Below are 56518 nucleotides of genomic sequence, written 5' to 3' on the forward strand. Positions count from 1 at the left end.
AGCCCAGCTCGACCGTTTCCTCTTGAAAGTGGATGTCGCCTATCCGGACCTGGATACCGAGCGCCGTATCCTGATCGAGACGACCGGGGGCGCCGAAGGCACCGTGCGCGCGGCGCTTGACGCAGACCATCTCATGGCGATCCAGGCGCTGGTGCGCCGCATGCCGGTCGGCGAGAAGATTGTCTCCGCCATCCTGAACCTGATCCGCGAGGCGCGGCCCGAGCAGACATCTGACGCGCGCGTACAGCGGCTCGTCGACTGGGGCCCAAGCCCGCGCGCCGGTCAGGCCCTTATGCTGGCGGCGCGTTCCCGCGCCCTGCTGCGCGGACGTCTCGCGCCTTCGATCGAGGACGTGGAAGCCCTCGCTGAGCCGTGTCTCGGCCACCGCATGGCCATGCGCTACGACCCGACCGGAGAAGCGCCAAGCCTCACCGACCTGATCAACGACCTCGCGCGGAAGGTGGGGTGACTATGCGGACGGCCGTACTGGCCCTCGCGTTCTTGACAGCCGCCTGCGCCTCGCCCGGAACGGAACCGGGGCGCAAGGCAGCGGGCGCGTGCGCGAACAGCGTCAATGCGGCGATGCAGTCCTCTCGCGAATTCGCCTTCCAGCGCAAGGAGCGCATGAAAGTGATGCGCTTCGGCTCCGAGGCGGCCATGAATGCCTATGTTGCGCAGACCGACCGTCTGACCGCTGAGGCTGATCGTCTGGAGACCCGCCTTATGTTGCTCCGCGATCAATATAACGCCGTTCCGAATCGCGGGCCTGTCCCTGTGGATCAACTGACGGCCGAAGACGTGGATGCCCTGATCGCCTCCGCCGACACTTGCGCGGCAGGGTTTGTTCAATGACGCCCTCCTCCGATCTTCGCGCTGAAGCCGAGGCGCTGGCCCGCCAGCTGCCGAACCTGAACTTCAAGGCCGAGGCCTCTGAAGCGGCGCATATCGGAAGTGCGGGGCGGCGCCGCGCTGGCACGGGCGAACAGTTCTGGCAGTATCGCCACCATATGCAGGAAGACGCAGCCGACCGCGTCGACTGGCGCCGGTCGGCCAAAGGCAATGACCTGTTCGTGCGCGAGACCGAGCTCGAAACCGCGCGCACGGTGCTGTTCTGGTGTGACCCGCACCCGGGCTTCAACTGGAAGGGCGAAGGCGACATCCGTACCAAGGCGGACGAAGCGCGCCTCCTGATGCTGGCCCTCGGCCTGATGATGTCCAAGGATGGCGAGCGCATCGGCGCGCTGGGCGCAGGCCGAACGCCCAGCTTCGGCAAACGGGCCGTTGATCGGCTGTCGGAGGATATTTCCAATGGCGCGGACCGCCCCTTCCCGCCGCCCCCGCGCACCTCGGCGACGCTCGTCATCGCGTCCGACTTCTATGATCCGATCCCGGAATGGCAGGCGCGGCTGAAACCACTCGCCGCCAAATGCCCCGAGGGCGTTCTGCTGGCTGTCGCCGCGCCCATCGAACTCGATTTTCCTTTCCAGGGCCGCGTGAAGCTGCACCGGCCCGGCGCCATGGTTGACCGCATCCTCGGACGCGCCGAAACGATGCGCGATGAATACAAGCGCAAGTTTGCCGAACAGCGCGACGCCCTGCAGACACTCACCACCCAGATCGGCTGGCGCCTTGTGACCCACACGACCGCAACGCCCAGCCTGCATGGCGCCGCCCGCCTGAAAATGGCGCTTGAGAGTTTCGGGGCGCGCGGATGACAGCGCTTGGCCCTTTCCTCTTCGGTGCGCCGCTGGCGCTGTTCGCGCTCCTGGCGCTGCCAATCATCTGGTGGGTGCTGCGGGCAACGCCGCCTGCGCCGAAAGATGTCGAACTACCGTCACTGCGCCTGCTCGAAGGCGTGGAGCCGAAGGAAGAAACACCTGCCCGCACGCCCTGGTGGGTCTGGCTGATCCGCACACTGGCGGCCGCAGCCGCCATCGGTGGCCTCTCCCAGCCCGTTTATGCGCCGGGCGCGAAAAATGAAGCAGCCGATGCCGGCGGGGCATTGCTGGTTGTCGTCGACAATGGCTGGCCCTCGGCGCCGCGCTGGAGCGAACTGGTGGATGCGGCCACAGCCACGCTCGATACCGGCGGGCGCGACGCCCCCACTCACCTCCTGCTAACCGCACCCCAGACACTGAACGCTGATCCGGCCACGCGCCTGTCGCGCGCCGACATGGCCAAACGCCTCAATTCCCTGCGCCCGCAGGCCTGGGCCACCGACCGGACCGAAGCGCTGAAGCGGCTTAAAGACTCCGGCCTCAAGCCTGATCGCATCTTCTGGGCCAGCGACGGCGTGGAGGATGAAGGCGGGCGCGCCTTTGCTGCTGCTCTCTCCGCGATGGCGCCGCTCTCGGTCTATGCGGCGCCCCCCACCGGGCCGGCAGCTATCACGGGAATCTCGTCGCAGACGGACTCGGTTTCGGTCACCCTTCGCCGTGTGCAGCCGCGCGGCGAGGAGCGCAGCTTTGTTTCCGCCCTCACGCTGGACGGATCGGCCCTTGCGACCTCCGAAGTCGTGTTTGCTGTAGGCGAACGCGACGCCACGGCCAGCTTCTCCATTCCCGCTGCCGCCCTGTCGCGCATAGCGCGCTTTACCGCAACGGGCCGCCAGGGCGCCGGAACGGTCTGGCTCTGGGACTCCTCTGACCGTTCCCGGCGCGTAGGTCTCGTCGATGCGGGCGCCGCCGCGCAGCCGCTCCTCTCCGACATGCACTATGTCCGCAAGGCGCTCGAGCCGTTCGCTTCCATCACAGAAGGCACAATTGAATCGCTGGTCGCCACGTCCCCCGACGCCATCATCCTGACCGACATTGGCCAGATCCAGCCCGAGGATGCAAAACGCCTGACCGACTGGGTCGAACAGGGCGGCGCGCTGATCCGCTTTGCCGGGCCGCACCTGGCCTCTCAAGGCGATGACCTGTTGCCTGTCGCGCTGCGCCGTTCCTCCCGCGCGCTGGGCGGCGCCCTCGCCTGGGATGAACCGCAGGCCATGGCGCCCTTCCCTGCGACATCGCCCTTTGCGGGCCTCTCCATTCCGGCCGATGTGCGTATCCGCCAGCAGGTCCTCGCCAAGCCCGCGCCGGATCTCGGGCGCAAGACATGGGCGCGCCTCGCTGATGGCAGCCCACTGGTTACCTCAGATTCTCGCGGGTCGGGCACGCTGATCCTGTTCCACATCACGGCCGGGCCGGACTGGTCGAATCTGCCCTATTCGGCGACCTTCGAGCAAATGCTGCGCCGCTCCATTGCGGCCGGGCGTGGGGAAGCGGTCAGCGACGCCGAGGGCGCCTACACGCCGCAACTGGTTCTCGACGGCTATGGCCGTCTCGCGGCAGCAGGCGCCAGCGCCGCGCCCCTGAAGGCCGCCGATTTCGGCACGGTCAAACCCTCCGAAGCCCATCCGCCGGGCCTCTATCAGGGTCCCTCAGGCACGCGCGCCCTCAATGCCGGCGCCGGAGCCAAGCCGAACCTGATCGATACATGGCCGGTGTCTGCCCACCTGCTTGGCGATGCTGAGGCCCGCTCGCTGCGCCTTGCTGGTCCGCTGCTCTCGCTCGCCGCCATCCTTCTCGTGCTTGACTTGTTTGTTGCTCTCTTGGTCGCTGGCCACCTGCCTCGGTTAGGCCGCAAGGCGAAGGGCGCCGCCGCATTGCTCCTGATCTGCGCCATGGCCACCGCCCTGCCCCACAGCGCTGAAGCCCAGTCCTATCGCTACCAGCAAATGCCGGACGGCTCCTTCCGCCGCGTCTCGACAGCGCCGCAGGTTGAGGCGTTGCCCCGCACCGGCAATGCCACCCAGAAGGAAATCGACGCCGCGCTGACAATGCGCTTCGGCTATGTCGAGACAGGCAACCGGGCGCTGGATGAGCGCACGCGCGCGGGTCTCTCAGGCCTCTCATCCGTTCTGAGCCTGCGCACATCGGTCGAGCCGGCCGAGCCGGATTCCCTCAACCTCGAAACCGATGCGCTGGAGCTTTACCCGCTGATCTATTTCAGCGTGCCGGAAGGCGCCCCGCCCCTTTCGGAAACTGCCATTGCACATCTCAACACCTATCTCCGCTCCGGCGGCGCGCTGGTGATCGACACACGGGCGGGCGGCACGGTCGGAACGGACACGGATGTTGCACCGCTGGAAAAGCTCCTCGAAGGCCTCGATGCCCCGCCGCTGCAACCCGTGCCGGCCAATCATGTCCTCGGACGCAGCTTCTACCTCCTCGATGATTTTCCCGGCCGGTTTGCCAATCGCCGTCTGTGGATCGAGAAGACGGGCGGGCCGAATGCCCCGCGCGGCGACGGCGTCTCGCGTCTCTTCATCGGCGATGCTGACTGGATCTCGGCTTGGGCCGTGGATGAACGAGGGCGCGATCTTTATTCCGTCGATGGCGGGCCGCAGCAGCGTGAAATGGCACGGCGCTTTGGCGTTAATCTCGTAATGTATGTCCTCACCGGCAACTACAAGGACGATCAGGTTCACCTCCCAGCCCTCCTGGAGCGTTTGGGTGAGGGTGAAAACGGCGACAAGGGGACCGACGCAGGTGGCGCCATCGCGCCGGACGACTTGAGGGGCACCGCTCCCGGGAGTGAGCCACAATGATCGATGCCACGCGCCTCAGCTTTGAGCCCTTCCTCGGCTGGCCGGTGTTCTGGCTGGTTGTGGCGGTCGCAGTTCTCGCCTGGGCTGGCTATGTCGTGCTGCGTGGCAGGGCCGCGCTCACCCGAGGTCTGGCTCTGACTGTGCTGGCAGCGGCCCTTTCCAATCCGTCCCTTGTGGAAGAGGAGCGCGAGCCCCTCCCCTCCGTGGCCGCCCTCATTCTTGACCGATCCGAGAGCATGCAGTTCGGCGACCGGGCGAGCGCCGCCAATGCCGCGTTCACAGCGCTGAAATCAAAGCTGGAGGCCGACTCGTCACTGGAAGTGCGTGTGCTGGAATCCGATCCGCACGATGACGGCACGCATCTCTATGGCGCGCTGGAAGGCCTGATGGCGGACGTGCCGCGCGACCGGATTGCGGGTGCAATTTTTGTTACCGATGGTCAGGTCCATGACCTGCCGACAGGCGCGGACAAGGGCAGCGCGATCGGGCCGGTTCATGGGCTTGTCGTCGGCGATCCGGACCGCGGCGACCGGCGTGTGCAGATCGTTGATGCCCCCAATTTCGGCATCGTCGGCGAAACGGCGAATCTTGTCGTGCGCGTCGATGATCCTGATGGCGGCGAAGTCGAACTCAGCGTGTCGCTGAACGGCGGTCAGGCCGAGCGCGTCAAGGTGAAGGCCGGTGAGGATACGCCGCTGCCCATCGAGATCGAGCGGCGCGGTGAAAATGTGATTGTCGTCGAAGTGCCGCCGGGGCGTGAGGAACTCACGCTGGCGAACAACCGTACGGCCTCCACACTGGCAGGCGTGCGCGACAGGCTGCGCGTGCTGCTGGTGACCGGCAAGCCGAACCAGGCCGGCCGTGTCTGGCGCGACCTCTTGAAATCCGATCCATCCGTGGATCTTGTCCACTTCACCATCCTTCGGCCGCCCTACAAGACAGACTACACGCCGACGGACGAACTCGCCCTCATCGCCTTCCCGACTGAGGAATTGTTCGAAGACAAGCTGAAGGATTTCGACCTCATCATCTTCGACCAGTATGAGCGCCGGGGCGTGATCACGCAGTCCTACCTCGCGAACATGGCGCGCTATGTGACCGACGGCGGCGCACTGCTGATCGCGGCGGGCGAACCGTTCGCCGGTCCGGGCAGCCTTGCCCGCTCTCCCCTCGCCGCGGTGCTGCCTGCCTCTCCGACCGGACGTATCCGTACGGGCGAGTTCATCCCGGAACTGACCGAAGTCGGCAAGCGCCACGCCGTGACGGCGCCGCTTGATGGCCAGAAATGGGGCGGCTGGATGCGCTATATCGAGGCCACCGCGCAGGCGGGCGACGTGCTGATGAGCGGGCCGGACGACAAGCCGCTCTTTATTGTCGACCGCGTCGACAAGGGCCGCGTGGGCATGCTGATGTCCGACCAGATCTGGCTTTGGGCGCGAGGCCATGATGGCGGCGGCCCCTTCTCGGAGCTCATCCGGCGCACGGTCCACTGGATGATGAAGGAACCTGAACTGGAAGAGCGCCGCCTCAGCCTTGTGGCAGAAGGCGACACCGCAAAAATGGAACTGCGGACCCTGCTCGACACCGCCCCACCACTGCAACTGGAAACACCGGAAGGCCGCATCCTCGAACCCATCTGGCGAGAGAAGGCGCCCGGCATCTTCACGGCCGAAGCGCCCATTGATCAGCTTGGCCTCTACCGGGCTGAAGCCGGCGGACTGGAAGCGGTGGCCCTCAACGGCCCGGCGAACCCCAAGGAATATGCCGACCTTCAATCGAGCACCGAGATCATGGCGCCTTTCGCGAAGCAGACCGGCGGCGCCGTATTCCGGCTAAATGCGGCGGGCACGGATCTTCCGGATATACGCCGCGTCAGCGCGCGCGGGGCAGCGGCGGGCAGCAACTGGCTCGGCCTGCGCGAGCGCGGCGCCTATGCGGTGCGCTCATCGACAAGCCAGCCGCTGCTGCCCGGCATCCTGGCGGCAGGCCTTCTGGTGATCCTGTTGATCCTGGCATGGCGGCGCGAAGGCCAATAGGCGACGACGAGGCACCTACACAAACAAACGATTGGGTTTTCGGCTTTCGCAAGAAGGCAAATGCCAGGCAGCGGGGATACACTGCCTGGCAAAGTGCCTTTTTGCAGTGATGTGGTACTGGGTGGGGGACGCGCCACATCACAAAGACATGTTCAGTTACGACAGCATACTCATGACTACAATTGAGTAATTATCGTTTATTTGTGCGCAATAGTTTCAAGTTAACCTTTGAGGGAATTCACGGCATGCGTTTCAACCGCTGAGCATTTTCGCGGCTAAGCGTACGCGCCACGGAATCGACGCAGCCGAGAAGATCCCGAATATGCGGCTCCTGTTCGGCCTCTCGCCGGAAGCCGATGCCAACGCGATAGTCGGGTATCCCCGGAATCCGCTTGCCTTCAAGGCGGCCGCTATCAAGATGGGCCTGCGCAAGAGACACCGGGATGATTGTCAGGACGTCAGACATCATCGAGAGGTTCATGCAGGCTGTCGGGCTATAGAGCGTATATTGGGGGGCATCGGCGGCGGCGAGGGCTTCAGCCATGCCATCCGGCAATTGACCATCCAGATAGTCGAGATAACCGGGGAAGGCCCAGGGAAAGGCCAGCAGCGACTCAAAACGGTTGTCCATCTCCCTGATCGGATGGTTCGGCCGGAACACCATGATATAGGCTTCAGACATGATCTCATTGAACCGCAGCCGGCCGGCATGCGGCATGGCTTGCAGGGTCGACATGTTGAAAATGACCACATCGGCATGGCGTTGCACGAGGGATTCGACAGCGGCGTGCGGTGACATCACGTCGGCCCGGACACGCATGCGGGGCGCAACCTGTCGATAGGCATTGATCACCGTCGGCAGGAGGATGTCATAGGCGATGGGCCCGCCGACAATCTTGAGTTCCCGGTCACCGGACACGGTCTCGCGCATCACCGTCGCTGAAAAGGCCAGCAATTCCACGGCCCGTGGATACAGGCGCTCGCCGGCCTCGGTCGGCACGACTGACCGCGTGGTGCGATAGAAGAGCGGCGTGTCCCAGGCCTCTTCGAGCGTCTTGATGGCGCGTGTGACCGCCGAGTGCGTCAGATGCAGTTCCTCAGCGGCCTTGGAGAAACTCAGCAGCCTGTAGACGACCTCGAAATACTGGATCAGGCGGAGATCCGTCATTTGTCACCCCCATGCACAAGACGCGCCTATTGGTCACTAATCCGCGCAGGCCAGATTGGCAATCAGGCCTGTCGGCAGACATGCGCGCACGGGCAGTTTGTGATAGACTGAGAGTTCATCACACGGAGGCCGCCATGCGATATTCCCAAACAACACTCATCAGTCTGGCTGCGCTCATCTGTGTCGCCTGCGGCCCGAAGGCCCCCACACCGCAGGACCCCGTCGCGCCGGTTCCGGAATCAGACGGTGCGGCACTTCCTGCAGCCCCCACCCCGACTCAGCTTGCTGCACGCGCGGCTGAGGCCAAGGCACTGGAAGTCGCCGCAAACTTTGAACCGATCGAGCAATATGCCGATGACATCTATGAAGGCCCTGCCCTGATGGCGAGCTATCAGGGTGAGACAAGGGGTGGCGTCTATGAAGGCTATGGCGTGCTGACACTTCCCGACAGCGGTGTCGTGATGGCCGGCCTGTTCGCGAACGGCTTCCTGAATGGCCCGGGCACCGAGCGCGACATGCAGGGCGAACTGTTCCACGAAGGCATGTATATTGACGGCGTGCCGGCGGAATACACCCTGCCTCTGGATCAACGCTCCAAAGGCGGTTGAGTCCGAAACACCTGCGTTCTTAGAGGGCCGTGACCAGACCCGAAAGCTGGCTGGCGTCGCCTGCGAGGCTTTTCACCATGACGCGACCCTGGTCCTGCGGCCCGGGGAAAACAAGCTGGCCGCGCGGCGTCACTTCAAACCCGATCTCGCAGAAATAGGCTGGCGCACCGATAAGCACGGCTGCCGGCCAGCCTGCGGCTTCACCCGCCTCAAGCGCAGCGACCGTAACGGCCTGCCCAAGTCGGCTGCCGCGCTGTTCCGGCGTCACAGCAACCGGGCCGTAAAACAAGGCACGTGTGCGGGCCTCCCCCACGACGAGCGGCCAGACACGGCAGACAGCGACGATCTCACCATCCAGCACGGCCACGCGGCTGATCTCAGGCAGGGAATGGGAAAATTCGCGCAAGCGCTCGGCCGTCTTGGCGAAATGGCCCGGACCGAACGTAACATCGAACAGCGACTCAATGGCGATGGCGTGGAGAGCGGGGGTTTCAGGAATGATTTCAAGCATGGCGAGCGCGTCTAGAGCGCATCGCTGGCAAGTTCAAGTGACGCTTGCCGTCACACTTGCAGCGTCAGGGCTTAAAGACGGCAGCAGGGTTGGTGAGAAGGTCGTAGGCGACATGATGCTTCAGCTTCTCCGTGAGAACGCCTGCGTCACCCTCAAGCAAGGCCGGGTCAATTAGCTGGCCAAATGTCATGCTGAATTTCGAGCCGCGCTTGTTCAGCAATTCATGGAAGAGCGTGATGTCGCGCAACTCGTCATTGAGGTCACAGAACAGGTAATAGAGCGCAGAATTCCGGGCATCTACATTGAGCGGCAGGATAGGCGCCTTCTGCTTGCGGGCGAGACCGATCACGGTGGAGAACCAGTCCTTCTCCTGCAGCACACCATCGACGCGGCGGGCCAGCCGGCCCGAGGGAAAGATGACGACGCATTTCTCGTCGCTGAAGGCCTCGGCCGCGCGCTTCAGTGTCTCGCGCGTCTTGGCGGGCGTGCGCTTTGCGGCAACCCATTCGACGGGGATGATGACGTCCTCGAATTTCGGGTTCACCCGCACGGCATCCGCATTGGCAAAGAAAATGATGTCGTCGCGCACCTGTTTCAGCAGGTCCCAGACGGCGACCCCATCTGCAAGGCCGGTCGGATGGTTGGCGGCGATGATGAGCCGGCCGGTTTTCGGCATGCGCTGAATGCCATCTATCGTGAGGTCGAAGGACAGCTGGTCTGACAGGAGATCGAAGGACTGGCGCCCGTTCAACTGGACAATCTCGTCGGCCATGCGCCGCGCCTTGCCATAGCCGAGCACCTTGTAGAGCGCCGGACGCACCAGAGGCCACGACCAGTGCCCCCTGATGTGCGGGCAACGCTCCTCAATCAGCACGTCGACAATATGCTTGTCTGCCGCGCTGTCATCGACGTGGAAGGCCGATACAAGCGGCGCCTTGCTGGCTGGCGGCAGGATTTCGTCTGTCATGAAATTTTTTTGCTTTTTTCTTCGCGTGCGTTTCCCTGTCGCGCAGCATACATGAACTCCCCTTACGGGAAAGCGGATGCGGCAGGGTTGGAGGCCTCAAAAAACTTTCCCGAAAGAGCCGATCTGTTGAGATTTCAACACTTCGGAAAGTTCTGCTTTACCAAGCTGTAAGGCCCCGGTGGCAAGGTCATCTCCAGACGGGCGCAGACAGACACAGACGCTCAGGCAGCAATAACCTTATCGGGGTAGAGTAGTATGAAAGTTCTTTGGGTAGAAGATCACGAGCCGGTCCGCGACATGTTGGCGATTGCCGCCGACAAGGCCGCCCGCTCGCGCATCCAGGTGGATCTCGTGATGGCGCCGACATTGATGGCTGCCGAAGCACGCCTCCGCCTCGAACGCTTCGATCTCGTCGTCCTCGACCTTGGCCTGCCTGACAGTGTTGACCCTGACATGACAATCGCGCGCGTTGCCAATATGGGCAAATACCGCATCGCCGTCGTCTCTTCGATGGATACGCGGGACCAGGTTGTTGAAGCGGCGCTGCGTTGCGGCGCGAATATCGCCCCGAAAGCCGTGTTCAAGGCCACGTTGCCCTTCAATCGCTTTATCCAGCGCCCGGACACGTTCGAGGATTTCCTGCTCGAACAGATGCCTGCTGCTGCCGCACCGGCCCGCGCGGCCTGAGCGAATACCCCTCATGGGAGCTTGTGCTTGCAGACTCCCCAATGACCTTGCTAAGCCGCCCGGGTTAACCCTTCGGGCGGCTTTGCCCATTTGATGGACCCGAACGCCATGGACGCCCTGCTCGTCTACCCTGCCACACTTGTGCTGATCGCCCTGAATGTGATCGCCAGCGTCCTGGCGTTCAACAATCGCGACCTGTTCGACCGGTACTGCTTCTGGATCAAGCCGATCCGGGAAGGCGAGGAATGGTTCCGCTTCGTCACGTCGGCCTTCCTGCACGTCAATGGCATGCACCTCTTCATCAACATGTACGTGCTCTACACGTTCGGAAAGATCCTCGAAGCCTATGTCGGGTCTGGCGGCTTCCTGATCCTGTACGCGGCCTCCATGCTGGGCGGGAATGTCTGGGAATATGCAGACAAGCATAACCAGCCGAACTACCGCGCCGTCGGTGCCTCGGGCGCCACATCCGGTGTGATCACGGGCTTCTGCCTCTTCTATCCTTTCGCGATGCTCTACCTCTTCTTCGCCATCCCCATGTGGGCCATCGTTTTTGGCGTCGGCTTCATCGTGGTCAGCTTCATTCTCTCCCAGCGCGACCAGACCATGGTGGCGCACGGCGCCCACCTCGGCGGCGCGCTGACAGGTCTCGTCATCGCGATGCTGCTGCGTCCGGCTGCCTGGCGGGAACTGATTGAGCAAGTGGCGCACCGCATTGGCTGATGACAGCAATATCTCGGTGCTCGACCGCTACGAGGCGCGGATCGCCGAAGGCCTGATCGATGCCGATAGCGCGCAGGCCAAGGCCGCCGCGCGCCTTGATGACCTCGCCCGCAGGCTGGCCAACAAGAACAAGGGCGGCTGGTTCTCGAAACCCGCGCCTGTCCATGGCCTCTACATGTGGGGCGGCGTCGGACGCGGCAAATCCATGCTGATGGACCTCTTCTTCGAGGCAGCCCCCGTCACCCCGAAACGCCGTGTTCACTTCCATGAATTCATGGGCAGCGTGCACGACATGCTTGGCGAATGGCGCAAGCTCGACGCGAGCGCGCGCAAGCGGTCACAATGGCGCGTCAAGGGAGCCGGCGACGACCCGATCGCGCCAGCCGCGAAACGCATCGCCTCAGGCGCGAGCCTGCTTTGCTTTGACGAATTCCAGGTGACGCAGATTGCCGACGCAATGATCCTGTCGCGCCTGTTCGAAGCCCTATTCGATGAGGGCGTCACCGTCGTGGCGACATCCAACCGCCATCCGGACGATCTCTATACCGACGGCATCAACCGTCCCCTCTTCTTGCCCTTCGTCGATATACTGAAAGCCAATTGCGACGTGTTCGAGCTGACATCCGACCGGGATTACCGCCTCGACCGGCTAAGCGAAGCGCCCGTCTGGTACGCGCCGCTTGGGCCCGAGGCAGACACGGCGCTGGACAAGGCCTGGAACCGGCTGACGCTTGGCGCGACGCCGCAGCACTGCACGTTGAAGGTCAAAGGCCGCAAGCTGGAGGTTTCGCGCGAGGCAGCGGGGACGGCCCGTTTCACCTTTGAGGAATTATGCGCCCGCCCCCTCGGCGCCCGCGACTATCATACGATCGGCGCCCATTTCCACACCGTGTTCCTTGAAGGCATTCCCCTGCTCTCGCCTGAGAACCGCAACGAGGCTGCGCGCTTCGTGATGCTGATCGACGAGCTTTACGAGGCGAAGGTCAAACTCGTCGCGAGCGCCGCCGCCGAACCGGATGCGCTCTATCCCTCAGGCGATGGCAGTTTCGAATTCCAGCGCACCGCCAGCCGCCTGCACGAGATGCGCTCAACCGAATATTTCGCCGAAGCACACAAACAGGTCACCGACGTTTGATCGGTCGGGCAGCGGGCTGGAACGCATCTGAATCCAGCAAGTCCATGGCCACGTCGCGGAAGACGAGTCCAAGTGCTTCAATGTCCCGGCCCAGCGGCGAGCCCGTGCGCCAGATCAGGCTGACATCGCGGGTAGCAAGTGGATGGCGCAGCGGCCGAACCACCTGGCCCGGGTCGCGCTGGGCTTCCACCACGGCATAGAGATTGGGCAGGATGGCAACGCCCGCTCCCATGGCCGACATCTGCCGCATCGCATCCAGTGATGTCCCCTCATATTCCGTACTGACATGCGCACCGGCAGCATCGGCCAGCATCTGGATCACGACGCTGAGCCGGTGGCCGAAACCGAGGCTGAGCAATTCCCTGCCCTGTAGCGCACTGATATCAACGGGGCCTTCACCCTGGGAAAGTTCGTCATCCGGCGCGGCGCATATGAAAAGCGTTTCCTGAAACAGGGACATGCTTTCGCTGTTCACATGGTCCTCCGGCGTCGAGATGATCATGTCGAGACGACCGTCATTGAGCTTTTCCTCAAGGTCGATCGTGCGCTCCTCACGCACGCTCATGCGCAGGTCAGGGAACAGGCGGTGGAGTTCCCCCACCGCACTCGGCAGAAGATAAGGCCCGATCGTGGGCACAGTACCGAGACGGTAGCGGCCCGCGACACGCCCCTCCGATTGCCGTGCAACGGTCTTCAGGTCTTCCAGCTGCGTCAGGATTACGCGCGCACGACGCACCACTTCCTCGCCCGTGGGCGTCATGATCGCACCGTTGCGACCGCGCTCTATGAGCACGGTGCCGAGTTGCTCCTCTGCTGCGGCAATCTGGGCGGAGAGGCTCGGCTGGGAGACATTCAACAGTTTCGCCGCCTCGTGGAATTTACCGGTTTCGGCCACCGCGACGAGATACTGCAACTGTCGGAGGGTTGGACGCATCAGATATCCTTTGGATTGCGGATTTCATTTTGATAGGTTTTGACTATCGAAACAAGAGTGTTTTCGTATTGGAACTATGTATTGGAAGTCCCGAAATACCGGTTGTGCGAACGAACCGGAGTGCCCCCTTAGTGCCAGCGACAGACCTTAAAAGCCGAAGTGCTTGCCGCTGCTACAGCGAGGTCACCCGCTCAGCTGTGGATCCGCCGCGCAAGACCTGAGACGCCCACCGCGTCACACCTGACATCCTATCCAGCTTTCCTCCCACGCATCGAAAAGGAGTTTCGCATGCCACGCTTTGCTGCGGGCGTCGTCCGCTTCCAGAATAACGTCTATCCCGGCAAACAGGACCTGTTTGAAGAACTCAGCCAGGGCCAGTCTCCCGAGGCCCTGTTTATCACCTGCTCCGACAGCCGCATCGAAACGGCCATGATTACGCAGACAGAACCCGGCCAATTGTTCCATGCGCGCAATGCCGGAAATATCGTTCCGCCGCACACCGAGCATACCGGCGGCATGACAGCCGCCATCGAATACGCCGTAGCCGTCCTGCAAGTGCCGCATATTGTCGTGTGCGGACACACAGGCTGCGGCGCCATGAATGGCGCCATGCACCCGGAAGGCCTTGATGGCCTGGATCATGTGCGCAAATGGCTGGCCTATTCCAAGTCAGCAGTCGACATCGTCGACGAGCTGGCCCCGAACGGCACGCCGGAAGACCGGATGCAGATGCTGATCGAGCAGAACGTCCTCGTCCAGCTGCAGCACCTGCGTACGCATCCAAGCGTCGCGCGCCGCCTCGCCAAGGGCGATCTCGAACTGCACGGATGGGTCTACGACATCCGCACAGGCGACGTGTCCGCCTTCGACGCCGACCAAAACACATTCATCCGGGTTGATGCGCACTATGCCAGCCAGATCGCCGAACTTGCCGGCGATCATGACTGCGCCGCCTGACCCCCAGACAACGGAAAAAGTCTATGACAACACCCCAGACAGGGGCGCAGCCGAAAGGCGCGCCCTATTTTGATCTCTCGAACCTGAAGGGCGACCTTTTCGGCGGATTGACCGCCGGCATCGTCGCCCTTCCCCTCGCGCTCGCCTTCGGTGAAGCCTCAGGCGCCGGCCCCATTGCCGGCCTCTGGGGCGCCATCTTTGTAGGCTTCTTTGCCGCCCTGTTTGGCGGCACGGGCTCGCAAGTCTCCGGTCCGACGGGCCCCATGGTCGTCGTCTTTGCCGGTCTCTATGCAGCACTTGGCGGCAACCCGGCGCTCGTCTTCGGCGCCGTCATCCTTGCGGGCCTGATGCAGATCCTGCTCGGCTTCATGCGGTTCGGCCAATATGTGAAACTGGTGCCCTACCCCGTCATCTCGGGCTTCATGAGCGGCATCGGTGTCATCATCATAGCGCTCCAGCTCGCGCGGCTGTTCGGCCACGAACCGGATGGCGGCGGCACGATTCCAGCCTTCACTGCCGTTCCGGGCGCCGTGATGGATCCCAACTTCATTGCCGTCGGCATCGCGATCCTGACACTCGGCATCGTGTTCAGCTGGCCGAAGAAGTTTGCCGCCTATGTGCCCGGCCCATTGGCCGCGCTGGTGATCGGCACGCTGGTCAGCATCGCCATCCCGGGCGCCCCGCTGCTCGGTGACATCCCGACAGGCTTCCCCAGCTTCGTGCTGCCGGCCGTGAATGTGGACTCCGCGCTCATCGTCATCGAAGCGGCCTTCATTCTTGCCGTGCTCGGCTCCATCGACAGCCTGCTGACGTCACTTGTCGCCGACAACATGACCCGCACGCGCCACAAGTCGAACAAGGAACTGATCGGTCAAGGCATCGGTAACGCGCTGGGCGGCTTCTTCGGTGCCATTCCTGGCGCCGGCGCCACCATGCGTACCGTGATCAACATCCGTTCCGGTGGGCGCACGCGCATCTCCGGCATGACACACGCCCTCGTGCTGCTCGCCATCGTCATCAGCCTTGGCCCGCTTGCCGCGAAGATCCCGCATGCGGTTCTGGCCGGCATCCTGGTGAAGGTTGGCGTCGATACGATCGACTTCTCCTATCTGAAGCGGGCCCACAAAGGGCCCCGCTGGGACCTGGGCCTCATGGTGCTCGTGCTTGGCCTGACCGTATTCGTCGACCTGATCACGGCGGTGGCGGTCGGCGTGGTGCTCGCGGCCCTCGCCTTCATCAAGAACCTTGCCGATGACCAGATCAAGGCCGTTCAGGAAGACGAGCCGCGCCTCTCGACCGAAGAAGAGACGCAGATCCTGTCGCGCTCAGGCGGCCGGGTGATGATGTTCGACTTTGGCGGTCCGCTCAGCTTCGGCGCGGCGGCTGACCTTGGCCACCATGTCCGCAGCAAGGCGAGTGACAAGGTGGAGATCATCATTCTCGACTTTTCCCGCGTGCCCTTCATCGATGTATCAGCCGTCAGGGCCGTGGAAACCATCGTCGAGGACGCAGCAGACTCCGGCAAGCAGGTCTATGTCACCGGCATGAACGAGTCTGTCGGGCGTGTTCTGGAGCAATTCGCCACCGGCCTGCCCGGTAGCAAGGAGAAGCAGTTCAGCACGCGACTGGATGCGCTGAAAGCTGCGCTCACGAGGTTGGAACCAAGTCGGGCATAGAGTTCCGATACGTTAACCAACGCCCTGTAACTGCCCCGCTCTTCCCCCCCCGGAGCGGGGCATTTTTTTAGCCGCCCCACCTTCACAGGAAGGCCGTATTTCCTATTTATGCTGCAGCGCGATGACATACATGCGCATTTCCGGGGAATACGTCGCCGCAAAGCGGGGCTAAGAACACACTCGGAACACCTAAACGGGAACCATTGCTGCAGGTGCGGGATAGGTTCCAAAAGGAGGATATAACATGGCCAACCCAGTTTCTGCACGTAGTTCGGTCGCCCTCAGCCCCGAACAGGGCCTCAGCCGGTATCTCAGCGAGATCCGCAAATTCCCAATGCTCGAGAAAAACGAAGAATTCATGCTCGCCCGCAAGTGGCTTGAGAATGATGACACGGAAGCCGCCGAGAAGATGGTGACCTCCCACCTTCGCCTCGTGGCGAAGATCGCGATGGGCTATCGCGGCTATGGCCTGCCCATGGCTGAAGTGATTTCGGAAGGCAATGTTGGCCTGATGCAGGCCGTCAAGAAATTCGACCCTGAAAAGGGCTTCCGCCTGGCAACCTACGCGATGTGGTGGATCCGTGCTGCGATCCAGGAATATATCCTGCGTTCGTGGAGCCTCGTGAAACTCGGCACGACAGCTGCGCAGAAGAAGCTGTTCTTCAACCTGCGCCGCCTAAAAGGCGAGATGAAGGCCCTCGACGAGGGCGACCTTCGCCCTGAACAGGCCCGTCTGATCGCCGAGAAGCTGAACGTCACAGAGGCCGAAGTGTTCTCGATGAACGGCCGCATGTCCGGCTCCGATGCTTCGCTCAACGTGCCGATGGGCACCGATGGCGACATGGAATGGCAGGACTGGCTGGCCGATGATGACCAGGGCCAGGCCGAGGACTTCGCCGACCGCCAGGAATATGATGCCCGCATGGACCTGCTCAGCAACGCCATGACAGACCTCAATGAGCGCGAGCGCCACATCCTCACCGAGCGGCGCCTCTCGGAAGAGCCCAAGACGCTCGAAGAACTGTCCGAAACCTACAATGTCAGCCGCGAGCGTATCCGGCAGATCGAGGTGCGGGCATTCGAGAAACTGCAAAAGGCCATGAAGCGCATGGCCAAGGAACAGGGCATGCCGACAGCCGCAGGCGCCGTGGCAAACTAAGCCTCACTCTTCGGCAGCCGGGTCCATTGGGACGTCGGCTGCCGCTTCAGGCGCCTCTGGGGCCATCTTGTCGGCCTGCTCCGCCTTGTCGAGCAGAACGGACTGGTCGCTATAGGTCACATTGAAGCCGATAATCTTCCAGGCCTCGTCCTCCCTCACCCATTGCACCGTAACGCGGCCCGGCGATTCTTCCGAGACGACCGACATGGCACAATCGGCGAAAGTGCCCGACTTCGCCGCGTCCGTATTGGCCGCGGTCCTTATCGTGCAACTCGGGGACGAGAATTCCGTAACAGTACCATACTGGCGAATATAGCGGTCCGTATCATCCACAGCCTTTTGGGTGATCTCGATACGGCGCGAGTAAATCGGGTCGCTGGCGGGCGGCAAACCGTCAGCCATGAATTGCCTGACAATCTCATCCGTTGCCGCACTGCGGGCGCTGACGGCCTTGAAAGCCTTCACGCCGCCATTGACGCAGGTCCCCAGCACAATGGCCGCAAGGATGAGCGAGCCAACGATCCAGTACACCTTGCGGGACTTGCGCGGTTCCGGCGATTGCTCATAAGGCTTCGGTCCAGCCGTATCGGTCATGCAAGTTCCCCCGTTTTCCCATCTACAGGACAGAACCAACCAGATGTTACCTGATCAGGCAATACGCATTCTGGTTGCAAACGACCCTCGCCTCGCGCCCTACACGTCCATTCGCGAAAAGGACCTTACATCCGGCCATGGCGGGCGGTTCATCGTCGAAGGCAAAGTCACAGTCGAAACGCTGCTCCGCCGCGGGCGTTTTGCGGTCGAAAGCCTGTTCCTGTGCGAAACACGACTGGAACCACTGGCCGATATCCTGACCCGCGTGCCTTCGGACGTACCGGTCTATGTCGCCCCGCAGGACGTGATGGACGCGGTCGCCGGCTTCCCCATGCACCGGGGCGTGCTCGCTTGTGGCGTGAAGGGCAAAACGGCAACAGATGCAGCGCTCGTCCTGAGCCAGATCGCACGGCAATCCCCCCTCCCCTCAACCCTGCTCATGCTGTCCGACCTTTCCAACCACGACAATGTCGGCGCCTGCTTCCGCAACGCCGCGGCCTTTGGCGCTGATGCCGTGCTGCTGGACGGGCAATGCTGCGACCCGCTCTATCGCAAGGCCATCCGCGTCTCGTCCGGATCCACCCTGTGGCTGCCCTTCGCCCATGGCGGCAGCGGCGCGGAGATGATGCAGGCTGCACGGGATGCCGGCTATACGGTCTGGGCGATGACGCCGCGGGCGGATGGAGCCCCGCTCGCCTCCCTCCCCGTACCGGACAAGCTTGCCATCCTGCTCGGCGCCGAGGGTCCGGGCCTGCCGGACGACCTGATCGCCTCGGCCGTACCGGTGCGCATCCCCATGTCGGCGGGCTTTGACAGCATTAACGTGGCGACAGCGGGAGCAGTGGCGCTGGCGCATGTTTTCGCCAGCAGGGCGTAAAAAGAAAACGCCCCCTCCAAGCCGGAGAGGGCGCTGCGGGAATGCGTGGTGTGACGCCCCACCCGTAGTGTTGGCTAGAATACCCGAGGGCGCTCGTTCTTGTCGACATGCAGGCCGCACTCGGTTTTGGCCTGACCGGCCCAGCGACCAGCGCGGACGTCTTCGCCTTCAGCGACAGGCTTGGTGCACGGCCAGCAGCCAATCGACGGATAGCCCTGCGAGACCAGAGGATGACGCGGCAGGTTGCGCTGCTGAATCATCAACTCGACGTCTTCCGGCGTCCAGTTTGCCAGCGGGTTGACCTTGTAGCGGCCATTGGCGAATTCAAAGACCGGCAGCGACATGCGTGCGCCGCCATGAAACCGCTTGCGGCCCGTGATCCAGGCCGAGAAGCCTTCAAGAGCCGGCTCGAGCGGACGCACCTTGCGCAGGGCGCAGCAGGCATCGGTATCTGTTTTCCAGAGATCGTTCTTGGGATCGAGCACCTTGCGCTCTGTCTCCGACGGCGGGATCGAGCGCACACCGGTCAGGCCGAGCCGTTCGATCACTTCGTCGCGGTGATCCAGCGTTTGCGGAAAATGCATGCCCGTGTCGAGAAAGACGATGGGCAATGATGGATCGACATCAGCGATAAGGGCCAGCATGGCGACGCTCTCGGCGCCGAAGCTCGACACATAGGTCAGGCTTTCAGGCCATTCGCGGATCATCGCAACGCGCAGAACCGTCTGGGCCGAGGCGTCGCGCAGCTCGGTATTCAGGCGTTCGAGGCGGATCTCGGGCGCTTCAGCGTTCCGGGCAATGATGTCACCATAAGGCATGTGGCTCTAGTTTCCGTGTCTCTTGCGGAACACCGGCACCCGACCGCCCGCAGCGGGCTGGTAGACTTCGGAATATTCCTTCAATGCTTCCAGCACTTCAGATAGGGCAGCACGGGACGTCTCGTAAGCATAGATGCCTGAACGGTTCATATAGAATAACTGATCCCGCAGGACGTGGCCGACCGCGCGCAGCTCGCCTTCATAGCCAAAGCGGCGCCGCAGGAGCTGGGCCTGGCTGAAGCCGCGCCCATCCGTATATTTCGGGAAAGTGATCTCGATCAGCTGTATTTGCTGCAGGTACGGCTCCAGAAGGGCCGCATCGTCATCTGGCGAAAGTCGCACCCCAACCTGCGTATTGCGCTCGGCCAGGGTCGACGCTTCAGCGAGGAAACGCCCCAGCGGAACCGTGAAGCAACCGCCTTCGGATAGCTCTGCTTCACCGTCAACATAGGCCCATATATCGTCGATTTCGGCGCCATTCTTAATCAGCGGCATAGAGGGCTTCCTTGAATGGGTCATGGCCGAGGCGGCCCAGTGTGTCGATGAACAGCTCGTCCTTGCCACTGCGCAGTTCGCGGTAGCGGTCAACAACGCGCTTGAGGGCGCCGGGAACGTCTTCGGATTTGAGGCCGGGGCCGGCGATATCCCCAATCGCCGCCTTCTCGTCGGCGCGGCCGCCAAAGGTGATCTGATAGAATTCCTCACCCTTCCTGTCGACGCCGAGGATGCCGATATGGCCGACATGGTGGTGGCCACAGGCATTGATGCAGCCCGAGATATTGATGTGCAGGCGGCCGATGTCTTCTTGGTAGTCCGGATCGGCAAAGACCTTCTGCACCGCCTGACCGACCGGAATGGAACGGGCATTGGCAAGGTTGCAATAGTCGAGGCCCGGGCAGACGATCAGGTCGGTGATCAGGCTCTCGTTTGGCGTCGCGAGGCCTGCCGCGTCGAGCTCTGCATGCAGCGCCGGCAGGTCGTCCAAGGCAACATGCGCGAGGATAATATTCTGCGCATGGCTGACGCGGATATCGTCCTGGCCATAGGTCTCGGCGAGGTTGGCGATGATCTCCATCTGCGCGTCGGTCGCATCGCCAGCGAGGCCACCAATCGGCTTCAGGCTGACCGTCACGGACGTGTAGCCGGGCGTGACATGCGGATGCAGGTTCGTGCGGGCCCAGCGGGCGAAGACCTTGTCGCTCGCCTTGGCCGCCTCGAACACATCCGATGTCTCAGGCTTGGTCGCCAGTTCAGGTGGCGCAAAATACGCATGGATGCGGTCGATCTCTGCCTGCGGCAGGTCGATCTTCTCGTGGCTGCGCTGGGCGGCGAATTCCGCTTCCACCTGACGCGTGAACTCTTCCTCGCCAAGCTCGTTCACGAGGATCTTGATCCGCGCCTTGTACTTGTTGTCCCGGCGACCGTGCAGGTTGTAGACGCGCATGATCGCTTCGAGATAGTCGAGCAGACGGTCTTCCGGCACGAAGTCGTTGACCAGCGCAGCAATGTGCGGCGTGCGCCCCTGCCCCCCGCCGACATGCACTTCAAAGCCGCGAACGCCGTCTCGCTCGCGCATGTGCAGGCCAATGTCATGCACGCGGATCGCCGCGCGGTCATGAGCGGCGCCGGTGACGGCGATCTTGAACTTGCGTGGCAGGAAGGCGAATTCCGGATGGAAGGTCGACCACTGGCGGATGATCTCGCACCAGGGGCGCGGATCCATGATCTCGTCGCGCGCGGCGCCCGCATAATGGTCCGACGTCGTATTGCGGATACAGTTGCCGCTGGTCTGGATGGCATGCATCTCGACCTCGGCCAGCAGGGCCAGAACGTCCGGAATGTCCTTCAGCGCGACCCAGTTGAACTGGATATTCTGGCGCGTGGTGAAGTGGCCGTAATTGCGATCGTACTCGCGGGCGATGCGCGCCAGCATGCGCATCTGGCGGGCGCTCAGCTGGCCATAGGGAATGGCCACGCGCAGCATATAGGCGTGCAGCTGCAGGTAGACACCGTTCTGTAGGCGGAGCGGCTTGAACTCGTCTTCCAGCAATTCGCCCGACAGGCGGCGCTCGACCTGCCCGCGGAACTGGGCGACGCGTTCCTTGACGATCTGCGCGTCGAATTCGTCATATCTATACATGGGTGACCTCGTGAAGGTGTGGCAGGCCGAGTTCAAGCTCGCAGCGGGCGACCCAGGCTTGCACGGCAGGAAATTCGTTCAGGTCAAAGCCGCCTTCATGCGCAAGACGCGTATAGGCGAGCAGGGAAATATCGGCGAGCGTCAGGGCCTCTCCCCCGGCAATCCAGTCGCTGGAGATGAGCGCCATTTCCATACGGCCGAGCGCACGGCGTCCCTTGGCCATCAGGTCGGCATCGATCTCGTCGTCCGATTTCTTCAGGTAAAGCTTCTGGAAGCGGCGCACGGCAATCGTCGGCTCATGGGAATATTGCTCCCAGAACATCCACTCCAACATCTTGGCCCGCTCGAACGCATCGTCCGGGATCAGGTCAGAGCCCTCGGCAAGATGCAGGATGATGGCGTTGGACTGGGCCAGCGTGCGCCCGTCCTCAAATTCGACAACCGGCACCTGGCCAAACGGGTTCAGCGCAAGGAATTCATCCGTCCGGGTCTCACCCTTCAGGATGTCGATCTCGATCCATTCATGCGGAAGGGAGAGCTGCGTCGCCACCCACTTCACTTTCAGGCAGTTGCCTGAAATGGAATCGCCAAAGATGCGGATCATGCCTTGTCTCCATAGGCCACGGTTGGGCCATTGGCGCGGATGGATTCGCGCAGCGTTTCGCGGCCCGTAATGCCGCCTGTCTCTGTCACTTCCATGAAATAGGGATCGGTAATGATGGCCTCCTGCTTCGCGGCGGCAGCAAGGCGTTCCTCGGCCTCATCGCCTGTAAAGGCAGCGATCTGCGCAGTGTCAGCCGTCCAGCCGCCATCTGCTGTCATCCAGACAGTGCGACCCGTGGCCGTTTCCCAGGCGGTGATGGATTTTGGCGTTTCAGGCTTCAGCTTGGGACGGACGGAGCTCATGCGACATGTTCCTTGAAGGCTTGGGCAATGGCTTCTGCCGGCAGCCCAGCCACTTCGCCGATGACGAGCAGTGCGGGGCCCTTGATGCCCGCGCGCTGGATAAGGTGAGGGAGTTCAGCGAGTGTTCCGAACACACGGATTTCATTGTCGCGCGTGCCATTCTCGATGACGGCAACAGGCGTCGACGGCGCGCGACCAGCGGCAATAATCTTCTCGGCAATCGTCGCCGATGTGCCGACACCCATGAAAACGACAACCGTCTGGGCAGGCCGTGCGAGCGAGACCCAGTCAAGGTCCGGCACGCCGCCCGCCTTGGCATGGCCTGTCACGAAGGTGAGGCTCTGCGCATGGTCCCGGTGTGTCAGCGGCAGGCCCGCAGCCGCCGCGCAGCCAAGTGCCGAGGAGATGCCGGGCACGACCGTCGCCGCGACACCCGCCGCGCGCACCGCTTCCAGTTCTTCCCCGCCCCGACCAAAAATGAACGGGTCGCCGCCCTTCAGGCGAACGACGCGCTTGCCTTCCTGCGCCGAGGCAATCAGCAGCTCGTGGATCGTTTCCTGCGGCACCGAATGGTCGCCCTTGGACTTGCCCACGGGTACACGGTCGGCATCGCGGCGGATGAGCGACAGGATTTCCTCACTGACGAGGCGGTCAAAATAAACAATGTCGGCTTCCTGGATCAGGCGAAGGGCCTTGAGCGTCAGCAGTTCCGGGTCGCCGGGGCCTGCGCCGACAATATGGACAATGCCTTCGGCAGCAGTGCCGGACGCCAACTGCGCGCGCATGGCGACTTCAGCGCCCTCAATGTCCCCTGCATAAGCGAGGTCGGCGGTCGGGCCAGTCAGGGCGCCTTCCCAGAAACGGCGGCGGGCCTTGTTGTCAGGAATCGCGGCCTTCACGTCCGGGCGAAGACGGCTCGCGAGCGCAGCGAGGTCGCCAATACGTTTCGGCAGAAGCGCTTCGAGTTTCTCGCGGATGGATTTGGCGAGGACGGGCGCCGACCCGTTCGTGCCGATGGCCGCAACAACATCGCCCCGGTCGATGATCGACGGCACGGTGAAATCGCACAATTCCGGATGGTCGACGACATTCAGCGGCACACCATACTGGCGCGCCATCGTGATCGCCTTCTCGGCATTGGCATCAAGGCGGTTCGCAACAATGGCGAAACGGGCCACGTCCAGCGCGGGACCGGCATGTTCCGGCGGCGCAATCGTGATGCGGCCAGCGAACTCCTCCGCAAAACCGGGGTCGATCTTGGAGACAATGACGGTAATCCGGGCCGGTGTCGCGGCCAGAAGGCGCACCTTGCGGCGCGCTTCTTCCCCGCCTCCGAAAACAACAACGGATGCATTATCAAGGTTGAAGAAGGCCGGAAACTGGCGCATGCGAAGGCCACTCTTGTTTAGTATTGCTGATCGATCAAAGGTCAAATTGGCTATTGACGGCTCAGGCGCAACCGTGAACCCCTACAGCGAGCCTTTAGAGTTACTATTCATGTCCGATCCGAACGACCGACTGCCGCCCCTGAACGCCCTGCGCGCCTTTGAAGCGGCTGCCAGACGCCTGTCATTCACACAGGCGGCCGACGAACTCAATGTCACGCCGGGGGCGATTTCACAACAGATTCGCCAGCTCGAAGACTATGCCGGAACGCCGCTTTTCAAGCGTACGGGCCGTTCCGTCCTGCTGACCGACGCCGCGCAGGCCAGCCTGCCGCTGGTGCGCGAAGCGTTCGAGCGCATTTCCGAAGCCGGGCGCATCATGCAGGCCCCTGCCCGCAAGGGCCGGGTCATGGTCTCCTGCGCGCCGAGCTTTGCCGCCAAATGGCTGGCCCCGAAACTTGACGGTTTCCACCGTGAACACCCCGATACAGAGGCCTGGATCTCGGCCGATATGGGCCTGACCGATTTCACCATGGCCGATGCCGATTTCGCCATCCGCTATGGACGCGGTGTCTATGACGGCCTGAAATCGGAGAAACTGCTGGATGAAACCGTCCTGCCGGTCTGCTCCCCTGCCCTGCTTGAAGGCCCGGACGCGATCCGCCGCCCGGAAGACCTGCGCCACCACACGCTGCTGCACGATGAAAGCAGCGAGAACGATCCGTCCTGTCCTGACTGGGCGAGCTGGCTGCGTGCCCGCCGCGTCGAAGGCGTCGACGGCACACGCGGGCCGCGTTTCAACCAGGCTATCCTTGTGATCGAATCCGCTGCCGCAGGGCGTGGCGTCGCGCTGGCCAAACAGGCCATTGCTGCTGCAGACCTGGCTTCAGGCCGGCTCGTTGCGCCGTTTGCGGATGGGTCAACGCTGATTGATTTCGGCTACTGGCTGGTCTGGCCGAAGGGCCGCCACCTGTCGCCGGATGTGCGTGACTTCATGAAATGGGTGAAGACCGAAGCCACAAAGGGCGAGATTGTCGGCGTCTAGGAGGCACTGGCGCCTGCAGCGGCGTCCAGCAGCAAGTAGGCGGCAAGGCGCGGGCTCGCATTGCGGCTGGTCTTCTGAGTCTGCTCCAGCGCGTTGAGCGCGTCTTCCTCTTCCAGCGAGATGAACTCGCGGGCAAGCTGTAGCAGGTCCCGGTCGCTGCGCAGGCGCTGGGTCACGCGTTCCACCTGACGCCCGGCATTGTCCATGATCGCTGCGCGACGCTCGCGGTCGCCGTGACGGGCCGCTTCGGCAATCTTGCGCTTGGCCTTCGGACGGAAGGCTTCCGGCAGCAGGATGCCGGAGGTCTGCAGGCGCTGGATCATCTCGTCGGCAATCTCTTCACGATCTGTCGGCGTTGCAGCAGGTTCGTCGCGGCTCATGTCGGAAATGATGTCCCGCCAGCCCATGTCGCTGCTCGACTGCAACGACCGGCCGGGCGATGGCACGAGCGCGCCGCTGCTGGCCTGTGCGCCGGGCACATCCGTCGCCCGACGCGCAGGCGTCGCGGGCATGGCGGGTTCGTTGTCATCGAAGCGGCGGCGCAGCATGGGCGGGCTCGACTCGGCCGGGCCGGCATCGTGCGCGGGTGCCTCAGGCGCCTTGATATCCCTGTCTTTTTCCTTCTCCACATCCGCACCAAGGCTGGCTGAGGCCAGGAGGTCGGCAGCGGCGTCGAAGAGTTCGTCTTCCATGCTCGGACGCGGCGCAGGCCGCGTCGGGGCCGGGCGCGATGGCGGTGTGACGGGCGGCGTGGCGGAAGGGTCTGCAGCAGAATGCGCGTGGCCATTCGCGTAGCCGTTGACGGCGCCATTGCCGTTGGCATGGCCGTTCATGCGCGGCGGTTCAGCGGGCGCGGCTGGCGGCTCGACGGGTCGGCTTGCGGTCGCGGCCGGGGGAAGCTCGGACCGTTCCCGGACCGTTTCGGGGGCTTTTGCGGGCGTTGCAGGCAGACTCGGCGCCGCTGACGTCGCCCCGAGGCGCCGGTTCATCATGTCCGTCTCGGCGCGTGCGGCATTGCCGGCAGCACGCACGGCGACGGCGGCCTGCTCGCCGGCTTCGCGCAGGCGGGCGAGCGCGCTGGCGGCTTCCTCGGCAGCGGCGCGGGTCGACTGGTTGATTTCGCGATTGGCAAAACGGGCCCCATCGAGCGCGGAGGACACGGCATCCTTGAGCGCGTCGCCCGTGGTCGAGGCGGCGGCGGCCGCGATCTCCCCTGCCCTGACGGCGGCGTCGACCAGTTTGCGGGACTGTTCGAGTTTCTCTTCGACGCGGCTGACGGCGAATGTGAGCGTTTCGGTGCGGACGGAGGCGTCGCGCGCCAGGCCATCGAGATCGATCAGCTTGGCGGCGAGCGACTCGCCCGCCACGGTCATGCCATGCAGGCGCGCCTCGAGCGCTTCATCGGCGCGGGCGACTTCATCGCCGGCCATGCGGGCGGCATTGACCATCTGCTGGGCCTGACGGGGGATCGCTTCGTTCATGGACTCGATCTGCGCGCGCAGGTCCCGGGCGAGGCCTTCAAGGGCCGTCCGCTCGGACGCCAGGCGCTGGGCCAGGTCGCGCGCATTGTCGGCGCTGGCATAGGCGACCGATTCAAGCCGCATCCGCTCGTCGCCAATCTCGCCGGACATGGCCTTCATGGCCGAGATCGCGTGCGCCATGGCGCGGTCGACTTCGGAGGCCGACTGTTTCATCTGCTCGGCAATCGTGATGCCTTCGGTGCCAGCTTCCCGCGCTGGCGAGAGCAGGCGAATGGCCGCTTCCATCACAAGGGCATTGGAGGCCGAGGCGCGGCGATTGGTGCGCGCCATGAAGCCGGCCATGATGATGATCATGCCGGGAATGAGTGCTGCAAGGCCGCCAGCCAGCAGGATCGCGGGAGGCTGTGCCAGCAGCGTATCGAGGCCGACAAAGCCAAGCGCGCCTGCCGCGACAGCGACGAACCAGAGCACACCGATCAGGAATCCGGTGACCACCATCCAGCCGCCACCATGCCGGGCGTACTCGAAGTTCTCCGACGCCTCTTGCCTGGCCAGGAGATCCCGGCCGGACGGGCGAGCTGAAGGCGTATCCGTCATTGTAAGACTATACCGCGACAATAAGCCTGCGGCGAGGCCGGAATACAGGCTTTTTCGAGGCCCGGCAGGCCGTAGCCCTAACCCAGCATACTGACAACAACAGGCTCTGCCTGCGATGTGTCAGCACTCTCATCAGGCTCTGAAGGCGCGAATTCGAGACCCAGCCAGGCCAAAATGCCTGCAAGGACAAGGTTTCGGATGAACACGGCGATCGCGATCATGATAGTCCCCATTACCTCCGGGGCATCTCTCAGGCCGCGGATCAAGGCTTGATATTACCGCAATCGGGTGTTTTCGCCAATCGATAAATCTTCGTAAGGGTTCGTGAACAGATCGACGGATCGCGTTAACCCTTGAGGAAAGATGATCGTGAGAGAGTGCGCCAGAGCTTCCGGAGTCTGCCCATGACCGATACTGCCCCTGCCCCGCTTGCCCTGCTTGACCGGGACCATCTGAACGCCATGACAGGCGGCGACCAGTCATTGGCGGTCGAAGTCATCGAGATTTTCCGGCATCAGGCGGAGATATGGTCGCGTCTGCTCGACCCCATGGCCGATCGCTCGCAATGGGCCGATGCCGCCCATACGCTGAAGGGGGCCAGCCTCGGCATCGGCGCCCTGCGCCTCGCCTCCATCTGCGAGAAGGCCGAGCGCCTCGGCCGGGGCGAGGCCACTCCCAGCCGTACGGCGGCCGCCGTCATGCTGGGCGATGTGAAGGATACCTTGGGCGACACGCTGGAGGCCGTCGCAAGAGCTGCTTACGAGTTGGCGTCGCCAGGCCCGAAGCGTTCATCATAGCTTGCAAATTCATAGGCGATGCAGCGGTCGATCAGCGTGCGCCAGACAGGCTCCGCGATGGCCGGTGACAGGCCTGCCTCGGCACTTGCGGCCAGCACCTTGGCGACGACATCCTCGATGCGCGGCCGGTCGTGCACGATCTTGCGGTCGCCCTTGATCCGGGCCGCCGCATCCATGAAGGACTGGCGCTCAGCCAGGATTTCCACAAGCAGGCGGTCGATGCGGTCGATCTCGTAGCGGACCTGTTCCATGGTCTCGCTCGTCTCGGCCGTATGATGGCGCTGGTCGGATGTATAGGTCGTCATGGGCTTTGCCCCGTCTGGCTGAGTGCTGCCCGTTACATGGGGATGGCACGGGCGGCAAGGGAGGCAGGTGCGACAGGCAATCGCGGGCAAGCCCGCGTCTTGAAAATCGGCACGCCGCTGCTATTGAAGGCATATGCACACGACAAACACCCTCCAGCAGCAACAGCAGGTCCGGATTTCCGGGCGGAGCGGGCGTGTGCATGCCGAAAGGGCCCCTGACTGAACCCCAGCAGGACCAGCCCCGGACCCACAAGCCTCGCCACCGCCGGCGGGGCTTTTGTTTTTCCGGGACCCTGCCGGCCTCAGAACGGACACCGAAAATGACCTTTACATCCGATACCGAGATTGAACGCATCGCCCGCGGCCTTATCGACCGCACCCTGCCCAAGGCGGAATGGACCCATGCAGGCCATTTCGCGGCCGCGCTCTGGCTGGTCAGTGCGGACTTTGACGCCGCGCAGCGCGACATGCCCGGCATGATCCGCGCCTATAATGAATCCGTGGGCGGGATAAACTCCGACACGGAAGGCTATCATGAGACAATCACGCAGGCTTCGCTGCGGGCGGCGCGGCACATGACGGACAGCGCCGCGCCCGGCACGCCGCTTCATCTGGTCCTGCGGGACTTGATGGCAGGCGAATTCGGGAAGTCGGATTGGCTGCTGACCTATTGGTCGAAGCCGGTCCTGTTCTCGGTGGAGGCACGGCGAAGCTGGGTGGAGCCTGATCTCCAGCCCCTTCCCTTCTAGACCCCTAAACTGGCGGTGCGCGGCGCATGGACCGCACGGCCTTGACCAGCCCGTACAGGCTGATCAGGGCCCAGCAGCCCTCCATGAGGGCCGCCGAGAGATTGAAGTTGAAAGCGAGCGACACGAGGATCGCGACCGAGCCGAACAGGTTCAGCGCCGAATAGAGCCGCGAGCGCGATTCAATCCGCTCCGCCTGCAGCAGCAGGTAGCCGAGAAGGGTCAGGCCGACGCCAACAATGCCGATGGCGTCGAATAGGCTGACCATCAGGGACTAGACTTCCAGCAGCATGCGTTCCGGATCTTCCAGCGCTTCCTTGACGCGAACGAGGAAGGTCACCGCTTCCTTGCCGTCAACGATGCGGTGGTCATAGGAAAGCGCGAGATACATCATCGGACGGATCACGACCTGGCCATTCACGGCGACCGGGCGGTTCTCGATCCGGTGCATGCCGAGCACGCCGGACTGCGGGGGGTTCAGGATCGGGGTCGACATCAGCGAGCCATAGATGCCGCCGTTCGAGATGGTGAACGTACCGCCCTGCATGTCGCCGATCGTGAGATCGCCGTCACGGGCGCGCTTGCCGAGGTCCGCAATGTATTTCTCGATACCGGCCAGCGACAGGTCATCGCTGTCACGCACGACCGGCACGACGAGGCCCTTGTCGGTGCCGACGGCAACGCCGATGTCATAATAATTCTTGTAGATGATGTCGGTGCCGTCGATCTCGGCGTTCACAGCCGGGACTTCCTTCAGCGCATTGACGCAGGCCTTCACGAAGAAGCTCATGAAGCCGAGCTTGATGCCATGCTTGGCAACGAAGCTGTCCTGGTGCTTCTTCCGCAGGTCCATGATGGCGCCCATGTCCACGTCATTGAACGTGGTCAGCATGGCGGCGCTGTCCTGGGCCTCTTTAAGGCGGCGGGCGATCGTCTGGCGCAGGCGCGTCATGCGCACGCGCTCTTCGCGTGGACCGATGTCGCGCGGGGCGCGCGACTCGGTCACGGCCGTGGAGGACGAGGCCTTGGATGCGGCATTGTTCACATAGTCGAGCGCATCGGCCTTGGTGGCGCGGCCATCACGGCCGGAGCCCGGGATATTGGACGGGTCCACACCGGCTTCAGTCGAGATGCGGCGCACGGACGGCGACACGGGCGCGCCTTCGGCGGCGGCCTTGGCGGCTGGCGGTGGCGGGGAGGCCGGGCTGGCGGAAGGCGCCGACGCACCGGCCCCACCAGCGCTGATGCGCGCGATGACGGAGCCTGGCGTCACGCCGTCGCCTTCGCTGGCGACGAGTTCGGCGATGACACCATCAGCGGGCGACGGCACTTCGAGCGCAACCTTGTCGGTTTCGATCTCGGCAATCGTCTCGTCCTTCTTGACGCTGTCGCCGACCTTTTTGAGGAAGGTCGAGAGCGTGCCCTCGGCAACGCTTTCGCCCATGGCCGGCACGACCACGTCGGTCATCTTGCCGCCGGACGCTGCAGGTGCAGCCTCTTCCTTGGCGGCGGGCTTCGAGTCCTTGGCGGGCGCAGGGGCTTCGGCCTTGGCAGGAGCTGCCTTGCCAGCGCTGCCACCGGCATTCACGCGGCCGAGCAGCGCGCCGATTTCCACCGTGTCACCCTCTTTGGCGACGATCTCGGAGAGCACGCCGTCTTCGGGCGCCGAAACTTCGACGGAAACCTTGTCGGTTTCCAGTTCGACGAGCACGTCGTCGCGCTTGACGGTGTCACCGGCCGATTTGAGCCATTGGCCGACGGTGGCTTCGGTGACGCTTTCGCCGAGTGTAGGGACTGAAATGTCGGTCATGTTTTAAGGTCCGTATTGGAATATCTGGAAAGGGCGATCAGATGGCGACGATCTTGTCGTCGACCGGATCGGGGCCGAGAGCCGCGTTGATGAAGGCGGCCATTTCGGCCTTGTGCTTGGACATGAGGCCCGTCGCGGTCGCGGCCGAAGGCGGACGACCGGCATAGCGCGGACGGGGGTTCTTGGAGCCGATCTGGCCGGCACACCATTCGATCTCGTCACGAATGAAGGTCCAGCCGCCCATGTTGCGCGGCTCTTCCTGGCACCAGACCAGTTCGGCGCCGGGGAAGCGCTTCAGCTCGTTCATGATCGAGCGGCGCGGCACCGGATAGAATTGTTCGATCCGCATCAGGTAGACATCGTCCATGCCGGCTTCCTCGCGGGCTTCGAACAGGTCGTAATAGACCTTGCCCGAACACATCACGACGCGGCGGATCTTGTTGTCCTTGGCCAGTTTCACCTTGCCTTCGCGGCCCGGTGTTTCGGCATCGTCCCACAGGATACGGTGGAACGAGGACTTCGTCGTCATGTCGTCCAGCGAAGACGTGGCCAGCTTGTGACGCAGCAGCGATTTCGGCGTCATGATGATCAGCGGCTTGCGGAAGTCCCGGTGGATCTGGCGGCGGATGGCGTGGAAATAGTTCGCCGGGGTCGTCAGGTTGCACACCTGCATATTGTCTTCCGCGCACATCTGCAGGAAGCGCTCGAGGCGGGCGGAGGAGTGCTCCGGCCCCTGCCCTTCATAGCCGTGCGGCAGCAGGCAGACGAGGCCTGACATGCGCAGCCATTTGCGCTCCGCTGAAGAGATGAACTGGTCGAAGAAGACCTGCGCGCCGTTTGCGAAGTCGCCGAACTGGGCTTCCCAGAGGGTCAGCGTGTTCGGGTCAGCCAGCGAATAGCCATACTCATAGCCAAGCACCGCTTCCTCGGAGAGGAGCGAGTCGATGACTTCGTAATGGGCCTGCTTCTCGCTGATATGGTTCAGCGGCGTGTAGCGCTCGCCCGACGTCTGGTCGACGAAATGGCTGTGGCGCTGGGAGAACGTGCCGCGGCCGACATCCTGGCCCGACAGGCGGACCGGGAAGCCTTCATCCAGCAGCGTGCCGAAAGCGAGATGCTCGGCGGTTGCCCAGTCGAGGCCCTCGCCCTTGGAAATCGCCGTCGCACGGCCTTCAATGACGCGGGTCAGCGTCTTGTGGATCTCGATATCGTCCGGAACGGTCGTCAGCGTCTTGCCGAGTTCCTGCAGGCGTTTCTTGGAAACGCCGGTCTTGCCGCGACGCTCATCGTCTTCCGGCAGGCCGAGGCCCTTCCATTCGCCGTCCAGCCAGTCGGCTTTCTTGGCCTGGAATTTCTTGCTCTTCTCGAACTCGGCATCGAGATAATTCTCGAAATCGCTGACCTGCTTGTCGAGTTCCTCAGCCGTCAGGATGCCTTCGCTGACGAGGCGCTGGCCATAGATCTCGCGGGTCGAGGGGTGGCCCTTGATCTCGTTATACATGACCGGCTGGGTGAACATGGGCTCGTCGCCCTCATTGTGCCCGAAGCGGCGGTAGCAGAACATGTCGATGACCACGTCCTTGGCAAATTTCTGCCGGAACTCGGTCGCGACCTTGGCCGCATAGGTCACCGCTTCCGGATCGTCGCCATTGACGTGGAAGATCGGCGCCTGGACCATCAGCGCAACGTCGGATGGGTATGGCGACGAGCGCGAATACATCGGGCTGGTCGTAAAGCCGATCTGGTTGTTGACGATGAAGTGGATCGTGCCGCCCGTGCGATAGCCTGAGAGGCCCGACAGCGCGAAACATTCGGCCACAACGCCCTGCCCCGCAAAGGCGGCGTCGCCGTGCAGCAGCAGCGGCAGCACTTTCGTGCGCACCAGCTCGCCGGTTTCGCGGTGGAGCATTTCCTGCTTGGAGCGCGACTTGCCGAGCACGACCGGGTCGACCGCTTCCAGGTGCGACGGGTTGGCGTTCATCGACAGGTGGACATGATTGTCATCGAACACGCGGTCGGACGAGGCACCGAGGTGGTATTTCACGTCGCCGGAACCGAACTGGTCGGCGCCTTGCGTGTTGCCACCCTGGAATTCGAAGAAGATCTGCTCGTAAGGCTTGCCCATCACGGCGGCCAGCATGTTGAGGCGGCCCCGGTGGGGCATGCCGACAACAATCTCTTCAACGCCAAGCGCGCCGCCGCGCTTGATGATCTGTTCCAGCGCCGGCACAGCGGCTTCACCGCCATCAAGGCCGAAACGCTTGGTGCCGGGATAGCGCTTGTGCAGGAAGCGCTCGAATGTTTCCGCTTCGATCAGCTTCGCGAGGATCGCCTTCTTGCCTTCGGTCGTGAAGGCAACGCCCTTGTCCGGGCCTTCGATACGTTCCTGCAGCCAGGATTTCTCGGCCGGGTCGGAAATGTGCATGAACTCGATGCCGAGCGTCGAGCAATAGGTGCGGCGCAGGATGTCGAGCATCTCGCGCACGGTCGCGTATTCGAGGCCGAGATAGAAATCGATGAAGATGCGGCGTCCCATGTCGGCTTCGGTGAAGCCATAGGTCTCGGGGTTGAGTTCCGGCTGCGCGCCGAAATCCTCAAGGCCGAGCGGATCGAGCTTGGCGGCCAGGTGGCCCCGCATCCGGTAGGCGCGGATCATCATGATGGCGCGGATGGAATCCTTGACCGACTGGGCAATGTCGGCTTCCGACGCGCCAGGCTTGTCAGCCTTGATCTTCTTCTCGATGCGCGGATCGAGCACGGCCCAGTTGCCGTCAAAAGCGGCGACGTCGTCGCCTTTCTTCTGCAACGGCCAGTCGGCGCGCTTCCAGCTGGCGCCGGCGGCGTTCATCTCGGAATTGTTCGGATTGTCGTCAAGCTCTTCGAAGAAAGCCTGCCAGCTTTCCGGCACCGACGAAGGGTCGCGCGAATAAGCTGCCTGCATCTGTTCAAGCCACTGGGCCGAACCGCCATAAAGGAAAGCCGTGTCGAGCATCGCCGCATTGCCTTTGCTGCGCGCGCCATTCACCGGGCTGCCGTCGTCTGCCATTGTCTTCCGTCCTCTGGACCAAATCGCTCCCCATCATATAGGAACGAAACCTTGCTGTGTTCCTGTCACCAGGAACTTTTTGCAGGACGGCCGACGCGGTCAGAACCTGGCCTCGCCAGACGGGCCAACCGGCCGCCCTGGCTCATAAATTCAGGGCAATTTAGCCCTTCAATACCTCAACCATGGTCGTACCAAGGCGGGCAGGTGACGGCGACACGCGGATACCCGCAGCCTCCATCGCAGCAATCTTGCTTTCTGCATCGCCCTTGCCACCCGACACGATCGCGCCGGCATGGCCCATTGTGCGGCCTTTTGGCGCCGTGCGACCGGCGATGAAGCCGACCATCGGTTTCTTGCGGCCTTTCTTGGCCTCATCGATGAGGAACTGGGCGGCGTCTTCTTCTGCGCTGCCGCCAATTTCACCAATCATGATGATGGACTTTGTTTCATCGTCGGCAAGGAACATTTCCAGCATGTCGATGAATTCGGTGCCTTTGACCGGATCGCCGCCAATGCCGACAGCCGTTGTCTGGCCAAGGCCCACCTGGGTGGTCTGGAACACGGCTTCATAGGTCAGCGTGCCGGAGCGCGAAACGACGCCGACAGAGCCCTTCTTGAAGATGGAGCCCGGCATGATGCCGATCTTGCACTCATTGGCCGTGATGATGCCGGGGCAGTTCGGGCCGATCAGGCGCGACTTGGACTTCGCAAGCTTCGCCTTGACGCGAACCATGTCGAGGACCGGCACGCCTTCGGTGATGCAGACGATCAGCGGGATTTCCGCGTCGATGGCTTCTTCAATGGCCGCAGCAGCGCCGGCTGGCGGGACGTAGACCACGGACGCCGTGGCGCCGGTCTTTTCCTTGCCTTCAGCGACCGTCGAGAAGATCGGCAGTTCGGTGCCGTTGTCGGCTTTCCACATTTCGCCACCCTTCTTGGGGTGGATGCCGCCGACCATCTTGGTGCCGTAATAAGCGAGGCCCTGATTGGTGTGGAACGAACCGGTATTGCCGGTCATGCCCTGCGTCAGGATCTTGGTATTGTTATCGATAAGAATGGACATGAGTATTCCTTAGCCGCGAACCGCGTTGACAATTTTCTGGGCCGCGTCGTCGAGATCGTCGGCGGAGATGACGTTGAGACCGGAGTCGGCAATGATTTTCTTGCCGAGTTCCACGTTCGTGCCTTCGAGGCGCACGACCAGCGGAACAGCGAGGTTCGTTTCCTTCACGGCCGCGATCACGCCTTCGGCAATGACGTCACATTTCATGATGCCGCCGAAGATGTTTACGAGGATGCCCTTCACGTTGGGGTCCTTCATGATGATCTTGAACGCAGCAGCCACTTTCTCCTTGCCGGCGCCGCCGCCGACATCACAGAAGTTGGCGGGCTCTTCACCGTAGAGCTTGATGATGTCCATGGTTGCCATGGCGAGGCCTGCGCCGTTGACCATGCAGCCGATCGTGCCGTCGAGGGCGATATAGGCGAGGTCCCATTCGGAGGCCTCGATTTCCTTCTCGTCTTCTTCGGTCTTGTCGCGCAGTTCCACGATGTCCGGGTGACGGAACAGGGCGTTGCCGTCGAACGAGACTTTCGCGTCGAGCACGCGCAGGTGGCCGTTCTCCATGACGATCAGGGGGTTGACCTCGAGCATCGCCATGTCCTTCTCGGTGAAGGCCTTGTAGAGGATCGGGAAGAGTTTCATGCCGTCGGTGCGGGCTGTGCCCTCAAGCTTCAGCGCATCGCAGAGCTTCGAGGCATCGTCCTCGGTCACGCCGCCATCCACTGGCAGGGTCATGATCTTCTCTGGCGTATCGTGGGCAACCGCTTCGATATCCATGCCGCCTTCTGTCGAGACGACGAAAGCCACCTTGCCGGACTCACGGTCAACGAGGATCGAAAGATAGAGTTCGCGGTCAATGTCGGCGCCGTCTTCGATGTAGAGGCGGTTGACCTGCTTGCCGGCCGGGCCGGTCTGGGCGGTCACGAGGTGATGGCCGAGCATCTGCTTGGCATTGGCCAGGACGTCTTCCTTGGTGAAAGCCAGGCGCACGCCGCCTTTTTCACCGGCTTCCGCTTCCACGAACTTGCCCTTGCCGCGTCCGCCTGCATGGATCTGGCTTTTCACCACCCAGAGCGGTCCTGGCAGCGTGTCGACCGCCTTCTGGACGTCGTCGAGGGAGAGGACCGGTACGCCTTCGGCAACGGGGGCGCCGAAGGATTTCAGCACCGCTTTTGCCTGGTATTCGTGAATATTCATATGGAATGCCCTGATGGTTGCGTCGCGTGCGAGAAGGCCGCGTGCCGCCCCGCTATTGGTGGGGGCTGTATAACAGGCTTATTCGCGCCGACAACTGGCTGGGTACGCGTATCTGGATGCAGCCTCAGGACTCAAGTTCCGGATTGCGCGGATCGAGTTCCACCGAGGCGAGCGATGTTGGCGTTATCGGGCTCCACTCTTCCTGCTGGGCCTCGGTCGGTGCCGCCCGTTGGCGTACGCGCAGCACCATCAGGCCCGCCAGCACCAGCAGCAGCACGCCCGCCAGCCCGAACAGGCCAATCCGGTCCGCCATGCGCATCGCCGTGCCCGACATCAGCGGCCCGACGATCGACCCCGCCGCCCAGACGAAGAGCAGGCCGGACATGACCTGCGGCACCCGGCCACGGGGCGTGCGGTCAATCGCATGCGCCACACAGAGGCCGTAGAAAGACAGGGCCCCTGCCCCCCAGATGGTGAGCACGGCAATCACGCCGATCTCGCCGAGGGCGACACCGAAAATGGCAATCATCAGGGCCGCGATGCCGGACATGGTGCACATGCCGGCAATCACCAGCCGCCGCTCGATCCTGTCGGAGAGCACGCCCGCCGGCCATTGCAGCACCAGCCCGCCGAGCCAGGCCGCCGCCCCGGCAATGGCGGCCGCCGCCGTGCCGCCGCCCGCCAGCTTGAATCCTTCGAAATAGATCGGCAGCAGGGCCAGCGTGCCGGTATTGATAACCCCCGCCAGAAACACGCCGATCACGGCCGCCGGCGCGATTCGAAACAGTTCAGCCACGGGCATCGATTTGCGATCCGGCGGCAAAGGCTCCTTTTGCCGCGTCAGGCAGACCGGTACGAGCGCGAGCGTCAGGAACAGCGCGGCCCAGACATAGGCCCGGCTGTCGAGCGGCGACATGCCCGCCACGAAGAAAGGCCCGATCATCAGCGAGAGCTTGGCACCCGTGTGGTAGATGCCCATGACATTGCCGCGCGACTTGTCGGGCACGGCCTCGCCCATCCAGCTTTCGATACTGGTGAACATGTAGGCAAAGGCGACGCCCTGCACGAGACGCGCAATCGCCCAGAAGCCCGCGTCATGCCAGAGTGACAGCGACAGCACAGCAACGGCATTCATCGCGGAGGCCGCGGCAAACAGGCGGATATTGCCGACCTGGCCCAGCATGCGCGGCGCCGACCAGGCCCCGATCATGTAACCGGCGGCGTTGAAGCCCGCGATGACACCAATCGTCTGCGGCCCCGTTCCCATCGCTTCCAGGCCGAGCGGCGTCAGCATGCTCAGCAAGCCTCCCGCGATCTGCACGATCATGACGGAAAGGATCAGGACGAATACGTTACGGGTGTCAGACATCGACTTCCTGGGGACGGGCGGGTTTGTCCCGCGCCTTGATTATTTAAATTTGACCGTGGTCTCCCCAACGGTCGCGCCATCATCGGCCTTGATCGACAATGCAGCCGTGCCGGTTTCCCAATCAATATCAATGGCCCCGAAATTTTCGGGAGAATAGCCAGCGCCGATCTGGGCGTTGTCCATCTCGTCCGTCGTGTCGGAAAAAGAGGCATTGATTGAGGAAGCGGTCAGCTCATAGGCCGGATAGTCCAGAACGCCCTCCTTGCGATAGAGGAAAGCTGCATGTCGGTCGCCCGACACGAACACGACGCCCCTGGCACCCGTCTCGCCGATCAGGCCATAGAGGCGCGACTGTTCCAGCGGCAGGCGCGACCAGGCCTCATAGCCATGCCCGTCGGTTGGCACGACCTGGACCGACGACACGATCAGGCGCAGGTCGGCCGGCTGCTGCAACTGGTTTTCCAGCCAGGTCCACTGGTCGGTGCCCAGCATGTCCTGATGCGCGTCTGCCGAGGGCACATAGCGCTCCTTGCCCTTTGCGCCATATTCGTCGGTCCGGGTCAGCGGTGTGCGGAAGAAACGTGTGTCCAGCATGATGATCTGGGTGCGCTGGCCCTCCGGCCCGAAGGTGCGGGCATAATACGTGCCCGGCCATGCGCCGACATCCTGCTTCTCAAGTCCCCAGAAGCGCTCATGAATCCGCTCGGACAGGCGCCGGAACGGAAAATCCTTGCCGCCATCATTGGCGCCGAAATCATGATCGTCCCACGCCACCATCATCGGATGGGCAGCGCGCACGGCCTGGAAATCCGGCCGCGCCGCCAGATCGCGGAAGCTCTCGCGCAGCTCGTCCAGGTCGGCCTGATTGCTCAGCACCTGCTTGCCGTCCATGTCGCCATAGACATTGTCGCCCATCATCAGGAAGAGATCGGCCTTCTCTTTCGCGATTTCCTCAAGCGCCGGCGCCTCGGCGTTTTCCTCGTTCAGGCAGGACGCGACCAGCACGCGCGTGATCGGCTGGTCGGCGGGCGGCAGCGGCAGCCCCTGCGGTGCGCGCGGGAAGAAATCATCCGGCAACGTCCTGTAATAGGCCTCCAGCGCTTCCTCGGCGCTGGCGGGCGGGCGGGTAAGGCCGGGGATCGAAATCGGACCCGGCGCCTGACACGCAGCGAGGCCGATCAAACCAGCTAGGACAATTGCGCGCTTCATGTCTGCCTCCCGCCTTTTTGACGTCTTGCGTACATGTGTAGCGGGCTTCTGCTGCTGCAGTAAGGCAGGAATAGGTCAAATGCCGAAGAAAATTGACCACATCATCCGCCCGGGCAGGAAGGTGAAGAGACCGGCCACCAGCATCCCGCCCAGAAACATGTTGGTCATGTGCCTGCGATGCGCCTTGATGTCATGCCGCCGCGCCGCCGCCACACCCATCGGCAAAATGATCACCACCCAGGCCGAAATCGCATGGATGAAGCTGAAATGGTCACCATTCAGCCCGGTCAGGAAAAACGAGCTTACGGCGGTGACGGCCATGGTTGCGACCCACGCATAGCCGAGCACCCGGTGCAGGCGCTTGCCCTTCCTGTAAGCCAGCAGGAAGGCGCCGATCGCGAACGAGGCCAGCGCGCCGCTGACATGCGCTTTGAGCACCCAGGGCGACTGGATCAGGGGCGAGACATCGAGACGAAAACGGATGGGCGGATTGCCGGAGGCCTCGAGTATCGCGCGGCTGACGAGGACATAGGCCACCACGGCGACGATCATCACGATCCAGTTCCTGTGACGCCGGATCTGGTCGCGGAAGGGACTCTGAACGGTCCGGGAAGGGGCGGTGTGTGGCATGGGAAACTCCTTGATGCGGGTTGTTGCCCTCACCTCTCCCCTCTCCCGCCGCGCCGCCACCGGGTTTGCATGGAGTGACTGGAATCCTGCGTGAAATGCAGCCAGAACAGTTCACGAAGCGCGAAATGCAGGAGGGATATTCAGTCAATGACGGGCCGTTTGACCCCCTACCTGCGCGCGGCTGCCATATTAATCGGCCTGGCCTTCGCCTTCACCTGGTTCGGGGTCTACAATACCGGTGGCGCCTTCCTCCTCCGGCTGCTGATGTGGCTGATCACCATGGCCGTCGGCGGAGCCACCGCCATCTGGGCCATCCCGGCCGTTTTCGAGCGCTACCTTGCGGACCAGCCAGCCCCCATACGCATCGCGGCTGCGGCCGCCCTGATCGCAATCCCCGTCACAGGATCGCTGATTGTCTTCTTCCTGTCGCTGGGTGGGCACTTCAGACCCATCGGCCTGCTGGTCCAGTACCTCTATGTCTATGCCGTCTGCCTCGTCATGGTGACCGGCGGCGTCATCGTGGCCCAGGCCAGACGCGCCCCGCCGCTCGGCGCCGCCGAGGCGTCCGACGCCCGAGCCACATTCCTTGAACGCCTGCCGGTCAAATATCGCGGCGCATCGCTCTGGGCGATTTCCTCCGAAGACCATTACCTGCGCATCCATACCAGTCGCGGCGAGGAACTGATCCTGATGCGGCTCGCCGATGCCATGCGGGAGCTGGCAGGCGCCGGCGGCCTTCAGGTGCACCGCTCATGGTGGGTGGCAACAGATGGCGTCGCCGATACGCGCCGCGAGGGCGGAAAGCTGTTCCTGGTGCTGAAATCGGGCAAGGAAGCGCCCGTGTCGCGCACGTTCCTGTCGGCGGTGAAAGAGGCAAACCTCGTCTAGATACCGAGCCCCGGCGTCGGCCGCGTATTCATCACGAGATGCTTCACGAACTCGACATGATTGCGCAGGCGATAGAGGTCGTCGGTATAGGAGAGCGGCACGTCCATCTCGCCGATCTCGACCTGCAGGTCTTCCAGCGCATCGGTGATCTCCACGCGTTCTTCCTTGCTCGGCATGGAGCGGCCGCGCGCCTCAAGGTCGCGCAGGTCCTTGTACCAGATGTAGATCTTGCGGCGCACCCGCCAGCGATAGATCGGCGGTGCGACCCGCACCAGCGGGAAGAGAAGCGTCAGCAGCGGGATGGCCAGTATCCAGGCCCGGTCGAGAAAGTTCGCCACATCGAACGAAAAATAACGCCGCAGGAAGGACGGGCCATTCTCGTAATAGCGCTCCGCCTGTCGGCTGACCGGCAAGTCGGTCCAGTTCGGGTCCGGAAAAGCACCGGCTGGCGCGAGCAGGCTGCCATCCTGATGGATTGCATTCGCCGAATCGACCAGCAGGGCCTCAATGGCCGGGTGAAGCGATTTCCGGACCACGAGCTGGGCCACAGGCGCGACCAGCGGCACATCGCGCTTGGGAATATCCGCGCCGATATCAAAGACGCCGCGCAACAGGGTCACCGCCGCAAGCGCCGGCTGGCGCCGTGACAGCGCCTCGGCCCGCTCGAACGGCAACAGCGAAATGCCGGGCGCCCGCAGCAGCGTCTGCACATAGGGCGCGTCCGGCGAGGCTGCAAAACCCGCCGCATCGATCTGCCCGGCGATCAGGGCATCGGCCGCCGCCGTGCCTGACAGTGTATTGCGCGCGGCCTCCGGCCATGCGCCGTCAAACTCGTCCTGCAGCTCGATACCCAGGATGCGCGTGCCGGACCCGAGCGGGCCAATGGCAAAACGCTTTGATCTGAGGTCGCCAAATTCGCTCACGCCCGCCTCATCGCGCACGAACACCCAGAAAGGCTCATGAAAGAGACCGCCCAACGAGCGCAGCGTTGCCGCATCGCCGGGCTTTGCCAGCCCGCCCTGCACCAGGGCGACATCGGCCTGGCCTTCATCCAGCAGGCGCAAATTCTCCACCGAACCCGCCGTCTGGATCAGTTCGATCTCGATCCCCTGTTCTGCCAGCAGGTTCTGGTAGCGTTCAGCGAAGGCATAATAGGCTCCGCCCTGCGCACCGGCCGCAAACCTGATATGTTTCGGGGGCGCCGGATCCATCAGCATCAGCGTGACGATGACGCCAAGCACGGCCACCAGCACAAAAGGCCAGTAAACCTTCAGGAAGTCCTTTACGGCCGTGACCATATGCGTCCCATTTTCTGTCAGAAATGTCCCGCGACAAGGTCTAGGGCGACATGCACGCCGGATCAATCGCGCACGCGGACCTGCCTTCAAAATGCCCCATACACGCCCCGCATGGAACCTATTCCGTTTAGAATGTGTTCATCAGGCAGACATGTCCCCATGTGGGACTCTGGCAAGACACAAGGGTGATACAAATGGGACAGGCAAATGTGATCGCGAAGGTCGTTTCTGTAGCGACTCTTGGGATTCTCGCGACGGCGCTTCTGATGATGGCGCTCGCTCCAAATCCATCGCTCTACGCGGGCTGATTTTTTTCCGATTTTATTTGGAACGAAAATCCCGGTCTGTACGTAAGCATTCTCAGATGGCCAGTAAGTCCCTCCCGACTGAACCCTCCCAAGCGCTGGACATCTATAAAGAGACCTTGAAGCTGCGTCCCCCCACCTTTCAGCTTCGAGGTCTCTTTTACTCTTCCCCCAAAACCCAGCTTCAGGCCTTGTGATAGGGCATTCCCGCCAGGATCGACATGGCGCGGTAAACCTGTTCGGCCAGCATCGCCTTGACCAGCCGGTGCGGCCAGGTCTGCGCCCCGAAAGCCATTATATCCGGCACGGCGCGCCGCACGGCCTCGCCATAGCCTTCGGCCCCGCCAATCAGGAACACAAGATCCGGCACCCCCTGGTCGCGCAGGCGGCCCAGCTGGGCGGCAAAGTCCTGTGAGGGCACGTTACGGCCAAACTCGTCGAGACGGATGACATTCGCGCCGGAAGGGATTTTCGCGAGGATGCGCTCGGCCTCGGCATCCAGCCCGCCGCCGCTCGCCACTTCAATCTCCTCGATGCCACGAAAGCCGAGACTGCGCGCAATCGGCAGGGCCCGTTTGACATATTCATCGAACAGGTCGCGTTCGGCGCCTGATTTCAGGCGACCGACGGACAGGAGCGTCAGGCGCACGGGCGCCTAGTGCTGCGTGGCGCGATGGGCACTCGTGTCGGAGGCCCAGATCTTTTCGAGATTGTAGAATTCACGCACTTCCGGACGGAAGAGGTGAACGATCACGTCGCCGGTATCGATCAGCACCCAGTCAGCATTGGGCATGCCCTCGACATTGGCCGGGCGGCCGGTCAGCTTTTTCACCGTATGGGAAAGATGGTCTGCAAGCGCGGCGACATGCCGGCCGGAACGGCCTGACGCAATGATCATGAAATCGGCGAGGGAAGATTTTCCGTCCAGGTCAATGAACAGGAGGTCTTCGGCCTTGTCATCCTCAAGGGCCTTGGCAAGAGCCTCGGCAACCAAGCGGATGTCGTCAATCGTGGCACTCTTTGCGGGCAGTGTCCGCGGGGCGCTGGAAGTCAGGGTCTCAATTCCTTCTTGTATCTATAAAGGGACATTAACATGCCTGCCGAGTCACAGCCAGCCCAAACACTCAGGCCGTCACACATGCGCCAAACCCAATGTGAACTGCAATTTACTTGGAGACTGCCAGAATTTCGCCGTAAGTCTGGAACAGTGTCATTCCGACGTCCCCGGACCGCCAGCCACTGGAGTATGTAGAATGAACCTGCGACTTGCCGCCGCCGCCCTTGCCCTTGTCCTGCCTCTGGGAGGATGCGCCGTTGCAGCCGTCGGTGCCGCTGGCGCCGTTGGCCTCGCCGCCGCAAAGGACAAGACCCTCGGCGAGTCCGTGGATGACACGACCGCCTCCACCGAAATCAAGACCAAACTGCTGGCCGAAAGCCTCAACCGCTTCGGCGAAGTCGATGTCGAGGTGAATAACGGCCTCGTCCTCCTTTCCGGCCGGGTTGATGATCCGACCGACCGCGTGCAGGCTGAAGGCATCGCATGGACCTCTTCGCGCGTCATGGACGTCGCCAACGAGATCAAGATCGAGCCTGCGGGCGGCTTCATGGCCAACATGTCCGACGAGCTGATCTCCAGCCGCGTGCGCGCCCGCCTGATCGGGTCGAGCACGGTGAAAAGCCTCAATTACAATATCGAGACCTATGACGGCGTGGTCTACCTGATGGGCACGGCCCGCACGGCCGACGAGCTGAAACGCGCCGCCGAGGAGGCCAGCGTGGTCGGCGGCGTGCGCCAGGTCGTCTCTTATGTGCGCATCCGTGAGCTGGTCCAGCGCCCGGCCGCACCGACAACGCAGGCCGCCCCCTCTTACAATCCGACGCCGAGCCCTACATATGGAACCGAGAGCGATGCCGAATTGCTCGGAGTGAGTTACTGACAGGGCCGGTGCGCCACTAAAGCCGCCGCCCGCATGAAATGGGAGCGGGCGCCACATGGCATTGCGTGTCGGGATCCAGATGGATCCACTGGAAAACGTCAAGATCGACGGTGATACGACCTTTGCGCTGGCCGAAGTGGCCCAGGCGCGCGGCGCGGAACTCTTTGTCTACGGCCCGGACCAGATGTCCTACGAGCAGGGCCGGGTCACGGCCTGGGCCCGCCCGGCAAAGGTGCAGCGTGTGCGCGAGACGCCGGGCGTCTTTGGCGAAGCGGTCAAGCTCGACCTTGCAAAGGATGTCGACGTCATCCTGATGCGTCAGGATCCGCCCTTTGATCTCAACTATATTACCGCCTGCCACCTGCTGGAGCTGATCTCGGGCGAGACGCTCGTCGTCAATGATCCGGAAGGCGTGCGCTCCAGCCCCGAGAAGATCTTCCCCCTCCTCCATCCCGAAATCATGCCGCCGACACTGGTGACGCGGGAGATGCGGGACATCCTGGCCTTCCGCGACAAGCACAAGGACATCATCGTCAAGCCGATCTACGGCCATGGCGGCGCCGGCGTGTTCCGCCTTAAGCCCGACGATTCGAACCTTGATTCCCTGCTCGAAGTCTTCTTCACCCGTTCGCGCGAGCCGGTCATGGTGCAGGCCTTCCTGCCGGCTGTCAGCGAGGGCGACAAGCGAATCATCCTGATCGACGGCGAGCCCGTCGGCGCGATCAACCGGCGCCCGCAGAGTGGGCAGGTCCGGTCAAATCTCGTCGTCGGCGGCACGGCCGAAAAATCCGAGCTCAGCGATGCCGACATGCGGATCTGCGAAACAATCGGCCCGGAACTCAAGCGCCGCGGGCTGATCCTGACGGGTATCGACGTCATTGGCGGGCGTCTCACCGAAGTGAATGTCACCTCGCCAACCGGCGTGCAGGCCATCAAGGCGCTCTCCGGCATTGATAGTGCCGCCATTTTCTGGGACGTTGTGCAACAGAAGCTTGCGGACCGCTGATGGCCGCTGCAAGATCAGGTGCATGAACATGAAATCGATCACTGCTTTCGCCCTCGCCTCCCTTGTTCTCGCCGGCACGGCCTGCTCGCAAGGCTCCGACAGCGCAGACGTCCAGACGGTTTCCGCGGATGAAAGCGCGTCTGGCTCGTTCAACCTGAACCTTCCCAGCCCGACCACAGGCGAAACAACCTCCTCCGGCGGCTCGATGAACCTCAATCTTGGCGGCAGCAGCGAAACCCGCCTGATCGGTTCCGGCACATTCGGCGGCGGTGATTTTGGCGGCGATCCCGGTGTGGATCTCAACCTGAACCTCGATTCCGAGGCGGCGACGCTCGACGCCCAGGCAGCCGAATCCAGCCCTGAGGATGACGGGATCATCCGTATCGAACCCAAGAAATAGGCAAAAACGCCTTTTCAGGCTGTTTTCCCTCTATCGTTGACTGGAATTACAGTTCCAAGCGACGGAAAGACGTGCGCCGGTCGTTTATCTGGCAGGCGCGTTGCAACGCTCCGAAATAAAAAGGCCCATGCGCCCGGCCCACTCCAGGTTGGCCGGACGTGTTGACCATGACCCTGATGCGAGAGCGAGTGCAGTCCATTGATCCGCAAGATTAACCCGAAACTTTTGTATGGCCTTGGTGCCCTCGTGGCCCTGTTCCTGGTCTGGGCCTTTTTCCTGCGCGGATCGGGTGAAGCCTCAAGCGGCGACTTCACGGTGGAAACGGCCGCTGTCGATAAAGGCGATGTTGCCCGCCTTGTGACCGCATCCGGCGCTGTGCGCGCGCTCACCACGGTCGAGGTCGGCTCGCAGGTTTCCGGCCAGATCATCGAACTCGACGCCGACTTCAATTCCGAGGTCAAGGAAGGCGATATCATCGCCCGCATCGACCCGCAGACCTTTGAAAGCCGCGTCGCCTCCGCACAGGCCGACATTGCCAGCGCCCGCGCCAGCCTTGACGTGCAGAAGGCCAACATCGCCTCCGCCGAGGCCAGCTATGCGCAATCGGAAAAGGAATATGAGCGGGTCAAAGCGCTTTACGAACAGGACGCAATCGCCCGGTCCTCGCTTGAGGATGCCGAGCGCACGCTCGCTGTGTCCAAGGCGTCGCTCGACGTCTCCCGCGCCCAGCTGCGTTCGTCGGAAGCCTCGCTCACCCAGCGCCAGGCCAGTTTGAAATCGGCGCAGCTTGATCTTGATCGCACCATTATCCGCTCACCCATTGACGGCGTGGTCATCGAGCGCTCCGTCGATGTCGGTCAGACTGTCGCGGCCTCCTTCTCTGCGCCGATCCTGTTCCAGATCGCACAGGACCTCGGCGATATCCGGATCGACGCAGCAGTCGTTGAGTCCGACATTGGCGGCATTGATGCCGGCGACCCGGCCACTTTCAAGGTGGACGCCTACCCGGCCGAAACCTTCAAGGGCACGGTTGAGCAGGTCCGTCTCGCCTCCGAAACCCTCTCCAATGTTGTCACCTATACAGTCGTCATCGCTGCCGAAAACCGCTCCGGCCGCCTCCTGCCCGGCATGACCGCCAATGTGGAAATCACGGCTGAAAAGCGCGAGGGCGTGCTGCGCATTCCCGAAGCGGCTGTCCGCTTCCGCCCGCCGAGCGATGGCGTGACCGTCATCTCCTCCGAAACCAGCAGTGACCAAGGCCCGCGCAGCGGCGGTGGCCGCCCCGGCGGTCCGGGTGGCAACCCGGCTGATGCCATCCTTGCAGGCCTCGACCTTGAGCCTGCCCGCAAGGAAAAGATCCAGACCGAAATGAAGGCCGAGTTCGAAAAGGTTCGCGCCAGCATGGGCGAGGCCGGCGCCACTTTCGACCGGGCCGGCATGCGCGAGAAGATCCAGTCCCGCATGGACAAGGTGCTGCGCGACAATCTCAGCCGCGAAGAACTCGCCGTGGTCCAGAAAAAGATCAATGAGCGCACCACGCAGACCCGCGTCGACCTCTACCAGCCAGTCGGTGATGGCACGCTGAAAACCGTGCCCGTCACCATCGGCCTGTCGGACGGTCAGTATGCCGAGATTACACGCGGCGCAGAGGAAGGTGATGTCTTCATCACGCGCCTGACCGTCCCGGCAGCAGGCAACTGAGCATGGCCGCAGAGGCGACACCCCTTATTTCGTGCCGCGACCTGACCAAGGTCTATCGCATGGGGACGCAGGACGTTTACGCCCTGCGCGGCGTCAATGTGGATTTCGTCCAGGGCGAGATGACCGCGATCATGGGCCCGTCCGGCTCCGGCAAGTCCACACTGATGAACCTGATCGGCGCGCTCGATGTGCCGACCAGCGGCGAATTGCTGATCAAGGGTCGTCCCCTCTCTAGGCTCAGCCGTGACGAGCTGGCAGACCTGCGCAACGAGACCATCGGCTTTGTCTTCCAGCAGTTCAACCTGCTGAACCGCGCGACCGCGCTCGCCAATGTGAAGCTGCCCCTCATGTATGCCCGCACGCCCGTGGCAGATCCCATGGCCCGCGCCCGCGAATGCCTCGAAATGGTCGGCCTCGGCGCCCGCATGGACCACCGCCCGATGCAATTGTCCGGCGGCCAGCAACAGCGTGTGGCGATCGCCCGTGCCCTCGCCGGACGGCCGTCCATCCTGCTGGCCGACGAACCGACCGGCGCGCTCGACACGAAAACCTCCGAGGAAATTATGGACCTGCTCACAGGGCTTTCCAGCGAAGGCATCACGGTCGTGCTGGTCACGCACGAGCCGGAAGTGGCTGCCTATGCCACGCGCCAGATCCATTTCCGCGACGGCCAGATCGAACGGGACGAGAGGCGCGCCTCATGAAGATCGGCGTCGCCTTCCAGTCAGCCCTTGAAGCGCTGATCTCAAACCCCCTGCGCAGCTTCCTGACCATGCTCGGCATCATGATCGGCGTCGCCTCGGTCATGGCCATGATGGCGATCAGCGAGGGCGCAGCCAAGCAGGTCGACGCCCAGATCGCCCAGCTGGGCGCCAGCAACCTGACCATCTTCCCCGGCGCCTCACGCGGCGGCCCCCGCTCCGGCGGCGGCGCCTCGGACCAGCCCTTTACCGAATCCGATGTCGACCAGATCAAGCAGGAGCCTTTTGTGACGGCCGTCGCCGCGCGCATCTCCGGCTCCGTCATGGTCGTCTCGGGCGAGGACAACTGGTCGACCAGCCTGCAGGGCACCAATACCGACTATTTCGTCACCCAGTCTCTCAGCACCAGCGAGGGCCGCCTGTTCGACACCCGGGAAGCCAGTTCCGGCGCCGCCGTCGCCGTTATCGGCAAGACCGTCGCCGACGCCCTGTTCGAGGGCACGAATCCCGTCGGCCAGACGATCCGCGTCAACAATGTGCCGGTCGAAGTTATCGGCGTCCTCGTCACGCGCGGCCAGTCGTCCGGCCCCGGCGGCGACCGCGACGATATCGTCATCGTGCCGATCAGCACGGCCCGCAATCGCATCCTCGGTGGCAATGCGACCGTCGCGCGCTATGTCGGCAGCATGGAAGTCGGCATTGCAGACGGATACGACATGACCACCGCGCAGGAACAGCTGGAGACCCGCATGCGCGAAATCCGCCGTATCGCCCCCGGCGGCACCGATGATTTCCGCGTGTTCAACATTGCCGACTTCATCCGCGCCCGCTCCAGCACGCAGGCGACCTTCGGCGTGCTGCTGGCCTTCACCGCGGCCGTCTCGCTCATCGTCGGCGGGGTCGGCGTGATGAACATCATGCTCGTCTCGGTCACCGAGCGCACCCGCGAGATCGGCCTGCGCATGGCCATCGGCGCGCGCGGCATCGACATTCTCGGGCAATTCCTGGCCGAAGCCCTCGCGCTCTGCCTGCTCGGCGGGCTGATCGGGTCTGCCCTGGGCGTGGGCGCTGCAAAGTTTGCAGCGAAAGTCGGGGAGTTCCCTGTTGAGATTTCTCCGCGTATTGCCATCATAGCCATTGGCGCATCAGCTCTGATTGGCCTGTTTTTCGGATTCTTCCCCGCCCGGCAGGCGGCGCGGCTCAACCCAATCGAGGCCCTACGACATGAATAAGCTCTCCCCTGCCCTGGCGCTGGTCCTTCTGGCGGCGGTGCCATCCTGCGCCTCCAACCGGTCCGAGACAGCCGCCCAGCCGCTGATCGCGCAGGAAGCGGCTGCCCTGAACGCCCCCGAGCGCTGGGCCTTCGGACCGGAGACCGATGGTGACGTGGCGGCCGGCTGGTCCGAGATCATCAAGGATGATGCCCTCCTCGCGCTGATGGACGAGGCGCTCGCCGCCAATCCGAACCTTCGGGCCAGCGCCGAAAGCGTGCGCCGCTCCGAGGCCTTTCTGCGCCAGTCGCGCTCAGGCCTCTTGCCGAGCCTCGGCGCGAGCGCCGGCGTATCGGGATCGTCGCCCTTCGAGGATGCCGACCTGTCGGAAAGTTACAGCCTCGGCCTGAGCGCCAGCTGGGAAGCCGATCTCTGGGGCGCCATCCGTTCCGGCATCCTCGCCTCGGAATATGACCTCGTCAGCACCGAGGCCGTGTACCGTTCGAGCCGTGAATCACTGGCGGCCGCCGTCGCCCGCGCCTATGTCGTGGCAATCGATGCCGGCAATGCCGTCGCCCTCTCCCAGGCCACACTCTCCGCGCAGGAAGAAACGCTGCGTATCGTCAATGTCCGCTATGAACTTGGCGCCGCAGACCGCCGCGAGCAGGTGCTGGCGGAATCCGATATCGCCAGCGCGCGCGATTCCCTGGAACAGGCGCTGGCTGCGCAACGCAGCGCCGTGCGCGCGCTTGAAGTCCTGCTGGGCCGCTATCCGGATGGCACGCTTCCCATGCCGGACACATTGCCAGTCGTGACCGATGTCGTCATCGCTGGCCAGCCAGCTGATCTGCTGCGCCGGCGGCCTGACATCATTTCCGCTGAATCCTCTGTCCGCTCAGCCTTTGCGAGCACGGCCATAGCCCGCGCCGGGCGCTGGCCCAGCCTGTCACTGTCGGGCGGCGTTTCCAGCGCGACCGACAGTCTCGGCGATCTGGTCGATCCGGCAGCGCTCGCCCTCTCCCTCGGTATCCGGCTGGCCGGAACGCTGTTTGATGGCGGGCTGACCACGGCGCGAATTGATGCGGCGGAATCCAACGGCCGCATCGCCCTCGCCAATTACGGCGCCACCGTGCTGGACGCCTATGCCGACGTCGAGGGCCGTCTCGATGATGTCCAGACGCTGCGCAACCGCGCAGGCTATGTCGAGACCGCCGCCGAGAACGCCCGCGAGACATTGCGCCTTGCCGAAATCCAGTATCGTGAAGGAGCGATCGACCTGCTTGATGTCCTGACATTCCGACAACGAAGCTTCCAGGCTGACCGCACGCTTCTATCGCTGCGGCGCGCACAAATCGAATCGCGCATCACGCTCTATCTCGCCCTTGGAGGGGCTATCTAAAACATGAGCAGTCCTTCAACATCTGTGTGAATTTGCAGACTGAAATCGCGCTTCGGGGGCAAATATGCGGCGTATTGCCGCTTAATGACGGATTTATGTAACAAAAACTGCCGAACGCGCTTGTCCTTCATAACATATGCTAGATAGTGGGTTTTATAATGTTGAAATCAGTCAATAATTCCGGCCACGATGCCCGAAAGCCAACCGATGCGGATCGCTTCGTTGGCCAGCAATTGCGTCAGGGACGCCGTGAAATGGGCCTCACCCAGGACGGGTTGGCCCAGCTCCTCGGCGTAACCTTCCAGCAGATTCAGAAATATGAGGCTGGTCACAGCCGCATGTCAGCAGGACGCCTCCGGGAGGTGGCGATCGCGCTAAAAAAGCCGATTAGTTTCTTCTACGAGCCCTTCGAGTCGACGGGGCGTAAATCGCATGCCGCAGAGACCCGCCTGCGGGTCAAGGATCTCCGGCGCGACGCGAAGAAGCTGATCGACCAGATCGGTGACGCCGATGACCTCCAGGTCGCCGTGCGCCTTCTTCAGGCCCTCGATACGAATTAATCCGATACGCGGTGGAATCCGTCAGGCTGACGCAATGCCGATACCAGCAGCCATCAGCCGGGATTCGAGCAGCCACCGGTAAGCGGCGGCATGCGCCGCGCCGAGACAGGTTTCCAGCTCGCGAGACGTATCCGGATCTGTCACACCTGAGTCGCCTACAATGCGGATCACGCTCGCAAGGCGGTCCACGGTCTGTCGGGCACTCTCCAGCTCAATGCGGATCTGCGCGGTGCAGACGGGTAGTTGCGTTGAACTTGCTGACTTGTTGGTCATGGTGACACCTCCGGTTTGACTGGTAATTCCCAGATGTGGGGGCCCTTCAGGCACCCCTCCCGGGAACCCCCATCAGCGACAAAATACCCGCCGACTGAAGATTACACTAGTGTCATGATCGCCAGCGTCCAATAAATTACAGGACTACTCACCTTTTTTTGTTTCCGCTATCATTCGATATACGATATCGAGCGCGTCTCGGGGTGTCAGTGCATCCGGATCGATATCCGCAAGGATACGGAGCAACTCGGATTCTGTCTGCGGCGGATCAAAGGCTTCTGCAGGCGGAGCATCTTCGGCAAAAGCCGCAAAAAGCGGCAGGCTCTCGGCAGCGTCCGGGTCTGCCTCCAGCCGCTTGAGTATCTGCGCCGCGCGCGCCACCGCCCGCTTGGGCAGGCCGGCAAGGCGGGCCACCTGCACGCCATAGGAGCGGTCGGCCGGGCCGGGCTGCACCTCGTGCAGGAAAACAAGGTCATTCTTCCATTCGCGCGCCCTGAGCGAGGCATTCGCCGCGCCGGGCAGGTCTTCGGCAAGCTGCGTCAGCTCATGGTAATGCGTGGCGAAGAGGGCCCGGCAGCCATTGACGCCGTGCAGGTGCTCCACCGCCGCCCAGGCAATGGCAAGGCCGTCATAGGTCGATGTGCCCCGGCCGACTTCGTCCAGGATGACAAAACTGTCGGGCGTCGCCTGCGTCAGGATCGCGGCTGTCTCCACCATCTCGACCATGAAGGTCGACCGGCCGCGCGCGAGATCGTCGGAGGCGCCGACACGCGAGAACACCCTGTCAGCCAAGCCGAGCGTAATGGAGCGCGCTGGCACGAAACATCCCGCCTGCGCCAGGATCACCGCCAGCGCGGCCTGCCGCAGATAGGTCGACTTGCCCGCCATGTTCGGCCCGGTCACCAGCAGGAGGCGCGGCGCCCCCTCCCCACCCGCGTCGAGCGACAGGTCATTGGCGGTAAAGCCCTTGCCGTCACGCCTGAGCGCCGCTTCGACCACCGGATGCCGCAGGCCCACGGCGGCAAATTCCGGCGCATCGGCAATCACCGGCCGTACCGCGTCGCACTCGACCGCCCAGGCCGCATTGGCCGCCGCCACATCGAGATCGGCCAGCGCACCGGCGGACGTGGCCAGCGCCGCGTTGAGGTCATCGACACGGGCGCAGAATTCATCAAACAGTGCCGTCTCGCGGCCCTTGGATTCTTCCTCGGCGCGCGAAATGCGCCCTGCGAGGTCTGACAGTTCGCGCGTCGAGAAACGCACATTGCCGGCCAGCGTCTGGCGATGGATGAATGTCTCCGACAATGGCGGCGCCAGCAGCGCCTCGCCATGCCGTGCCGGCACGTCGATGAAATAGCCGAGCACATTGTTGAACTTGATCTTCAGCGCCGAAATACCGGTCTCGCCAGCGTAGCGTGCCTGCAGTTCGGCAATGATCCGGCGGCTGTCATCCCGAAGCCCGCGCGCCTCATCGAGTGCTGCGTCCCAGCCGGGCGCGATGAAGCCGCCATCCCGCGCCAGCATGGGCAGGCTCTCGTTCAGCGCACGCGCTAGGTCTTCCGCAAAGGTCCGCAGCTGGGGCGCATTGTCCAGCAGCAGCTTCCCGGTCGCCGCCGCGAGCCGGGCCGGCAATCCCCCGGCCACCTCCGACAGGCCACGCGCCGCCGCATCCCCGGCCGCAAGGGCCCGGCCCAGGGCCTGAAGGTCGCGCGGGCCGCCCCGGCCAAGGCGCAGCCTCAGGCGGGCGCGCTCAATATCCGGCGCCGCCTTCAGCCGGGCGCGCAAACGCTCCAGCATGTCGGCATCGTCGACCAGCCAGGCCACAGCCTCCAGCCGCGATTCGATCTCGGAACGGTCCAGGGATGGGCGGGAAAGATGGGTTGCCAGCAGGCGTGCGCCCGGCGCGGTCACCGTCCGGTCGATCGTGCCCAGCAAGGACCCGTCGCGGCCACCGCTCATCGACCGGTCGATCTCGAGGCTGGCCCGCGTGGCCGGGTCGATCGCCACATGGCCCCGCACCGGCGGCCTTTGCGGCGGATCCAGCATTATATCCGCCCCGGCCTGCGTCAGCTTCACATAGTCAAGCAGCAGGCCGATGGCCGACAGCTCTGCCTTGCTGAAATCGCCAAAGGCTTCCAGCGCCGCCACATCGAACGTTTCCTTCAGCAGCGCTTCGCCGCACTTGGGCGTTGCGGCACGGGCCGGCCGCTCGGTCAGCGGCGCGCGCGACGCTTCCGCCGCAGCCACAATCGCCGGACGGTCCATGTCACTGCTGCTGACCAGCAATTCGTTCAGCGGCCAGCCGAGCAGCATGTCCGCCAGGGCGCCCGGCAGGACAGGCGCCACATCAAACCGGCCGGTCGACACGTCGCAGACTGCTATCGCCGCTTCCGCGCCGCCCTTGGCCAGGGCGATCGCCGCCAGCGCCTGGCCCTGCCGGGCCGGAAGCAGCGAATCCTCGGTCAGCGTGCCGGGTGTGACAATGCGGACAATATCGCGATTGACGATGGATTTCGACCCGCGCTTCTTGGCCTCCGCCGGGCTTTCGGTCTGCTCGCACACGGCGACCCGCGCACCGGACTTGATGAGCCGCGCCAGATGGCCCTCGGCGGCATGGTAGGGCACGCCCGCCATGGGTATCGGCTTGCCGTCATATTCGCCCCGGGCGGTCAGCGTGATGTCGAGGATTCGGGCTGCTTCGACCGCATCCTCGAAGAAAAGCTCGTAGAAATCGCCCATCCGGAAGAACAGCAGCGCCTCGGGATGGCGTTCCTTGATGCCGAGATATTGCGCCATGAAAGGCGTCGGCTCGCTGCCCTTGGCAGCTGCCTGTTTCGAGGGAGGAGCAGTGTCGGCCATGGTGGCGGACGCTAGCGCCTCGCCGGGAGATTCGCAAAGCGTTCGCGCTGCGATTGGTCATCAAATCGCCTGATTACATGCCCACATGGCCCACATTTGCGGTTGGCACGCTAGGCAGCGGGGCCTAGGGTCAACCGCTAGCGTTCATTCTCACTCGTTAGCATCGGACTACCCCTCTCCATGACCACCAAACGTCCAAGCTTCACTGATCAGGAAGCACTCGATTTCCATTCCAAACCGACACCGGGCAAAATCTCCATGGCGCCGACAAAGCCCATGGGAACGCAGCGCGACCTGTCGCTGGCCTACAGCCCGGGCGTTGCGATTCCGGTACTGGCGATCGCGGAAGACATCGACAAGGCCTATGACTACACGTCCAAGGGCAACATGGTCGCGGTGATCTCGAACGGCACAGCGATCCTCGGCCTCGGAAACCTGGGTCACATGGCCTCCAAGCCGGTCATGGAAGGCAAGTCCGTCCTGTTCAAACGCTTCGCCGATATCGACAGTATCGATGTCGAAGTGAACACGACCGATGCCGAAGACTTCATCCGCACCGTCCGCAACATTGGCGACACATGGGGCGGCATCAACCTTGAGGATATCGGTTCGCCCGACTGTTTCATTATCGAGAGCCGCCTGCGCGAAGAACTCGATATCCCGGTCTTCCATGACGACCAGCACGGCACGGCCATCATCGCCGCCGCAGGCATCATCAATGCCTGCCACATCACGGGCCGCGAACTGAAGGACCTGAAGGTTGCCGTCTCCGGCGCTGGTGCGGCCGGCCTCTCGGTCGCAGGCCTGATCCGGCACCTTGGCGTCAAGGCCGAGAACATCCTGATGTGCGACTCCACCGGCGTGGTCTATGAAGGCCGCACCGACAAGATGGACCAGTTCAAGTCTGCCTTTGCGGTGAAAACCTCCAAGCGCACGCTGGCCGAAGCCGTCGAAGGCGCGGACTGCCTCCTCGGCCTCTCCGCCAAGGGTGCCGTCTCCAAGGCCATGGTCAAATCCATGGCCAAGAACCCGATCATCTTCGCCATGGCGAACCCCGATCCTGAAATCACGCCCGAAGAGATCAAGTCCGTGCGTGACGACGCGATCATCGCGACAGGCCGCTCGGACTATCCGAACCAGGTCAATAACGTGCTCGGCTTCCCTTACATCTTCCGCGGCGCCCTCGATGTGCGCGCCCGCAGCATCAATGAGGAAATGAAGGTCGCCGCCGCCCGCGCCCTGGCAGAACTCGCCCGCGAAGACGTGCCGGACGAAGTGGCCGCTGCCTATCACGGTGCCCGCCCGAGCTTTGGCCGCGACTATATCATCCCCACTCCGTTCGATCCGCGCCTGATCAGCTTCATTCCGCCCTTCGTGGCGCAGGCCGCCATGGACACGGGCGTTGCCCGCAAGCCCATCGCCGACATGGATACCTACCGCGCTTCCCTCGCCCAGCGCGCCGATCCGGCTGCCGCCTTCATTCAGGGCGTCCAGGCCCGCGCGCGCGACGTGCAGCGTCGCATCGTGTTTGCCGAGGGTGAAGAGCCCGCCGTCGTGCGCGCCGCCTTCAGCTTCAAGAACCAGGGCCTTGGCCATCCGATCCTGATCGGCCGCGAAGCGCAGGTCGAGCGCACGATGGAACAGATGGGCGTGCCAGCCGGCACGCTGGAAATCATCAATGCCCGCCTTTCCGATAATAATCCCGTCTACACAGACTTCCTCTATGCCCGCCTGCAGCGGGACGGCTACCTGAAGCGCGACGTGCAGCGCCTCGTGAATCAGGACCGGAACATCTTCGGTTGCTGCATGCTGAAGAATGGCGATGCCGACGGCATGGTCACCGGCGTGACCCGGAATTACGACGTCGCCCTCAGCGATTCCCGCCTCGTGCTCGACACGTTGCCGGGACAGGCCCTGATTGGCATGTCCATGGTCATCAACCGCGGCCGCACCGTGTTCATCGCCGATACGAGCGTGACCGAACTGCCGCAGGGTGAGGACCTCGCCAATATCGCGCTGGAAGCGGCGGCGGCTGTACGGGCCATGGGCTTTGTCCCGCGCGTTGCCTTCCTCTCCTACTCGACCTTCGGCAACCCGATGGGCGAGCGCGGCGAGAAAGTGCGCGAGGCCGTCTGCATTCTTGACGAAATGGGCGATGTCGACTTCGAATACGAAGGCGACATGAACGCCGATATCGCGCTGAACCCGAGCCACTCCCTGCTCTATCCGTTCTCGCGCCTGAAGGGCCCGGCCAACGTGCTGGTCATGCCGGCGATCCATGCCGCGTCGATTTCGACCAAGCTGCTGGAATCGATGAGCCGTGCGACCGTGATCGGCCCCATGCTGCTCGGCCTTGAAAAGCCGGTGCAGATTGCCTCACTCGGCGCAACGGTTGGCGATATCGTCAATCTCGCGACGATTGCCGCCTATGACGTTGATCGGGTCCACCCCGACAAGGCCTAATCGTCCTGATCCAGAACCAGGCTCGTGGCATGACTTGTATCACGGGCCTGACGGATCCATTCGAAGATTGACAGCACGACGGCCACGCCGCCCAGCCAGAACGTGATCATGAAGACCGAATAATAGCCCTGCCGCTCGATGATCTCGCCGAGCCAAGGGCGCCCCAATGTGCCGATCAGCATGGTGAGCGACGCGAGCAGCGCGTATTGCACGGCCGCAAAACGCGGGTTCACCACCGATGTGAGATAGGCCGTGATCGCCACGAGCGCGAAACCGCCTGCGAGGTTTTCGGCGAAGATAGTGACCATCAGGCGCGCCATGCGCTGGCCCTGGTCTGCGGCGACAAC

At 63.2% G+C, this 56518-nt stretch carries 54 protein-coding genes (2 of these 54 running past the window's edge); 26 read left to right on the forward strand and 28 right to left on the reverse strand.

Features of this window, described 5'->3' with window-relative positions; genetic code table 11:
* The 5 genes in view from HY30_RS01345 to HY30_RS01365 are tightly spaced (at most 2 nt apart) and all read left to right on the forward strand, a layout consistent with a single transcriptional unit that may run on beyond the window.
* On the forward strand, positions 1–469 hold the 3' end of the coding sequence (locus tag HY30_RS01345) for an AAA family ATPase (protein WP_034736139.1). Its footprint begins 530 nt before the window's first position; 469 of the gene's 999 nt are visible here — the last part of the coding sequence; its start codon lies beyond the left edge, outside the window; the stop codon is at positions 467–469.
* 2 nt (positions 470–471) lie between these two features.
* On the forward strand, positions 472–852 hold the full coding sequence (locus HY30_RS01350) for a hypothetical protein (protein ID WP_034736140.1): 381 nt from the start codon (positions 472–474) through the stop codon (positions 850–852).
* Entirely contained in the window at positions 849–1715 is an 867-nt protein-coding gene (locus HY30_RS01355; RefSeq protein ID WP_034736141.1) for a DUF58 domain-containing protein, read from the forward strand. The genes HY30_RS01350 and HY30_RS01355 overlap by 4 nt, the downstream gene beginning before the upstream one ends.
* The gene (locus tag HY30_RS01360; protein ID WP_081812000.1) at positions 1712–4594 is read left to right on the forward strand and encodes a DUF4159 domain-containing protein; all 2883 of its coding nucleotides are present in this window, start codon (positions 1712–1714) and stop codon (positions 4592–4594) included. The genes HY30_RS01355 and HY30_RS01360 overlap by 4 nt, the downstream gene beginning before the upstream one ends.
* Positions 4591–6630, forward strand: coding sequence for a hypothetical protein (locus HY30_RS01365; protein WP_034736142.1), 2040 nt, complete (start codon positions 4591–4593; stop codon positions 6628–6630). Before HY30_RS01360 ends, HY30_RS01365 begins: the two co-directional genes overlap by 4 nt.
* A gap of 238 nt (positions 6631–6868) precedes the next feature.
* Here HY30_RS01365 and HY30_RS01370 read toward each other — a convergent pair whose 3' ends face one another.
* Positions 6869–7798 (reverse strand): LysR family transcriptional regulator, encoded by a 930-nt coding sequence (locus HY30_RS01370; RefSeq protein ID WP_034736143.1) that lies wholly within the window; start codon positions 7796–7798, stop codon positions 6869–6871.
* A 134-nt stretch (positions 7799–7932) separates the two neighbouring features.
* On the opposite strand from HY30_RS01370, the gene HY30_RS20285 reads away from it, so the two are divergent.
* A complete protein-coding gene (locus tag HY30_RS20285) occupies positions 7933–8406 on the forward strand; it encodes an MORN repeat-containing protein (RefSeq protein ID WP_034736144.1) in 474 nt (157 codons plus the stop codon).
* A gap of 19 nt (positions 8407–8425) precedes the next feature.
* Here the strand turns inward: HY30_RS20285 and HY30_RS01380 are convergent, their stop codons facing one another.
* Together HY30_RS01380 and HY30_RS01385 are read right to left on the reverse strand one after the other, a co-directional pair.
* Entirely contained in the window at positions 8426–8917 is a 492-nt protein-coding gene (locus HY30_RS01380; protein WP_034736145.1) for a GNAT family N-acetyltransferase, read from the reverse strand.
* Between the two features lie 64 nt (positions 8918–8981).
* A complete protein-coding gene (locus HY30_RS01385; protein ID WP_034736146.1) occupies positions 8982–9884 on the reverse strand; it encodes a 1-acyl-sn-glycerol-3-phosphate acyltransferase in 903 nt (300 codons plus the stop codon).
* Positions 9885–10139: 255 nt separating this feature from the next.
* Here HY30_RS01385 and HY30_RS01390 point away from each other — a divergent pair, with 255 nt between their 5' ends.
* The 3 genes from HY30_RS01390 to zapE all read left to right on the forward strand — a co-directional run bounded on the left by HY30_RS01390 (position 10140) and on the right by zapE (position 12429).
* Positions 10140–10571: a helix-turn-helix domain-containing protein gene (locus HY30_RS01390; RefSeq protein WP_034736147.1), complete on the forward strand. Its 432-nt coding sequence runs from the start codon at positions 10140–10142 to the stop codon at positions 10569–10571.
* 93 nt (positions 10572–10664) lie between these two features.
* Positions 10665–11294 (forward strand): rhomboid family intramembrane serine protease, encoded by a 630-nt coding sequence (locus tag HY30_RS01395; RefSeq protein ID WP_241765624.1) that lies wholly within the window; start codon positions 10665–10667, stop codon positions 11292–11294.
* Positions 11266–12429 (forward strand): cell division protein ZapE, encoded by a 1164-nt coding sequence (gene zapE / locus HY30_RS01400; RefSeq protein WP_241765608.1) that lies wholly within the window; start codon positions 11266–11268, stop codon positions 12427–12429. The genes HY30_RS01395 and zapE overlap by 29 nt, the downstream gene beginning before the upstream one ends.
* Here zapE and HY30_RS01405 read toward each other — a convergent pair.
* Positions 12416–13363, reverse strand: coding sequence for a LysR substrate-binding domain-containing protein (locus HY30_RS01405; protein WP_051614614.1), 948 nt, complete (start codon positions 13361–13363; stop codon positions 12416–12418). The two genes, zapE and HY30_RS01405, sit on opposite strands and share 14 nt — an antisense overlap.
* Positions 13364–13651: 288 nt before the next feature.
* On the opposite strand from HY30_RS01405, the gene HY30_RS01410 reads away from it, so the two are divergent.
* The 3 genes from HY30_RS01410 to rpoH all read left to right on the forward strand — a co-directional run bounded on the left by HY30_RS01410 (position 13652) and on the right by rpoH (position 17155).
* Positions 13652–14320: a carbonic anhydrase gene (locus HY30_RS01410; RefSeq protein ID WP_034736149.1), complete on the forward strand. Its 669-nt coding sequence runs from the start codon at positions 13652–13654 to the stop codon at positions 14318–14320.
* Between the two features lie 23 nt (positions 14321–14343).
* Positions 14344–15996 (forward strand): SulP family inorganic anion transporter, encoded by a 1653-nt coding sequence (locus HY30_RS01415; protein WP_051614616.1) that lies wholly within the window; start codon positions 14344–14346, stop codon positions 15994–15996.
* 244 nt (positions 15997–16240) lie between these two features.
* Entirely contained in the window at positions 16241–17155 is a 915-nt protein-coding gene (gene rpoH, locus HY30_RS01420) for an RNA polymerase sigma factor RpoH (protein WP_034736151.1), read from the forward strand.
* A gap of 3 nt (positions 17156–17158) precedes the next feature.
* On the opposite strand, the gene HY30_RS01425 is transcribed toward rpoH, so the two are convergent.
* Entirely contained in the window at positions 17159–17749 is a 591-nt protein-coding gene (locus HY30_RS01425; protein WP_034736153.1) for a hypothetical protein, read from the reverse strand.
* A 43-nt stretch (positions 17750–17792) separates the two neighbouring features.
* On the opposite strand from HY30_RS01425, the gene HY30_RS01430 reads away from it, so the two are divergent.
* A complete protein-coding gene (locus HY30_RS01430) occupies positions 17793–18626 on the forward strand; it encodes a TrmH family RNA methyltransferase (RefSeq protein WP_034736157.1) in 834 nt (277 codons plus the stop codon).
* A 74-nt stretch (positions 18627–18700) separates the two neighbouring features.
* Here HY30_RS01430 and HY30_RS01435 read toward each other — a convergent pair whose 3' ends face one another.
* The 6 genes from HY30_RS01435 to cysG are packed head-to-tail and all read right to left on the reverse strand — an operon-like array spanning position 18701 to position 23878.
* Complete coding sequence (locus HY30_RS01435) at positions 18701–19444, reverse strand: phosphoadenylyl-sulfate reductase (protein ID WP_081812001.1); 744 nt, start codon at positions 19442–19444, stop codon at positions 18701–18703.
* A 6-nt stretch (positions 19445–19450) separates the two neighbouring features.
* Positions 19451–19939 (reverse strand): DUF934 domain-containing protein, encoded by a 489-nt coding sequence (locus HY30_RS01440; RefSeq protein ID WP_034736160.1) that lies wholly within the window; start codon positions 19937–19939, stop codon positions 19451–19453.
* Positions 19926–21584 (reverse strand): nitrite/sulfite reductase, encoded by a 1659-nt coding sequence (locus HY30_RS01445; RefSeq protein ID WP_034736162.1) that lies wholly within the window; start codon positions 21582–21584, stop codon positions 19926–19928. Before HY30_RS01445 ends, HY30_RS01440 begins: the two co-directional genes overlap by 14 nt.
* Entirely contained in the window at positions 21577–22188 is a 612-nt protein-coding gene (locus tag HY30_RS01450) for a glutathione S-transferase family protein (protein ID WP_034736164.1), read from the reverse strand. Before HY30_RS01450 ends, HY30_RS01445 begins: the two co-directional genes overlap by 8 nt.
* Positions 22185–22490: a DUF2849 domain-containing protein gene (locus tag HY30_RS01455; protein ID WP_034736166.1), complete on the reverse strand. Its 306-nt coding sequence runs from the start codon at positions 22488–22490 to the stop codon at positions 22185–22187. Before HY30_RS01455 ends, HY30_RS01450 begins: the two co-directional genes overlap by 4 nt.
* On the reverse strand, positions 22487–23878 hold the full coding sequence (cysG, locus tag HY30_RS01460) for a siroheme synthase CysG (protein WP_034736168.1): 1392 nt from the start codon (positions 23876–23878) through the stop codon (positions 22487–22489). Before cysG ends, HY30_RS01455 begins: the two co-directional genes overlap by 4 nt.
* A 109-nt stretch (positions 23879–23987) precedes the next feature.
* Here cysG and gcvA point away from each other — a divergent pair, with 109 nt between their 5' ends.
* Positions 23988–24920 (forward strand): transcriptional regulator GcvA, encoded by a 933-nt coding sequence (gene gcvA / locus HY30_RS01465; protein ID WP_034736170.1) that lies wholly within the window; start codon positions 23988–23990, stop codon positions 24918–24920.
* Here the strand turns inward: gcvA and HY30_RS01470 are convergent.
* Together HY30_RS01470 and HY30_RS19910 are read right to left on the reverse strand one after the other, a co-directional pair.
* Positions 24917–26998 (reverse strand): coiled-coil domain-containing protein, encoded by a 2082-nt coding sequence (locus HY30_RS01470; RefSeq protein ID WP_155839207.1) that lies wholly within the window; start codon positions 26996–26998, stop codon positions 24917–24919. The two genes, gcvA and HY30_RS01470, sit on opposite strands and share 4 nt — an antisense overlap.
* A 77-nt stretch (positions 26999–27075) precedes the next feature.
* Positions 27076–27219, reverse strand: coding sequence for a hypothetical protein (locus HY30_RS19910; RefSeq protein ID WP_155839208.1), 144 nt, complete (start codon positions 27217–27219; stop codon positions 27076–27078).
* A 183-nt stretch (positions 27220–27402) separates the two neighbouring features.
* Here HY30_RS19910 and HY30_RS01475 point away from each other — a divergent pair, with 183 nt between their 5' ends.
* The gene (locus HY30_RS01475; protein ID WP_034736173.1) at positions 27403–27795 is read left to right on the forward strand and encodes an Hpt domain-containing protein; all 393 of its coding nucleotides are present in this window, start codon (positions 27403–27405) and stop codon (positions 27793–27795) included.
* Here the strand turns inward: HY30_RS01475 and HY30_RS01480 are convergent.
* Entirely contained in the window at positions 27756–28100 is a 345-nt protein-coding gene (locus HY30_RS01480) for a chorismate mutase (protein WP_034736175.1), read from the reverse strand. The two genes, HY30_RS01475 and HY30_RS01480, sit on opposite strands and share 40 nt — an antisense overlap.
* A 320-nt stretch (positions 28101–28420) precedes the next feature.
* On the opposite strand from HY30_RS01480, the gene HY30_RS01485 reads away from it, so the two are divergent.
* Positions 28421–28849, forward strand: coding sequence for a hypothetical protein (locus tag HY30_RS01485; RefSeq protein WP_034736177.1), 429 nt, complete (start codon positions 28421–28423; stop codon positions 28847–28849).
* 4 nt (positions 28850–28853) lie between these two features.
* Here the strand turns inward: HY30_RS01485 and HY30_RS01490 are convergent, their stop codons facing one another.
* The 8 genes from HY30_RS01490 to HY30_RS01525 all read right to left on the reverse strand — a co-directional run bounded on the left by HY30_RS01490 (position 28854) and on the right by HY30_RS01525 (position 39092).
* Entirely contained in the window at positions 28854–29114 is a 261-nt protein-coding gene (locus HY30_RS01490) for a CBU_0592 family membrane protein (RefSeq protein WP_034736178.1), read from the reverse strand.
* A 6-nt stretch (positions 29115–29120) separates the two neighbouring features.
* Positions 29121–30656: a 2-oxoglutarate dehydrogenase complex dihydrolipoyllysine-residue succinyltransferase gene (gene odhB / locus HY30_RS01495; RefSeq protein ID WP_034736180.1), complete on the reverse strand. Its 1536-nt coding sequence runs from the start codon at positions 30654–30656 to the stop codon at positions 29121–29123.
* A gap of 37 nt (positions 30657–30693) precedes the next feature.
* The gene (locus HY30_RS01500; protein WP_034736182.1) at positions 30694–33702 is read right to left on the reverse strand and encodes a 2-oxoglutarate dehydrogenase E1 component; all 3009 of its coding nucleotides are present in this window, start codon (positions 33700–33702) and stop codon (positions 30694–30696) included.
* Positions 33703–33862: 160 nt separating this feature from the next.
* Positions 33863–34765 (reverse strand): succinate--CoA ligase subunit alpha, encoded by a 903-nt coding sequence (sucD, locus tag HY30_RS01505; protein ID WP_034736184.1) that lies wholly within the window; start codon positions 34763–34765, stop codon positions 33863–33865.
* Positions 34766–34774: 9 nt separating this feature from the next.
* Positions 34775–35962, reverse strand: coding sequence for an ADP-forming succinate--CoA ligase subunit beta (sucC, locus tag HY30_RS01510; protein ID WP_034736186.1), 1188 nt, complete (start codon positions 35960–35962; stop codon positions 34775–34777).
* A 124-nt stretch (positions 35963–36086) separates the two neighbouring features.
* Positions 36087–37331, reverse strand: coding sequence for an MFS transporter (locus HY30_RS01515; RefSeq protein WP_034736188.1), 1245 nt, complete (start codon positions 37329–37331; stop codon positions 36087–36089).
* A gap of 39 nt (positions 37332–37370) precedes the next feature.
* Entirely contained in the window at positions 37371–38540 is a 1170-nt protein-coding gene (locus HY30_RS01520; RefSeq protein WP_034736190.1) for an alkaline phosphatase D family protein, read from the reverse strand.
* Positions 38541–38615: 75 nt separating this feature from the next.
* The gene (locus HY30_RS01525) at positions 38616–39092 is read right to left on the reverse strand and encodes a DUF2306 domain-containing protein (RefSeq protein ID WP_081812002.1); all 477 of its coding nucleotides are present in this window, start codon (positions 39090–39092) and stop codon (positions 38616–38618) included.
* Positions 39093–39317: 225 nt separating this feature from the next.
* On the opposite strand from HY30_RS01525, the gene HY30_RS18950 reads away from it, so the two are divergent.
* The gene (locus HY30_RS18950) at positions 39318–40058 is read left to right on the forward strand and encodes a LytTR family DNA-binding domain-containing protein (RefSeq protein ID WP_051614619.1); all 741 of its coding nucleotides are present in this window, start codon (positions 39318–39320) and stop codon (positions 40056–40058) included.
* Here the strand turns inward: HY30_RS18950 and HY30_RS01535 are convergent.
* From HY30_RS01535 to rsfS, 3 genes are all read right to left on the reverse strand, one after another.
* Positions 40055–41356, reverse strand: a complete 1302-nt coding sequence (locus HY30_RS01535) for a TAXI family TRAP transporter solute-binding subunit (protein ID WP_034736192.1) — start codon at positions 41354–41356, stop codon at positions 40055–40057. The two genes, HY30_RS18950 and HY30_RS01535, sit on opposite strands and share 4 nt — an antisense overlap.
* 489 nt (positions 41357–41845) lie before the next feature.
* Positions 41846–42310, reverse strand: a complete 465-nt coding sequence (locus HY30_RS01540; protein ID WP_034736195.1) for a 23S rRNA (pseudouridine(1915)-N(3))-methyltransferase RlmH — start codon at positions 42308–42310, stop codon at positions 41846–41848.
* Between the two features lie 6 nt (positions 42311–42316).
* A complete protein-coding gene (gene rsfS / locus HY30_RS01545) occupies positions 42317–42655 on the reverse strand; it encodes a ribosome silencing factor (protein WP_206741390.1) in 339 nt (112 codons plus the stop codon).
* A 259-nt stretch (positions 42656–42914) separates the two neighbouring features.
* On the opposite strand from rsfS, the gene HY30_RS01550 reads away from it, so the two are divergent.
* The 8 genes from HY30_RS01550 to HY30_RS19595 all read left to right on the forward strand — a co-directional run bounded on the left by HY30_RS01550 (position 42915) and on the right by HY30_RS19595 (position 50576).
* On the forward strand, positions 42915–43598 hold the full coding sequence (locus HY30_RS01550) for a BON domain-containing protein (protein WP_051614621.1): 684 nt from the start codon (positions 42915–42917) through the stop codon (positions 43596–43598).
* Between the two features lie 55 nt (positions 43599–43653).
* Positions 43654–44604, forward strand: coding sequence for a glutathione synthase (gshB, locus tag HY30_RS01555; RefSeq protein WP_034736199.1), 951 nt, complete (start codon positions 43654–43656; stop codon positions 44602–44604).
* Between the two features lie 28 nt (positions 44605–44632).
* On the forward strand, positions 44633–45004 hold the full coding sequence (locus tag HY30_RS01560; RefSeq protein ID WP_155839210.1) for a hypothetical protein: 372 nt from the start codon (positions 44633–44635) through the stop codon (positions 45002–45004).
* 198 nt (positions 45005–45202) lie between these two features.
* Positions 45203–46705 carry an efflux RND transporter periplasmic adaptor subunit gene (locus HY30_RS01565; protein WP_051614623.1) on the forward strand — a complete coding sequence of 501 codons (1503 nt, stop codon included), beginning with the start codon at positions 45203–45205 and terminating at the stop codon, positions 46703–46705.
* Positions 46706–46707: 2 nt separating this feature from the next.
* Positions 46708–47409 carry an ABC transporter ATP-binding protein gene (locus HY30_RS01570; RefSeq protein ID WP_034736203.1) on the forward strand — a complete coding sequence of 234 codons (702 nt, stop codon included), beginning with the start codon at positions 46708–46710 and terminating at the stop codon, positions 47407–47409.
* Positions 47406–48638 (forward strand): ABC transporter permease, encoded by a 1233-nt coding sequence (locus HY30_RS01575; RefSeq protein ID WP_034736205.1) that lies wholly within the window; start codon positions 47406–47408, stop codon positions 48636–48638. Before HY30_RS01570 ends, HY30_RS01575 begins: the two co-directional genes overlap by 4 nt.
* Positions 48631–50016, forward strand: coding sequence for an efflux transporter outer membrane subunit (locus tag HY30_RS01580; RefSeq protein ID WP_034736207.1), 1386 nt, complete (start codon positions 48631–48633; stop codon positions 50014–50016). Before HY30_RS01575 ends, HY30_RS01580 begins: the two co-directional genes overlap by 8 nt.
* Positions 50017–50174: 158 nt before the next feature.
* Entirely contained in the window at positions 50175–50576 is a 402-nt protein-coding gene (locus HY30_RS19595) for a helix-turn-helix domain-containing protein (protein ID WP_081812003.1), read from the forward strand.
* A gap of 21 nt (positions 50577–50597) precedes the next feature.
* Here HY30_RS19595 and HY30_RS01590 read toward each other — a convergent pair whose 3' ends face one another.
* Positions 50598–50849: a hypothetical protein gene (locus HY30_RS01590; protein ID WP_034736209.1), complete on the reverse strand. Its 252-nt coding sequence runs from the start codon at positions 50847–50849 to the stop codon at positions 50598–50600.
* A gap of 144 nt (positions 50850–50993) precedes the next feature.
* The gene (gene mutS / locus HY30_RS01595; RefSeq protein ID WP_034736211.1) at positions 50994–53708 is read right to left on the reverse strand and encodes a DNA mismatch repair protein MutS; all 2715 of its coding nucleotides are present in this window, start codon (positions 53706–53708) and stop codon (positions 50994–50996) included.
* 180 nt (positions 53709–53888) lie between these two features.
* Here mutS and HY30_RS01600 point away from each other — a divergent pair, with 180 nt between their 5' ends.
* Positions 53889–56171, forward strand: a complete 2283-nt coding sequence (locus HY30_RS01600; protein WP_034736213.1) for an NADP-dependent malic enzyme — start codon at positions 53889–53891, stop codon at positions 56169–56171.
* On the opposite strand, the gene HY30_RS01605 is transcribed toward HY30_RS01600, so the two are convergent.
* Positions 56168–56518: the final stretch of an AmpG family muropeptide MFS transporter gene (locus HY30_RS01605; protein ID WP_162176878.1), read on the reverse strand. 1371 nt of this gene lie beyond the right edge of the window; 351 of the gene's 1722 nt are visible here — the last part of the coding sequence; its start codon lies off the right edge, out of view; the stop codon is at positions 56168–56170. The genes HY30_RS01600 and HY30_RS01605 overlap by 4 nt on opposite strands.

It is taken from the genome of Hyphomonas chukchiensis (assembly GCF_000682695.1).
In the GTDB taxonomy this organism is placed as follows: domain Bacteria; phylum Pseudomonadota; class Alphaproteobacteria; order Caulobacterales; family Hyphomonadaceae; genus Hyphomonas; species Hyphomonas chukchiensis.

Excerpts from the sequence above, each read along its gene's own strand:
- HY30_RS01350 (WP_034736140.1), top strand. The coding sequence starts at position 472 with ATGCGGACGGCCGTACTGGCCCTCGCGTTCTTGACAGCCGCCTGCGCC.
- HY30_RS01355 (WP_034736141.1), top strand. The coding sequence starts at position 849 with ATGACGCCCTCCTCCGATCTTCGCGCTGAAGCCGAGGCGCTGGCCCGC.
- HY30_RS01360 (WP_081812000.1), top strand. The coding sequence starts at position 1,712 with ATGACAGCGCTTGGCCCTTTCCTCTTCGGTGCGCCGCTGGCGCTGTTC.
- HY30_RS01365 (WP_034736142.1), top strand. The coding sequence starts at position 4,591 with ATGATCGATGCCACGCGCCTCAGCTTTGAGCCCTTCCTCGGCTGGCCG.
- HY30_RS01370 (WP_034736143.1), bottom strand. The coding sequence starts at position 7,798 with ATGACGGATCTCCGCCTGATCCAGTATTTCGAGGTCGTCTACAGGCTG.
- HY30_RS20285 (WP_034736144.1), top strand. The coding sequence starts at position 7,933 with ATGCGATATTCCCAAACAACACTCATCAGTCTGGCTGCGCTCATCTGT.
- HY30_RS01380 (WP_034736145.1), bottom strand. The coding sequence starts at position 8,917 with ATGCTTGAAATCATTCCTGAAACCCCCGCTCTCCACGCCATCGCCATT.
- HY30_RS01385 (WP_034736146.1), bottom strand. The coding sequence starts at position 9,884 with ATGACAGACGAAATCCTGCCGCCAGCCAGCAAGGCGCCGCTTGTATCG.
- HY30_RS01390 (WP_034736147.1), top strand. The coding sequence starts at position 10,140 with ATGAAAGTTCTTTGGGTAGAAGATCACGAGCCGGTCCGCGACATGTTG.
- HY30_RS01395 (WP_241765624.1), top strand. The coding sequence starts at position 10,665 with ATGGACCCGAACGCCATGGACGCCCTGCTCGTCTACCCTGCCACACTT.
- HY30_RS01405 (WP_051614614.1), bottom strand. The coding sequence starts at position 13,363 with ATGCGTCCAACCCTCCGACAGTTGCAGTATCTCGTCGCGGTGGCCGAA.
- HY30_RS01410 (WP_034736149.1), top strand. The coding sequence starts at position 13,652 with ATGCCACGCTTTGCTGCGGGCGTCGTCCGCTTCCAGAATAACGTCTAT.
- HY30_RS01415 (WP_051614616.1), top strand. The coding sequence starts at position 14,344 with ATGACAACACCCCAGACAGGGGCGCAGCCGAAAGGCGCGCCCTATTTT.
- rpoH (WP_034736151.1), top strand. The coding sequence starts at position 16,241 with ATGGCCAACCCAGTTTCTGCACGTAGTTCGGTCGCCCTCAGCCCCGAA.
- HY30_RS01425 (WP_034736153.1), bottom strand. The coding sequence starts at position 17,749 with ATGACCGATACGGCTGGACCGAAGCCTTATGAGCAATCGCCGGAACCG.
- HY30_RS01430 (WP_034736157.1), top strand. The coding sequence starts at position 17,793 with ATGTTACCTGATCAGGCAATACGCATTCTGGTTGCAAACGACCCTCGC.
- HY30_RS01435 (WP_081812001.1), bottom strand. The coding sequence starts at position 19,444 with ATGCCTTATGGTGACATCATTGCCCGGAACGCTGAAGCGCCCGAGATC.
- HY30_RS01440 (WP_034736160.1), bottom strand. The coding sequence starts at position 19,939 with ATGCCGCTGATTAAGAATGGCGCCGAAATCGACGATATATGGGCCTAT.
- HY30_RS01445 (WP_034736162.1), bottom strand. The coding sequence starts at position 21,584 with ATGTATAGATATGACGAATTCGACGCGCAGATCGTCAAGGAACGCGTC.
- HY30_RS01450 (WP_034736164.1), bottom strand. The coding sequence starts at position 22,188 with ATGATCCGCATCTTTGGCGATTCCATTTCAGGCAACTGCCTGAAAGTG.
- HY30_RS01455 (WP_034736166.1), bottom strand. The coding sequence starts at position 22,490 with ATGAGCTCCGTCCGTCCCAAGCTGAAGCCTGAAACGCCAAAATCCATC.
- cysG (WP_034736168.1), bottom strand. The coding sequence starts at position 23,878 with ATGCGCCAGTTTCCGGCCTTCTTCAACCTTGATAATGCATCCGTTGTT.
- gcvA (WP_034736170.1), top strand. The coding sequence starts at position 23,988 with ATGTCCGATCCGAACGACCGACTGCCGCCCCTGAACGCCCTGCGCGCC.
- HY30_RS01470 (WP_155839207.1), bottom strand. The coding sequence starts at position 26,998 with ATGACGGATACGCCTTCAGCTCGCCCGTCCGGCCGGGATCTCCTGGCC.
- HY30_RS19910 (WP_155839208.1), bottom strand. The coding sequence starts at position 27,219 with ATGATCGCGATCGCCGTGTTCATCCGAAACCTTGTCCTTGCAGGCATT.
- HY30_RS01475 (WP_034736173.1), top strand. The coding sequence starts at position 27,403 with ATGACCGATACTGCCCCTGCCCCGCTTGCCCTGCTTGACCGGGACCAT.
- HY30_RS01480 (WP_034736175.1), bottom strand. The coding sequence starts at position 28,100 with ATGACGACCTATACATCCGACCAGCGCCATCATACGGCCGAGACGAGC.
- HY30_RS01485 (WP_034736177.1), top strand. The coding sequence starts at position 28,421 with ATGACCTTTACATCCGATACCGAGATTGAACGCATCGCCCGCGGCCTT.
- HY30_RS01490 (WP_034736178.1), bottom strand. The coding sequence starts at position 29,114 with ATGGTCAGCCTATTCGACGCCATCGGCATTGTTGGCGTCGGCCTGACC.
- odhB (WP_034736180.1), bottom strand. The coding sequence starts at position 30,656 with ATGACCGACATTTCAGTCCCTACACTCGGCGAAAGCGTCACCGAAGCC.
- HY30_RS01500 (WP_034736182.1), bottom strand. The coding sequence starts at position 33,702 with ATGGCAGACGACGGCAGCCCGGTGAATGGCGCGCGCAGCAAAGGCAAT.
- sucD (WP_034736184.1), bottom strand. The coding sequence starts at position 34,765 with ATGTCCATTCTTATCGATAACAATACCAAGATCCTGACGCAGGGCATG.
- sucC (WP_034736186.1), bottom strand. The coding sequence starts at position 35,962 with ATGAATATTCACGAATACCAGGCAAAAGCGGTGCTGAAATCCTTCGGC.
- HY30_RS01515 (WP_034736188.1), bottom strand. The coding sequence starts at position 37,331 with ATGTCTGACACCCGTAACGTATTCGTCCTGATCCTTTCCGTCATGATC.
- HY30_RS01520 (WP_034736190.1), bottom strand. The coding sequence starts at position 38,540 with ATGAAGCGCGCAATTGTCCTAGCTGGTTTGATCGGCCTCGCTGCGTGT.
- HY30_RS01525 (WP_081812002.1), bottom strand. The coding sequence starts at position 39,092 with ATGATCGTCGCCGTGGTGGCCTATGTCCTCGTCAGCCGCGCGATACTC.
- HY30_RS18950 (WP_051614619.1), top strand. The coding sequence starts at position 39,318 with ATGACGGGCCGTTTGACCCCCTACCTGCGCGCGGCTGCCATATTAATC.
- HY30_RS01535 (WP_034736192.1), bottom strand. The coding sequence starts at position 41,356 with ATGGTCACGGCCGTAAAGGACTTCCTGAAGGTTTACTGGCCTTTTGTG.
- HY30_RS01550 (WP_051614621.1), top strand. The coding sequence starts at position 42,915 with ATGAACCTGCGACTTGCCGCCGCCGCCCTTGCCCTTGTCCTGCCTCTG.
- gshB (WP_034736199.1), top strand. The coding sequence starts at position 43,654 with ATGGCATTGCGTGTCGGGATCCAGATGGATCCACTGGAAAACGTCAAG.
- HY30_RS01560 (WP_155839210.1), top strand. The coding sequence starts at position 44,633 with ATGAAATCGATCACTGCTTTCGCCCTCGCCTCCCTTGTTCTCGCCGGC.
- HY30_RS01570 (WP_034736203.1), top strand. The coding sequence starts at position 46,708 with ATGGCCGCAGAGGCGACACCCCTTATTTCGTGCCGCGACCTGACCAAG.
- HY30_RS01575 (WP_034736205.1), top strand. The coding sequence starts at position 47,406 with ATGAAGATCGGCGTCGCCTTCCAGTCAGCCCTTGAAGCGCTGATCTCA.
- HY30_RS01580 (WP_034736207.1), top strand. The coding sequence starts at position 48,631 with ATGAATAAGCTCTCCCCTGCCCTGGCGCTGGTCCTTCTGGCGGCGGTG.
- HY30_RS19595 (WP_081812003.1), top strand. The coding sequence starts at position 50,175 with ATGTTGAAATCAGTCAATAATTCCGGCCACGATGCCCGAAAGCCAACC.
- HY30_RS01590 (WP_034736209.1), bottom strand. The coding sequence starts at position 50,849 with ATGACCAACAAGTCAGCAAGTTCAACGCAACTACCCGTCTGCACCGCG.
- mutS (WP_034736211.1), bottom strand. The coding sequence starts at position 53,708 with ATGGCCGACACTGCTCCTCCCTCGAAACAGGCAGCTGCCAAGGGCAGC.
- HY30_RS01600 (WP_034736213.1), top strand. The coding sequence starts at position 53,889 with ATGACCACCAAACGTCCAAGCTTCACTGATCAGGAAGCACTCGATTTC.